Raw genomic sequence first — 57,671 nt, 5'->3', positions numbered from 1 at the left:
GGCCACCAGTTCTTTGCCTACAAGGGCGAACTGGACCTGGCCCACTACCAGAAGAACGACACCTGCCTGCGCCAGAAAGAGCTGTTCACCAACCTTGAGCGCCTCGGCATCAAGGCCTACGAGCTGAAGCCGGATGAACTGCGTCGTCTGCTGGTCGGCGGCCACACCTCGGTGCCGCTGGACCTGACCATGATCCCGCTGCGCTCGACCAGCGAGCAAAGCCTGAAAACCTTCCGCGCGCTGTTCATCAACCTGCTGCACATGCGCGAAATCACCGCCGCCAAGCTCAAGCAACTGTTCCTCGATGCCTTCGAGCACAGCCTGCGCTCCGGCAGCGTCGACTACATCGCCGCCTGCGAGGAAGCCTTCCGCGACGTGCGCCGCATGGAGCAGGACTACAACGCCCTGGTCGCCGCCGGCCCGCTGGTCGAGGCCCTGGCCGGTGGCGTGGCCCAGCGCGACATCCTGCGCGGCAAGCTGCACCGCATTTCGCCAGTGCTCGACACCCTGCTGGGCACCTGGCAGGAATACGCCATGGCGCGCAAGGAAGAGCTGGTGATCCAGGCCGAGCACTACCGTGGCGAGCAGGACCGCCTGCAGAACGACCAGCGCGGCGGCACCCAGGAGCTGATGCGCCTGGAGCGTGAAATCACCGGTATCCAGCGCTGGCTGGGCGAGCTGTCGGTGCTCAAGCACCGCTTTGCCCTGGTCGATGACGTCAAGGTGCTGGAGCAGCAACTGCTGGCGGCCAAGGACGCTCACGACGAACTGGCCGGTGCCCTGGCCCAGTCGCGGCAGTTCAGCGCCGAAGACCTGGACGAACGCGTGCGCGACCTGGAAAAGCGCCTGAAGCAGGTCAAGCAGCAGCTCGACCACGCCGACAACAACAGCTATGCCCGCCTGCGCGAAGAGTTCTCGCAGCAGGACGTCGACCGCCTGATGCGCCTGTTCAACGGCGCGCTGTTCAGCCTGCCGCTGGGTGACCGTGGCATCGAACTGGACGACAGCGACCTGTGGGTAAAATCGCTGGAAGCGGTGCTCGACGGCTTCAAGGGCGAACGTTTCGAAGCCCCAGGCCTGTCCATCGACCTGTCGCACATCGACCCACCGGCGCTGCAGGCCTTGGCCGACCGTGCCGCCCTGCGCGACCAGAAGGAGCGCCTGGAAAAAGAGCTGAAGCAGCTCAAGACCCAGCAAGCCGTGGCCGCCGACCGCTCCGCCTCCAAGGCGCAGACCGAAGCCCTGTACCAGGAAGTTCTGGACGCGCAGAAAGCGCTGGAAGACTTCCGCCGCAGCGAAACCCTGGCCGCCGAAGAGCCCGAGAAGCTGGAGCAGCTGTCGCAGCTGGAAGCCGCCCAGGACGAACTCAAGCGCTCCAGCGACGCCTTCACCGAACGTGTCCAGCAACTGTCGGCCAAGCTGCAGCTGGTCGGCCGGCAGATCGGCGACCTCGAGGCCAAGCAGCGCACCCTGGAAGACGCCCTGCGCCGTCGCCAGCTGCTGCCGGCCGACCTGCCCTACGGCACACCGTACATGGAAGCCATCGACGACTCGATGGACAACCTGCTGCCACTGCTCAACGACTACCAGGACAGCTGGCAGAGCCTGCAGCGGGTGGACAACCAGATCGAGGCGCTGTACGCCCAGGTGCGCCTGAAAGGCGTGGCCAAGTTCGACAGCGAAGACGACATGGAACGCCGCCTGCAGCTGCTGGTGAACGCCTATGCGCACCGCACCGACGAAGCCCTGACCTTGGCCAAGGCCCGCCGCGCCGCGGTCACCGACATCGCCCGGACCCTGCGCAACATCCGCAGCGACTATGACAGCCTCGAGCACCAGCTGGCCCTGTTCAACCGCGAGATCAACAGGCGCCAGGTATCCAACCTGGAGAGCTTCCGCGTGGTGCTGGCGCCGAACAAGGAAGCGCTCAAGCATATCGACCAGATCATCCACAGCGCCGGCCAGTACGAAGAAGGCGAAACCCTGTCGGTATTCGACCTGACCCAGAGCGCCGAGCAGGACAACAAGAACGAAGAGGCCAAGGAATACCTGGCACGGCTGGTGGCGGCCAACCACAACCAGCTGGGCCTGAAGGACCTGTTCGAGCTGGCGTTCGAGATCACCAAGGTCAACGGCCAGCCGGTGATCCATGCCGACATCGACGGCGCGGCATCCAACGGCACCACCATGACCATCAAGGCGCTGACCAACATGTACCTGTTGCTGCACCTGATGGACCGCGACCTGGCCGGGCGCATCCGCCTGCCGTACTACCTGGACGAAGCGGCGGACATCGACGAACGCAACCAGGCTGCGCTGCTGGAAACCAGCCTGCAGCTGGGCTTCGTGCCGATCCTGGCGAGCGTGAAGCCGCAGGTGTCGGCGCGGGTGGCGATCGACCTGGAAGGTGGTAGCGGGCCGAATGGCATCTACATCGACGAGGCGGACTGGAAGTTCATCAGCCGTCGGGATGAGGTGAAGGCGGTTGTGCGTGAGGATCATCAGGCCGAGGAATTGGCCTGAGGTAATTGGGGTCGCTCCCACAAAGGTCCGGTGTACGCCGATCAATGTGGGAGCGGCCTTGTGTCGCGATAGGAGGCCGAAGGCCTCCCAGGATCTGTCAGGCTATCAATGAGCCCAAGGCAGAATCGGAATCGCGGTCACCGCATTCTGCGGGCTGCCTTCGATCATGCGGTCGCTGTACACCAGGTACACCAGCGTATTGCGCTTCTTGTCCAGGAAGCGCACCACCTGCATGGTCTTGAACACCAGCGAGGTGCGTTCCTTGAACACTTCCTCGCCATCCTTCAGCTCACCCTTGAAGTTGATCGGCCCGACCTGACGACAGGCAATCGATGCCTCCGCCCGGTCCTCCGCCAGCCCCAACCCACCCTTCACGCCGCCGGTCTTGGCCCGCGACAGGTAGCAGGTCACGCCCTCGACCTTGGGGTCGTCGAACGCCTCGACCACAATACGGTCGTTCGGCCCGAGGAACTTGAACACGGTGGACACCTGGCCGATTTCCTCAGCCCCGGCCAGCATTGGCAGCACCAGCGCTGCCACGCCGATCACGCGCTTGAACAGGCTCATACCAACACCAGATTGTCGCGGTGCACCAGTTCCGGCTCGGCGATATAGCCCAGCACGCTTTCGATGACATCGGATGGTTGGCCGATGATCTTTTGCGCTTCCAGCGCGCTGTAGTTGGCCAGGCCGCGAGCCACCTCAACACCGTCCGGGCCGACGCACACCACCATCTCGCCACGACGGAAGCTACCCTGTACGGTCTTCACGCCAACCGGCAACAGGCTCTTGTTGGCCTGGCGCAGCGCCTGCACGGCACCGGCATCCAGCACCAGGGTGCCACGGGTCTGCAGGTGGCCAGCCAGCCACTGCTTGCGCGCGGCAAGCATGCCGCGCTCGGGCGACAACAAGGTCCCCAGGCGTTCGCCGGCCTTGAGGCGATCCAGCACGCGCTCGATGCGGCCACCGATGATGATGGTGTGGGCACCGGAACGGGCGGCCAGGCGCGCGGCGCGCAGCTTGGTCTGCATGCCGCCACGACCCAGGGCGCCACCGGTACCGCCGGCCACGGCGTCCAGTGCCGGGTCGTCGGCGCGGGCCTCGTAGATCAGCTGGGCGTCGGGGTTGTTGCGCGGGTCGGCATCGAACATGCCATCGCGGTCGGTGAGGATCACCAACAGGTCAGCCTCGACCAGGTTGGCCACCAGCGCCGCCAGGGTGTCGTTGTCGCCGAAGCGGATCTCGTCGGTGACCACGGTATCGTTCTCGTTGATTACCGGCACCACGCCCAGGTCGACCAGCGTGCGCAGGGTGCTGCGGGCGTTCAGGTAACGCTTGCGGTCGGACAGGTCGTCATGGGTCAGCAGGATCTGCGCGGTGTGCTTGCCGTGCTCGCCGAAGCTCGACTCCCAGGCCTGCACCAGGCGCATCTGGCCGATCGAGGCAGCGGCCTGCAGCTCGTTCATCGCACTCGGTCGCGAGGTCCAGCCAAGCTGGCTCATACCGGCAGCCACGGCCCCGGAGGAGACCAGTACCAACTCCACGCCTGCCTCACGCAGCGCGACCATCTGCTCGACCCAAACGGCCATGGCACCGCGGTCGAGGCCTTTGCCATCGGCGGTCAGCAGAGCACTGCCAATCTTCACGACCCAGCGCTTGGCGCCCGTCACCTTGCTTCGCATCTTCTTCCAACCTATGTCGAATCTGTAGATACCGTGGATACAAAAACGCCGCTCCAAGGAGCGGCGTTTAGTGTACTGCAACCGGTCAGTCGCGCACGTAAATGATTTCCGGGCCGTCTTCGTCGTCCTCGAAATCATCGTCCCAACCGTCATCATCGCCGATGTCGTGCACGCTCTTGACGCCGGTGCGACGCAGGGTACGGGCGTCGTCCAGGGCCTGCAGCTGGGCACGGGCTTCGTCTTCGATGCGCTGGTCGAGGTCAGCCAGCTCTTCGGCATAGGCCGGGTCGTTGGCCAGGCGGTCGGCGCGGTCTTCGAGGTAGCGCATCAGGTCGTGGCTGAGCTTTTCGGTACCCTGTTTGGAGATGGCCGAGATCACGTACACCGGGCCCTCCCACTGCAGGCGCTCGACCACTTCCTTGACCCGCTCGTCGCGCTCGTCTTCCATGACCATGTCGGCCTTGTTCAGCACCAGCCAGCGCTCACGCTCGGCCAGCGACGGGCTGAAGCGGGTCAGCTCATTGACGATGACTTCGGCGGCATCGGCCGGGCTGCTTTCGTCCAGCGGCGCCATGTCCACCAGATGCAGCAGCACACGGGTGCGCGCCAGGTGCTTGAGGAAGCGGATACCCAGGCCGGCACCTTCGGAAGCACCTTCGATCAGGCCAGGGATGTCGGCGATGACGAAGCTCTTCCAGCGGTCGACGCTGACCACGCCCAGGTTCGGCACCAGGGTGGTGAACGGGTAGTCGGCCACTTTCGGCTTGGCGGCCGAAACCGAGCGGATGAAGGTGCTCTTGCCGGCATTCGGCAGGCCCAGCAGGCCGACGTCGGCCAGCACTTTCATTTCCATCTTCAGGTCGCGCTGCTCACCCGGCTTGCCAGGGGTGGTCTGGCGCGGCGCACGGTTGGTGCTGGACTTGAAACGGGTGTTGCCCAGGCCGTGCCAGCCGCCCTGGGCGACCATCAGCTTCTGGCCAGGGGTGACCAGGTCACCGATCACTTCCTGGGTGGAAGCGTCGATCACGGTGGTGCCGACCGGCACGCGCAGGAACAGGTCGTCGCCTTTCTTGCCAGTGCAGTCGGTGCTGCCACCGTTGGCGCCACGCTGGGCCTCGTGGTGACGGGTGTAGCGATAGTCGACCAGGGTGTTGAGGTTTTCGTCGGCGACCATGTACACCGAGCCACCATCGCCACCGTCACCACCGTTAGGGCCACCGTTCTCGATGAACTTCTCGCGACGGAAGCTCATGCAACCGTTGCCACCATCACCGGCCTTGACCCGAATGGATACTTCGTCAACAAACTTCATTCAAAACCGCCTCTCGCCTGCTGGCGAGTTGAATACCTGAAAAACCTGAGGCTCTTGCAAAACTGAGCGCGGCGGCCCCGTACGACCGTAGAAACCCACGCCGGCAGCCCATACAAACAGCTTTGCAAGAGGCTCACCACAAACGAAAAAGCCCCGTCGCATGACGGGGCTTCTGGAGCGACGTCGCGATTAAGCGGCGACGATGCTCACGTAACGGCGCATGAACTCGCCTTTTTTCTCGAACTTGATCACGCCTTCGATCTTGGCGAACAAGGTGTGATCCTTGCCCATGCCAACACCGTAGCCAGCGTGGAATTCGGTGCCGCGCTGACGGACGATGATGTTGCCTGGCTTGATAGCCTGGCCGCCATACATCTTCACGCCAAGGCGTTTCGATTCTGAGTCGCGACCGTTACGAGTACTACCACCAGCCTTCTTGTGAGCCATGGTTCAATTCTCCAAATAAATTCAGGGGATCTAGGGGATTAAGCCTGGATACCGGTGATTTTGATCTCGGTGAACCACTGGCGGTGGCCCATACGCTTCATGTGGTGCTTACGACGACGGAACTTGATGATGCGAACCTTGTCGTGGCGGCCTTGCGAAACGACTTCGGCCACTACTTTAGCGCCAGCAACAACTGGAGCACCGATGGTGACTTCTTCACCGTTGGCGACCAGCAGGACGCGATCGAAGGTCACGGATTCGCCAGTGGCGACTTCCAGTTTTTCGATCTTGAGGAATTCACCTTCAGCGACTTTGTACTGCTTGCCGCCGGTAACGATTACTGCGTAAGACATGGTATTTCTCCGATAATCCTGCTCACCCAGCGCTTTATATGATGAGTATTGGCTGGCATGGCTGCACAGGGCTGGAACGGCCCGGCGCAATTGCGTAAGGCAGGTGCTGCCCAGGAAGTTAGGGTGCGCGATTGTACGCAACCGCGGTTTTGCTTGCAAGTACCGCCCCCGGCGCACGGGTACCGCGCCTTGACACACCGGGACCCGCGACCTAGCATGCCGCGCAACCTCACTGGAGCAGCCGATGCAACCCCAAACCTTCTACCGTGCGGTGGCTGATGATTTCAGCGCCGTCGACGAGATCATCAAGAAGCAGCTGACCTCGCGCGTGCCGCTGGTATCGAAGATCGGCGACTATATCACGTCCGCCGGTGGCAAACGCCTGCGCCCCCTGCTGGTGCTGCTGTGTGGCAAGGCCCTGGGCCGCGAGGGCGACGACCTGCGCCTGCTGGCTGCCACCATCGAATTCCTGCACACCGCCACCCTGCTGCACGACGACGTGGTCGACATGTCCGGCATGCGCCGCGGCCGCTCCACCGCCAATGCCCTGTGGGGCAACGCGCCGAGCGTGCTGGTGGGCGACTTCCTCTATTCGCGCTCGTTCGAGATGATGGTCGAACTGGGCTCGATGCCGGTCATGCAGATCCTGTCCAAGGCCACCCGCGTGATTGCCGAAGGTGAAGTGCTGCAGCTGTCGCGGGTACGCGACGCCAGCACCACCGAGGAAGTCTATATGGAGGTCATTCGCGGCAAGACCGCGATGCTGTTCGAAGCCTCGACCCACAGCGCCGCCGCGCTGGCCGAAGCCAGCGACGAACAGCGCGAGGCCCTGCGTACCTTCGGTGATCACCTGGGCGTGGCGTTCCAGCTGGTCGACGACCTGCTGGACTACAAGGGCGACTCGCAGACCCTGGGCAAGAACGTCGGTGACGACCTGGCCGAAGGCAAACCCACCCTGCCGCTGATCTACACCATGCGCGAAGGCACCGCCGAACAGGCTGCACTGGTACGCCAGGCGATCCAGAAGGGTGGCCTGGAGGACCTGGAGCAGATTCGCGTGGCGGTCGAAGAGTCGGGTGCGCTGAACTACACGGCGGAGCTGGCGCGTGACTATGTGAAGCGTGCCATCCAGTGCCTGGAAGTGCTGCCGGCCAGCGAATACCGTGATGCACTGGTCGAGCTGAGCGAGTTTGCTGTCGCGCGTACTCACTGACAGATCGAGTCGCCTTCATTCGCGGGTAAACCCGCTCCCACAGGGATATCACAGGCCTCCGGGCCTATGTTGTATCTGGGGGAGCGGGTTTACCCGCGAAGCATTTGTCCGGACATAATCACTTCATCAGAAATACCTCTTACAATGTGGGCTTTCAACCGTCTGTTTGTTTGAGGAACCGAAGTGAGCACTCTGCCACCCTGCCCAAAATGCAACTCCGAATACACCTATGAGGATGGCACTCAGCTGATCTGCCCTGAATGCGCCCACGAGTGGTCGGCCAGCGGCGACGCCGAAGCGGCCAGCGACGAGGTGGTGAAGAAGGACTCGGTCGGCAACATCCTGCAGGACGGCGACACCGTCACCGTGATCAAGGACCTCAAGGTCAAGGGCTCCTCCCTGGTGGTCAAGGTCGGCACCAAGGTCAAGAACATCCGCCTGTGCGATGGCGACCACGACATCGACTGCAAGATCGACGGCATCGGCGCCATGAAGCTGAAGTCCGAGTTCGTGCGTAAAGTCTGATAACGCGAATACCGCCAATTGGCGCTTGCTATTTAGATAATAAGAATTATTCTCATTGGAACCGCTATCCAAGGAGAATAGCCATGACTTATCTGATCGACGCCTGGCTGGACCGCCCCCACCCCTATCTGCGCATTCTTCATCGGGAAACCGGCGAAGTGTGCGCGGTGCTTGAAGAAGACGCGCTCGACGAGCTGCGTGACCAGGGCGACCTGGACATGAGCGGGCTGAATTCGAGTGAGCCGGGGGTGCTCAAGGAGCTGGTGCGCAATCTGTTTCTGTTCTGCTATGCGCGGGCCTTGCGCCCCGGGGGAACGGACTGGAACTGAGGCTGGCAGGGTCGGCCTCTGCGCGGGTGAACCCGCACCCACAGGGGCCCCACAGCTCTGAAGCATTGTGAGGTCCCTGTGGGAGCGGGTTCACCCGCGAATGAGCCGCAAAGCGGCCCCGAGGGTATTACAGAACGTCGAGCAGCTCGACGTCGAATACCAGCACGCTGTGCGGCGGGATGCTGCCAACGCCTTGGGCGCCGTAGGCCAGCTCGCTCGGCACGTACAGGCGCCACTTGCTGCCAGCGTTCATCAGCTGCAGGGCTTCGGTCCAGCCAGCGATCACACCACCCACCGGGAATTCAGCAGGCTGACCACGGTCGTAGGAGCTGTCGAACACCGTGCCATCGATCAGGGTGCCGTGGTAGTGCGTGCGCACGTTGTCTTCGCGGGTCGGCTTGGCGCCTTCGCCGGCGGTCAGCACTTCGAACTGCAGGCCCGAGGCCAGGGTGGTGATGCCGTCACGCTTGGCGTTCTCGATCAGGAATGCCTTGCCAGCAGCAGCTGCTGCTTCAGCCTTGGCAGCCGCTTCGGCTTGCATCACGTCGCGGATGACCTTGAAGCTGGCCGACAGGTCGGCTTCGCTGACGCGGCTGTCGGCGCCGTTGAAGGCGTCGGTCAGGCCGGCCAGGATGGCTTCCAGGCTGACGCCTGGTGGCGGGTTGTCGCGCAGCTGGCCGCCCAGCTGACGGCCGATGCCGTAGCTGACGCGAGTTTCGTCGGTGGACAGGTTGAGTTCGGACATTGTCGTGCTCCACTGCAGGGCGCAGTGAAGCCGCGCCCTTGATGAAAAGGGCGAGCAGCCTAGCACACTGGGGCGCTGCGAGCAGCTACCAGGCCGAGCGCTGGGAAATCGGCACCTTCAAGTCTTCTTCCGGGTGCGTGCCCATACCGCACATTTCGTCCTGCACCGACCAGTGCACCAGGTTCATCGAAACCATGGGGATGGTTTGCAGCAACTTGCGCGCATCCTCCACCGAATGCACGCGCAAGCGTTCACCACGGGTGTCTGACAGGGGATGGGGGTGGCCTTTGATCCGGGCCTCGAGCAGGTAGTCACCGCCTTCGATGGCGATCAGGTTCAGTTCGTCGACATGGCCAGCCCTGGCCTCGGTATTGAGCTGATGCAGGTTCATGAGAGCACCTCGCGATGGGAACCACGCATGAGAGCTCATTTTTTCTACAGAAAGGGAGAATGCACAAGGCATGACTGACGCCGCTCGTCAGTTGGAACGTGCTGGCCTCTTCGCGGGCTTGCCCGCTCCCACAGGGATTGCGAAGAGGCCAGTCAGGCTCAGTGCTTGGTCAGCTTGTCCAGGTAACCCATGCAGAATGCCGAGACCACGAAGGTCATGTGGATGATCACGTACCACATCAGGTAATCGGTGGAGATGTTCTGCGCGTCCATGAACACCCGCAGCAGGTGGATGGACGAAATGGCCACGATCGACGCGGCAACCTTCATCTTCAGCGACGAAGAATCCATCTTGCCCAGCCAGTTGAGCTTTTCCTTGCTTTCGTCGATGTCCAGTTGCGAGACGAAGTTCTCGTAGCCCGAGATCATCACCATCACCAGCAGGCCACCCACCAGCGACATGTCGATCAGCGACAGGATCACCAGGATCAGGTCGGCTTCGCTCAGGGCGAAGACGTTGGGCAGGACGTGGACCACTTCCTGGAAGAACTTGAGCGCCAGGGCCAGCAGGCCGAGGGACAGGCCGAAGTAGATGGGGGCGAGCAGCCAGCGAGAGGCATACATCGCGTTTTCGAGGATACGTTCCATGGAGGATTGGGACTCATCAGGTGACTAAAAAAGCGACGGCGAGTATAGCCAGCCACCTGTTACAGCAAAAGCCCGGGGGCTGCCATGCAGCCCATCGCGACACAAGGCCGCTCCCACCAGTACAGCGCAGTCCTCAAGGGCGATGCTGTGCCTGTGGGAGCGGCCTTGTGTCGCGATGGGCCGCAAAGCGGCCCCCGGCCTCAATCAAGTCTCAGGATGAAACTGGTAATCCCCCAGGTTCCGGCACCGCTCGCCATTGATCCGCCGCAACTGCGCCTGCAGATGCAAACACCAGATCTGCGGATCCTCGGCCACCTGATACCCATGCAAGGTCAGGCTGTCGACAATGGCATTGAGCACCGATTCGGCCACCAGCGGCCCATGGAACGGCCCTTGGGCCTTGATTGCGGAGGGTTGTTCACCGGCCATGCCGGCGGCGAACAGCAGCGTCCACATGCCGTTGTCCCCGGCCAGCGGACGGATGCTGCATTCGATGCGGGTCACCAGGCCCAGGCACTGGCGTGTGAGGCTGAGATTGCGCATGGCCGCGCCCCCTCCAATAAGCCTTGTTCAGCCTGGACCTCAGGCTGTTTCCATCCTGAACGCTAATACCGTCCTTAAGTTCCAGCATAGAAGAACAGTACCGAAAGATGGAAAACCGGCGCTGAACGGTAGCACATCGCCGCCAGCGCCGGTTTCTTGACTCAGGCCGGCTTGGCCTGGGCAATCACCTCTTCCAGGCGTTCCTTCTCCGCCTTCTCGACTTCTTCCTCACTGATCATCTCGGCGATCTCACGCAGGCGCTCCACCACCCTAGCGTTGACGCTGCCTTCAGTGAACTGGCCCTTGTCATCCAGCACCCCGGCCTCCTCGCCCACCAGCAGGCTCAACGCCTCGTCGGCCTGGCTGACCGCATACACGTGGAACATGCCGTTCTCCACCGCCTGCAGCACGCGCTCGTCGAGCATCAGCGTGGCAACGTTGGCACGCGGGATGATCACCCCCTGCTCACCGGTCAGGCCACGCGCCTCGCACAGACGGAAGAAGCCCTCGATCTTCTCGTTGACCCCGCCCACTGCCTGCACTTCACCAAACTGGTTGATCGAGCCGGTAATGGCGAAGCACTGCTTGAGCGGCGTGCGCGACAAGGCCGAGATCAGCGTGCAGGCCTCGCCCAGCGAGGCGCTGTCACCGTCCACATAGCCGTAGGATTGCTCCAGAGCGATGCTCGCCGAGATCGCCAGCGGGAACTCCTGGGCATAGCGGCTGCCCAGGTAACCGGTGAGGATCATCACGCCCTTGGAGTGGATCGGCTGGCCGAGGTTGACCTCACGCTCGATGTCGACGATACCGCTGCCGCCCGGGTACACGGTGGCGGAGATACGCGCCGGCATGCCGAACGCCGAATCCCCCACTTCCAGCACGGTCAGGCCGTTGCACTTGCCGATGGCCGCGCCTTCGGTGTCGATCAGGATGATGCCGGCGAGCATGTCGTCCAGCACCCGCTGCGAAACACGCCCGGTGCGGGTGGCCTTGGCCTTGAGCGCACGCTCGATGTGCCCGGCGTCGGTCATTTCGTCACTGGCCAGCTGGCGGATGAAATCGGCTTCGCTGACCAGTTGGAACAGGTCGCCGATACGGGCCGACAGACGCGACTGGTTTTCTGCCAGACGGGCGCTGTAGGTGGCCAGGCGCGCCACCGCGTCACTGGTCAGTGGCGCCATGCCCTCTTCGTTGGTACGGGTGCGCAACAGCTGGGCAAACTGCTCCAGGTTCTCGTCGACCATGGGCATGTCTTCGTCGAAGTCCACCAGTACCCGGAACATCTCCTGGAAGTCCGGGTCGTGGTCCTGCAGCGCGTAGTACAGCTGGCGCGAACCGATGATGACCAGCTTGATGTTCAGCGGGATCATCTGCGGCGTCAGGCTGACGGTGGCCACCCGGCCCAGCTCGCCCAGTGGCGATTCCATCTTCAACTTGCGCGACTGCAGCGCACGCTTGAGCGCGTCCCATACGAACGGTTCGCCCAGCATCTTCTCGGCTTCCAGAATCAGGAAGCCGCCGTTGGCCCGGTGCAGCGCACCCGGGCGCAGCTGGCGGTACGAGGTGTACAGCGCGCCCTGGTCGGTGCTGTATTCGATACGGCCAAACAGGTTGTCGTAGGTCGGGTGCGGCTCGAACACCACCGGCGCACCGCCGTCGGCGTGGTGGCCGACCACAAGGCTTGGGGCGTACTGCTCTTCCAGCAGCTTGCGCGCGGCGGCGTCGGTCTTGCTGTCGTCGACCAGTTGCTCGACCACGGTACGCAGCAGGTTCAGCTGCACCGACTGCAGGTAGGCACAGACCGCAGCGTTCTCGGCGTACTTTTCCGACAGTGGCGCCAGCAAAGGCTGCAGGGCCAGGGTGATGGTTTCTTCGTTGAGTTGGCGCAGCTGGTTGTTCGACTCGCGTTTCCATTGCGGCAGGCTGGCCAGCTCTTCGTTCAGGCGCTCCTCGAGCAGGGCGATATCCTCGTGGAACTGCTCGCGCACCTCTTCCGGCAACTGGGCGAACTCGGCTTCATCCAGCGCCTTGCCGTCGGCCATCGGGGTGAAGGCGACGTTGCTGGCGTCGCGGTACAGGGCCACGTCCTTTTCCAGCGAGGCGCGCTCGATCACATCCAGGGCGCGGTCGTAACGCTGGTTGAAGGCGCGGTCGATAGCGCCCTTTTTCTGCTGGTACGACGGGTGCTCGAACACCGCCGGGAAGGTCGACAACAGGTTGTCGATCAGCCCGTTCATGTCGGCGATGAACGCCCCGGCGCTGCCGGACGGCAATTCCAGCGCGCGCGGCTCGCGGGTGTCATCGAAGTGGTTGACGTAGAGCCAGTCGGCCGGGGTCTGCTGGCGCTTGCCCTCGGCCTTGAGGTAGCGCTTGACGAACGAGAAGCGGCCGGTGCCAGGCTCGCCCATCACGTACACGTTGTAACCGGGGCGCGGCATGGCCACGCCAAACTGCAGGGCCTCGACAGCACGCTCCTGGCCCAGGACTCCGCGAAACGGCTCCAGATCGTCGGTATGGGTAAAAGCAAACTGCTCGGGGGAGAAACGCCGGGTCAGGGCTTCAGGCGCGAGACGCAGGCGCGCAGCGACAGGATCGGGCATTGGGTTTCCTTACTTCGGCGGGGCAGATACGCAGCATTCTGGCGCTGCCCGCGCGCGCCTTGCAAGGCTCCACAAGACTTTATGTCGCAGCCTGAGCGGGACATGTAACAGCAAATTTTTCGCAATCAACAACGCAACTCTTAGATCGTGCCTAAACTCCAAGCTGCGCGGGTGGGTGAAACGCTTTCCCGACCTGGCAACCGAGTTGCCAGAAACCCTGACCCTTGGTTAAGTCAAATAGAGAACAAATGCTATGAAACGGATTCTTCTGGGTACTCTGTTCACCGTGGCCTCACTCAATGCAATGGCCGAAGCGCCAGGCGGCCCGAACTGCGGCTGGGGCAACATGCTGTTCGAAGGCCAGCGCGGCACGCCGGCACACTTCCTGGCTTCCACCACCAACGGCACCTCCGGTAACGCCACCTTCGGCATGACTTCGGGCACCAACGGCTGCTCGACCAAGGCGTCGCTGACCTATGGCGGCAAGTCCTGGTTCGCCATGAACGGCATGATGAATGAACTGTCCGAAGACATGGCCATGGGCCAGGGCGAAGCACTGACCACCTATGCCGTGGTTCTCGGCGTGGCCCCGGAAGACCGCGGCTACTTCGCATCGGTCACCCACCAGCACTTCAACCAGATCTTCAGCAGTGCCGACGTCACTGCCGAAACGGTCCACAGCAACACCCTGGCCGTTCTGAAGAACGACCCACGCCTGGCCAAATACGCTACCGAGGCCTAAGTGCGGTTGCTCCCGCCCCGGCTCCGGGGCGGGTTTCGCCTTTTTTTCGGCATCGTCAAGAAGTAGTTGCCCGATATGCTCAAACGCTTCATATCCCTGGCGCTTTGTGCCTGCGCCCCTGTTCATGCCGCGCCCGCGCTGGACCAAGGCCGTGTCCAGCAACTGGCCAACACCCCTTACTGGATTGCCCTGGGCCATTACGAAACCGCCAAGCTGGGCGGCTGGCGCAGCTATGTGGACGATGATGCGTTCTTCCTCGCCAAGGACGGCGCGCACCACCCCGACCAGGAGCTGCAAGCCACGGTCGAAGCGCTGTACGCCCCGGCCAACCTCGGCGACAAGCACGCCCAGTGCGTGTTCCCGGCGCGCACCCGCTGGCTGCGCGAACAGCTCGACCTGCGCGATTTGCCGCAACCGGACTGCCAGGAGTTCGCCACCTGGTACCAGTCGATCGACCCGCACAGTGCGGCGCTGATCTTCCCGGCGGCCTACCTGAACAGCCCGTCATCGATGTTCGGCCACACCCTGCTGCGCATCGACCAGTCCAATACCCGCAGCGACGACACCACGTTGCTGAGCTACGCGATCAACTTCGGCGCCTATATCGAAGGCAGCGACAACAGCATCCTGTACGCCTGGAAGGGCCTGATGGGTGGCTACCCGGGCCTGTTCGCGCTGATGCCCTACCAGGAAAAACTGTCCGAATACCGCAGCCTGGAAAACCGCGACCTGTGGGAGTACCAGCTGGACCTGACCCCGGAAGAAACCGGGCGCATGGTCGAGCATGTGTGGGAGTTGAAGCAGATCCAGTTCGACTACTTCTTCTTCGACGAAAACTGCTCGTATCGCCTGCTGGAGCTGCTGCAGGTGGCCCGGCCGAGCCTGGACCTGACCTCGCAGTTCCCGCTGACCGCCATCCCGACCGACACGGTGAAGGCCGTGAAACAGTCCGGCATGGTCGCCAGCGAGACGTACCGCCCCTCGCGCGAACGTGAACTGCTGGCCCGGGCAGAGCCACTCGATCACGGCGAAAAGCGCCAGGTGCTGGCGGTAAGCGCCGACACCGCACAACTGCAGAGCCCTGAATTCAAGGCCCTCCCCCGCGAGCGCCAGGCGCTGGTGCAGGATGCCGCGTACCGCCTGGAGCGTTACCGCGCCAATGGCCAGGCGCGCGACCCTGGGCAGGCCAAGCGCAGCTTCGAACTGCTGCGAGCGATCAACAGCAACCCACCGCCGCCCCTGCAGATCGAGCGCCCGGGCCTGCCCGAGGACGGCCACGACTCGCGCACCTGGCAGCTGGGCATGGGCACCCGCGAAGACCGCGCCTACGCCGAGTACGGCCTGCGCATGGCCTATCACGACCTGAATGACAACGCCTATGGCTTCCCGCTGGGGGCGCAGATCGAGATCCTGCAGCTGAAGCTGCGCCAGTACGAGGGTAACGACTGGCAGGTACAACGCCTGGACCTGGCCACCATCCGCTCGCTGACGCCGCGCAACGAACTGCTCAAACCCTGGTCGTGGCAGGTGGCCGGCGGGCTGGAGCGGGTGCCGGGCAAGCATGATGACGAGGTGCTGGTGAGCCATGTGAACGGCGGGGCCGGCGGCACCTGGCAACTGGCTGACGGGTTGCTGGGCTTTGCCCTGGGCACGGTGCGGGTCGAGCACCACAATGATTTTGCCCAGTTCATTGCCCCGGCGGCAGGCTTCAATGGCGGGCTGCTGTGGCGCAACGGGCTGGGCAACATGACACTGGAGGCCAAGGGCGATTATTTCACCAATGGCGAAGTGCGGCGCAGTGTGAGCTTGAACCAGCAGTGGGAGATCAGCCAGAACCTGGGGGTGCGGCTGAGTGCTTCGCGGGAGTTCAGCCAGCTGGCTACGGCGCAGAACGAGGTGATGCTTGAGTTGAAGTGGTACCACTACTGAGGCCGCTTTGCGGCCTTTCGCGGGCATGCCCGCTCCCACAGGTACTGCACAGGCCTCGAATCCTGTGGTGACCCTGTGGGAGCGGGCGCGCCCGCGAATGGGCCAGTGAGGTCAGCAGAGCAATGTGAACCAACCAACTCTTTGACACTGTTTTGACGGCTCCCCGACAAATCGCCACCTAGACTTTCCAGTATCAACCGGAGGGCTTTGTGGTTATGTCGCGGTACTGGTTCGGCGTGTGCATGGCGTTGTTGCTGTCGGGTTGCGAAACCACCCACGAGCAAATGGTCAACCAGGGTTATCCCCCTGCCTACGCCGATGGCTTCCAGGACGGCTGCAGCAGCGGCCGCCAGGCAGCCGGGCTGATGGTTGGCGGCTTTCGCAAGGACGTGCCGCGCTACCTGCACGAGCGTCAGTACGAAAGCGGCTGGGACGACGGCTTTCGCCAGTGCCACGCCATGCAGGACAGCGAAGAACAGCGCCAGTACCACGAGCGCTTCTGGGACCAGCGCGAGCGCGACTGGGAGCAGGAAAAGGACCGCGACGCCGCACGCGCCTATCGTCACAACTGAGTCGTAAACGGACATCTCTTGAAACTGGCGGCCTGCGATGATGGTCTCCTGCACAAGGAGGCCACGCATGAGCCGAGCATTCGTCAACGAAGACCAGGCCGCCGCCCAGGCTGACCAGCCGGTTGAGCGACGGGTCAGCGAACAACCCAACTACGTCACCGCCAGTGGCCTGCGCCAGCTGCAGGCACGCGTGGCCGAGCTGAATGCCCTGCGCGGCGAACTGCAGGCACAGGGCGAACGTGGCGACAAGCAACGGCTGGCAGATACCGAACGGGACCTGCGTTACTTCAGCGCGCGGGTGCAGAGCGCCCAGGTGGTGCCGGCAGCGACGTCGCGCAGCAAGGTGCAGATTGGTAGCCGGGTGCGGTTTGTCGATGCGCAGGACCAGGAACATGTGGTGCGGCTGGTGGGCGAGGATGAGGCAGATGCCGGGCGGGGGTTGATCAATTGGGGGTCGCCGCTGGGGCGGGCTTTGCTCGGGGCGGGGCCTGGGGATGAGGTGGTCTGGCGGCGGCCGGTGGGGGAGCAGGTAATCGAAGTGGTTGAGGTTTTTGGTGAAGATTGAGGGACCTGGGGGCTGCTTTGCAGCCCATCGCGACACAAGGCCGCTCCCACAGGAGTACGCAATTCCCTGTGGGAGCGGCCTTGTGTCGCGAAAGGGCCGCAAAGCGGCCCCAACGGCCTCAGATCAAACGACGCCTTGAGCCAGCATCGCATCAGCCACTTTCACGAAGCCCGCAATGTTCGCACCTTTGACGTAGTTGATGCTGCCATCCGCCTCTTCACCGTAATGCACGCAAGCATGGTGAATCGACTGCATGATGTGGTGCAGCTTGCTGTCCACCTCACCGGCAGTCCACAGCAGGCGCATGGCGTTCTGCGACATCTCCAGGCCCGACACGGCCACGCCGCCGGCGTTGGAGGCCTTGCCCGGGGCATACAGGATGCCGGCTTCCAGGAAGATGTCCACAGCCTCCAGGGTGGTCGGCATGTTGGCGCCTTCGGCCACGCAGATGCAGCCATTACGCAGCAAGGTGCGGGCGTCTTCGGCGCCTAGTTCGTTCTGCGTGGCACACGGCAGGGCGATGTCGCACGGCAGGCTCCACGGGGTCTGGCCCTTGCGGAACTCCAGGCCGAACTGCGCGGCCAGTTCGCTGATGCGGCCACGCTTGACGTTCTTCAGCGCCATCACCGCATCCCACTGGGCATCGGTCAGGCCGGCTTCGGCGTACAGGGTGCCTTCGGAGTCGGACAGCGAAATCACCTTGCCACCCAGGTCCATGACCTTGCGCGCGGCATACTGGGCCACGTTACCCGAGCCGGAAATCGCCACGCGGCAGCCATCGATACGCTTGTCCTGGCGCTTGAGCATTTCTTCGGCGAAGTACACGCAGCCGTAGCCGGTGGCCTCCGGGCGGATCAGGCTGCCGCCGTAGGTCATGCCCTTGCCGGTCAGCACCGAGGTGAACTGGTTGGCCAGGCGCTTGTACTGGCCAAACATGAAGCCGATTTCGCGGGCACCCACGCCGATGTCGCCGGCAGGGACGTCCAGGTCAGCGCCGATGTGGCGGTACAGCTCGCTCATGAACGCCTGGCAGAAGCGCATGACTTCGGCGTCGCTCTTGCCTTTGGGGTCGAAGTCCGAGCCGCCTTTGCCGCCGCCCATGGGCAGCGAGGTGAGGGAGTTCTTGAACACCTGCTCGAAGGCCAGGAACTTGAGCACGCCCAGGTTGACCGACGGGTGGAAGCGCAGGCCCCCCTTGTAAGGGCCGATGGCGCTGCTCATCTGGATGCGGTAGCCGCGGTTGACCTGCACCTTGCCCTGGTCATCGACCCAGGACACACGGAACAGTACGGCACGCTCGGGCTCGACCATGCGCTCCAGAATGCCGGCCTGCAGGTAATGCGGGTTGGCCTCGAGGAACGGCCACAGGCTGCGCAGCACTTCTTCCACCGCCTGGTGGAATTCAGGTTGGCCCGGGTCGCGTTGCTTCAGGCGCGCGAGGAAATTGTCGACAGATTCGATCATGGTAGACATCTCACCAAGAGGATTGGACTTATTGGTTTTTTTCAGGAATGTACCAAGAAGCAATCGCACTAGAACAGGGCGCGATGTCGTTTTTTTGAAATTATTTGGTGCGTTTTCTATAACTGTATACAAATTTGCAATCAGTGTTGGCTTCTTCGCGGGTAAACCCGCTCCCACAGAAGAGCTGCGCAAGCCCGAGAGCTATAGGTATCCCTGTGGGAGCGGGTTTACCCGCGAAGAAGCCAACGCCGCTTTCCAGCAGGCACAAAAATGGGGCCGCATAGGGCCCCATTCTTGTGCATCAGAACACCGGCTTACTGGGCCAGCTTCTTGTGCCGTACACGGTGCGGCTGGGCAGCAGCATCGCCCAGGCGCTTCTTGCGGTCGGCTTCGTACTCGGTGTAGTTACCCTCGAAGAACACCACGTTCGAGTCGTCTTCGTACGCCAGGATGTGGGTAGCCACACGGTCCAGGAACCAACGGTCGTGGGAGATCACGATTGCCGCGCCCGGGAAGTCCAGCAGGGCTTCTTCCAGCGAACGCAGGGTTTCGACGTCGAGGTCGTTGGACGGTTCGTCGAGCAGCAGGACGTTACCGCCCTCCTTCAGGGTCAGGGCCAGGTGCAGGCGGCCACGCTCACCACCGGACAGGTCCTTGACGAACTTCTGCTGGTCGCCACCCTTGAAGTTGAAGCGGCCCACGTAGGTACGCGACGGGATCTCGTAGTTGCCGATGCGGATCACGTCGGAACCGTCGGAAACCTGCTGGAACACGGTCTTGCCACCGTCCAGGTCCTCGCGGCTCTGGTCGACGCAGGCCAGCTGCACGGTTTCACCGATCTCGATGCTGCCCGAGTCCGGCTGCTCCTTGCCCATCAGCATGCGGAACAGGGTCGACTTACCGGCACCGTTACCACCGATCACACCGACGATGGCGCCTTTCGGCATGGAGAACGACAGGTTGTCGATCAGCACGCGGTCGCCGTAGCCCTTGGTGACGTTCTTGAACTCGATGACCTTGTCGCCCAGGCGCGGACCGGCCGGGATGTAGATCTCGTTGGTTTCGCTGCGCTTCTGGAATTCCTGCGACTGCATTTCTTCAAAGCGCTGCAGACGGGCCTTGGACTTGGACTGGCGGGCCTTGGCGCCTTTGCGCACCCACTCCAGTTCCTCTTTCATGGCCTTCTCGTGGGCGCTCTGCTGCTTGGATTCCTGCGCCAGGCGCTCGGACTTGGCTTCCAGCCAGCCCGAGTAGTTGCCTTCGTACGGGATGCCGGCGCCGCGGTCCAGTTCCAGGATCCAGCCGGCGACGTTGTCGAGGAAGTAACGGTCGTGGGTAATCGCTACCACGGTGCCCGGGAAGTCGTGCAGGAAGCGCTCCAGCCAGGCTACCGAGTCGGCATCCAGGTGGTTGGTCGGTTCGTCCAGCAGCAGCATGTCGGGGGCCGACAGCAGCAGGCGGCACAGGGCCACGCGGCGCTTCTCGCCACCGGACAGGTGCTCGATGCGCGCGTCCCAGGCCGGCAGGCGCAGGGCGTCGGCGGCCACGTCCAGCTGGCGCTCCAGGTTATGGCCGTCGGCGGCCTGCAGGATGGCTTCCAGCTTGGCCTGCTCGGCGGCCAGCTTGTCGAAGTCGGCATCCGGTTCGGCGTAGGCCGCGTAGACCTCGTCCAGGCGCGCCTGGGCGTCCTTGATCACGCTGACCGCTTCCTCGACCACTTCGCGCACCGACTTGTTCGGGTCCAGTTGCGGTTCCTGCGGCAGGTAGCCAACGTTGATGTCGGGCATCGGACGGGCTTCGCCGTCGAATTCCTTGTCGACGCCCGCCATGATCCGCAGCAGGGTCGATTTACCGGCGCCGTTCAGGCCGAGCACGCCGATCTTGGCGCCCGGGAAGAACGACAGGGAAATGTTCTTGAGAATTTCCCGCTTCGGCGGCACGACCTTGCTCAGCCGATGCATGGTGTAGACGTATTGAGCCAAAACCAAGCCCTCTAATCAGATAGGTAAAGACATCGACGATCGCCCCGGCGCGCTGGCCAGGGTGATGTATTTACGGGGTGTCATTGAACAAAGTCGACCATTCTACGCCAACGCGCGGCGTTGCATAGGAGGGGCGGATGGTGGGGATGGGATCGGGGGGAATCTATTGCCTGTACCGGCCTCTTCGCGGCTGAAGCCGCTCCCACAGGTACTGCACAGCGCTCGTAGGCAGTGATAATCCCTGTGGGAGCGGCTTCAGCCGCGAAAGGGCCGGCACAGCAGCCAAAGAGGGCTCAGACGTGACGCTGCTTGGCCGTACCCCGCGGCAAGCGGCAGCGGTCGCCCTGCTCGGCCAGGCGCGCGGCCCAGGCGGACTTCACGCTGAAGCCACCGCTACGAGCAGGCTGCTGCTCGACAGCTTTGGCCGGTTTGGCGGCCGCAGGCACACTGCTGACGACCTTGGCCGCCGGCTTGACCTCGGCCACGGCAACTGCCGGCTCTGCCGCCGCCTTGGCGGTCTTGCGCAGTTCAGCCAGCGATGGGCTCTTGCTCTTGGCGACAGCTGCCGCCTCGGGCTTGCTCAGCGAACGCTGGCAAGACTTGCAGGATACGTCCTCGGTCACGGCAGTGCTGACAAGGGTCTGACTGCTGCGCCCACAGGCGGAATCGAGGCCATTGGTGGAAAAGTGAGTAACCAAAACCGAACATCTCCGATGCGTTGTCATTTGAAGCAGGCGCTATTCTCGCACAGGTTGCAGGGGCTTGCCGAACCACCGGGCAGGCACCACCGGTCCAGCGGACTGGCACTTTGCCATAATCCTAGGCATGCTAGCCCGTTTCAGGTGTCCGGCCTTATAGTGCACCACCGCGGTCTGGCAACCAGACACCGGCGCATACCGTGCATGATCCATCCCTGCCATCGCCAGCCCAATCGCAGGATCAACGCTTGACCAATCTTACACATCCGTCGTCATTGCGTTCCGCGCCACAGGCGCCCGTCGCTTCGCTGCGCGGGTCGATCAAGGGTGCGCTGGCGCTGCTGGCCCTGATCCTGCTGGGCCTGCTGCTGTGGCAATTGTTCGCCCAGTTCAACCATACCCAGGCCGACCTGCGCAAACAGAGCCTGGACGCCGCCGCCGAACAGGCCGACCACCTGAGCCTGAACATGGCGTTCAAGGCCCAGCAGGCCATGAATGTGATGCAACCCTACCTCAAGGCACCGCCACCCAAGGCCCTGCCCAGCCTGCTGGGCACTCTGCGCAAGCGCCTGCCGGCCCTGCAGAGCATGGCCTGGCTGGACGCTGCCGGGCAGGTGCAGGCCGACAGCCTGGACGGCAGCCCCGACCGCCAGTTGCTTGACGAGCTATTCAGGTTGAACCAGGGTCGCCCGTACTTCTTCACCAATTCGGCCGACAACCGCACCCTCTACCTGTTGTTACGTCAGGCCACCGAAGAGGACCGCGGCTACTGGCTGCTACGCCTGTCGCCGGACTACTACCGCACCCTCACCCTTCACCTGAATGATGCCGGCCACCCGCTGTGGCTGCTGGAAAACAGCCGCAACGGCGAGGTACTGCAAAGCCATGCGCCGGCCGATACCAGCAACGAACCGCTGCAAAGCGTGATGCTGGCCTTCATCGACAACAGTACCTGGCAGCTGCGCGGCCTGTTCGACGCCAAGCGGGCCCAGCAGAAGCTGCTGCCGGCGCTGCTCGGCAAATGCCTGCTGGTGCTGTTCTGCGCCCTGCTGCCGGTGCTGGCCCTGATCAACATGCGCCGCCGCCAACGGGCGCTACAGGAAGACCGCCGGCGCTACCAGGAAATCTTCGAAGGCACCGGCGTGGCCTTGTGCGTGCTCGACCTGTCCAGCCTGCCCGGCAAACTCGACCGCTACCACCTGCGCAACCCTGCCGCGCTCAAGCACAGCCTGGCCCTGGACCCGACCCTGCGCCGCTCGCTGCTGCTGGAGCTGAAGATCACCGAGATCAACCAGGTGGCCCGCCAGTTGTTGAACATCGACTGCCACGAAGGTGCCTGGCAGCGCCTGATCGACGGCACTGGCGATGGCCGCGACAGCGTCGGCATGCAGTTGATCGACGCGCTGATCGAGCAACGCCCGCTGCTGGAACTGGAAGTGCGCCTGCCGGCGCCGCTGGGTGGCGAGCTGCACCTGTGGCTGATGGCCCGCCTGCCGCAGCAGCGCCGTGATTACCAGGCGGTCATCCTCAGCATCAGCGACATCACCAGCCGCAAGCAGGTGGAACTGTCGCTGCTGGAGCGCGAAAGCTTCTGGTCGGACGTGGTGCGCACCGTGCCCGACCAGCTGTACGTACAGGACGTGCTCAACCAGCGGATGATCTTCAGCAACCGCCACCTCGGCCAGACCCTGGGCTACGACCGTACCGAGCTGGCGCAGATGGGCGACCGCTTCTGGGAACTGCTGCTGCACCCCGAGGACGCGGCGCACTACCAGGCACTGCGCCAGCAACAGCGCGACAGCGGCCATGACCAACCGCTGCACTGCCAGCTGCGCTTCCGCCACCGTGATGGCGGCTGGCGCTGCTACGACATCCGCGAACAAGTGCTGACCCGTGACGCCGATGGCCTGGTGACGCGCATCATCGGCGTGGGCAAGGACGTGACGGTGCAGATCGAGGCCAGCCAGTCGCTGCGCGACAGCGAGCAGCGCTACCGCATGCTCGCCGAAAGCATCAGCGACGTGATCTTCTCCACCGACAGCCTGCTCAAGCTCAACTACGTCAGCCCCTCGGTGCAGGGCGTGCTGGGCTACCAGGCCGACTGGATCTTCGCCAACGGCTGGCAGTCGATCATCGCCAACCCGGCCCAGCTCACCGGCATCTACAGCCTGATGGAGCGCGTCAGCAAGGCCATGAGCGACCCGGCCCAACTGGCCCAGCTGCGCAGCCAGCTGCCGACCCAGTTGTTCCTGTTCGACTGCCTGCGCGCCGATGGCCGCAAGATCCCCATCGAACTGCGCCTGGTACTGGTGTGGGACGATGAGGAGCGCTTCGAAGGCGTGCTCGGGGTGGGCCGCGACATCAGCCAGCAACGGCGTGCCGAAAAAGACCTGCGCATGGCCGCGACGGTATTCGAGCACTCCACCTCGGCGATCCTCATCACCGACCCGGCCGGCTATATCGTCCAGGCCAACGAAGCGTTCAGCCGCGTCAGTGGTTACGCCGTCAGCGAGGTACTCGACCAGTTGCCGGGCCTGCTCACCGTCGACGAACAGCAGGAGGGCCACCTGCGCTATGTGGTCAAGCAGCTGCACCAGCGCGGCAGCTGGGAGGGCGAGGTGTGGCTCAAGCGCCGCGACGGCGACCACTACCCGGCCTGGGTCGGCATCACCGCGGTGCTGGACGACGAAGGCGACCTGGCCAGCTACGTGTGCTTCTTCACCGACATCAGCGAGCGCAAGGCCAGCGAACAGCGCATCCACCGCCTGGCCTACTACGACGCCCTCACCCACCTGCCCAACCGCACGTTGTTCCAGGACCGCCTGTACAACGCCTTGCAGCAGGCCGAGCGACAAAAGGCCTGGGTGGTGCTGATGTTCCTCGACCTGGACCGCTTCAAGCCGATCAACGACTCCCTCGGCCACGCCGCCGGCGACCGCATGCTCAAGGACATGGCCCAGCGCCTGCTGGCCTGTGTGGATAACGACGACACCGTGGCGCGCATGGGCGGCGACGAGTTCACCCTGCTGCTGCAACCGCGCGCCACTCGCGAGATGGCACTCAACCGCGCCATCCATGTGGCCGAGAACATTCTTGGCAGCCTGGTGCGGCCGTTCGTGCTGGAAAACCGCGAGTTCTTCGTCACCGCCAGTATCGGCATCGCCCTCAGCCCACAGGATGGCAGCGAGCTGAGCCAGCTGATGAAAAACGCCGACACCGCCATGTACCATGCCAAGGAACGCGGCAAGAACAACTTCCAGTTCTACCAGGCCGAGATGAACGCCAGTGCCCTGGAACGCCTGGAGCTGGAAAGCGACCTGCGCCATGCCATGGAGCAGAACGAGTTCATCCTCTACTACCAGCCGCAGTTCAGCGGCGACGGCAAGCGCCTGACCGGCGCCGAAGCCCTGCTGCGCTGGCGCCACCCGACCCGCGGCCTGGTGCCGCCGGGCGACTTCATCCCGGTGATCGAAGAGCTGGGCCTGGTGGTGGACGTGGGCGACTGGGTGCTGCGCGAGGCCAGCCGCCAGCTCAAGGCCTGGCACAAGGCCAAGGTGCGCGTGCCCAAGGTGTCGGTGAATATCTCGGCGCGGCAGTTCTCCGACGGCCAGCTGGGCACGCGTATCGCCACCATTCTGGAAGAAACCGGCCTGCCACCGGCGTGCCTGGAGCTGGAGTTGACCGAAAGTATCCTGATGCGCGAAGTGAACGAAGCGCTGCAGATTCTCGCCAGCCTGAAAAACCTCGGCCTGAGCATCGCGGTGGACGACTTCGGCACCGGCTACTCATCGCTGAACTACCTCAAGCAGTTCCCCATCGACGTGTTGAAGATCGACCGCACCTTCGTCGACGGCCTGCCTGAAGGCGAGCAGGATGCACAGATTGCCCGGGCGATCATCGCCATGGCCCACAGCCTCAACCTGGCGGTGATCGCCGAAGGCGTGGAGACCCACGAGCAGCTGGAGTTCCTGCGCGAACATGGTTGCGACGAAGTGCAGGGCTACCTGTTCGGGCGGCCGATGCCGGCGAATCAGTTCGAGGCGCAGTTCGCCAACGAGACCTTGTTCATGTTCCATTGACCGCTTGCCTGCGGTGCTCCCACAGGTAAGGTGTTATGGCTGAGCGCCGGATAGAAAAACGGACCTGCGAGTCAACTCCGATCCCCGCCCAGCCCAGACACGGCGCGGGATACAACATGAGGCCCATTGGTCCGCGACTTGATGCCACTTCATATGCCAGCCGCCAATCAATCGGTTAGAATGCCCCCCCAATTCACCCCGATCCTTGAGGACCGCCATGTTCAGCCGTGATTTGACCATTGCCAAGTACGACGCCGAGCTCTTCGAAGCCATGCAGCAAGAAGCTCTGCGCCAGGAAGAGCATATCGAGCTGATCGCTTCGGAAAACTACACCAGCCCGGCAGTCATGGAGGCCCAGGGCTCGGTCCTGACCAACAAGTACGCCGAAGGCTACCCGGGCAAGCGCTACTACGGTGGTTGCGAGTACGTCGACGTCGTCGAGCAACTGGCCATCGACCGTGCCAAGGAGCTGTTCGGCGCCGACTACGCCAACGTCCAGCCGCACGCCGGCTCCCAGGCCAACGCTGCCGTCTACCTGGCCCTGCTGTCGGCCGGTGACACCATCCTGGGCATGAGCCTGGCCCACGGTGGCCACCTGACCCACGGTGCTTCCGTCAGCTCTTCGGGCAAGCTGTACAACGCCATCCAGTACGGCATCGACAGCAACGGCCTGATCGACTACGACGAAGTCGAGCGCCTGGCTGTCGAGCACAAGCCGAAGATGATCGTTGCCGGTTTCTCGGCCTACTCGCAGGTGCTGGACTTCGCCCGCTTCCGTGCCATCGCCGACAAGGTCGGTGCCTACCTGTTCGTCGACATGGCCCACGTTGCCGGCCTGGTTGCCGCTGGCGTGTACCCGAACCCGGTTCCGTTCGCCGACGTGGTCACCACCACCACCCACAAGACCCTGCGCGGCCCGCGCGGTGGCCTGATCCTCGCTCGCAAGAACGAAGAGATCGAGAAGAAGCTGAACTCCGCCGTCTTCCCGGGCGCCCAGGGTGGCCCGCTGGAGCACGTCATCGCTGCCAAGGCCATCTGCTTCAAGGAAGCCCTGCAGCCTGAGTTCAAGGCTTACCAGCAGCAAGTGGTGAAGAACGCCCAGGCCATGGCCAGCGTGTTCATCGAGCGTGGTTTCGACGTGGTTTCCGGTGGCACCCAGAACCACCTGTTCCTGCTGTCGCTGATCAAGCAGGAAATCTCCGGTAAGGACGCTGACGCCGCCCTGGGCAAAGCCTTCATCACCGTCAACAAGAACTCGGTACCGAACGACCCACGTTCTCCGTTCGTCACCTCGGGCCTGCGTTTCGGCACCCCAGCCGTTACCACCCGTGGTTTCAAGGAAGCCGAGTGCCGCGAGCTGGCTGGCTGGATCTGCGACATCCTGGCTGACCTGAACAACGAAGCGGTGATCGACGCCGTACGTGAGAAGGTCAAGGCTATCTGCAAGAAGCTGCCGGTTTACGGCAACTGATTGGCAATTGCCTGACAGGAAAAAGCCCGGCCTCGTGCCGGGCTTTTTCGTTTTCAGGTGGCGAATCCTGTGGGAGCGGGCGTGCCCGCGAAGAAGACAACACGGTGGATGGCACCGGCTGCGCCGGTGTTCGCGGGCACGCCCGCTCCCACAGGTTATGATTGCGTTCCTCCCTTCAAGCACAGGCCGGACCTTGACCAGAGAGCAACTCGAAACCCAGCAGATCCCGATCTACTTCGCCGTCGTGCTCGCCGCCGTGGCCTTCGGCCTGCTGGCCAGCGACACTGCACGCCACCTGGAAGCCCTGGTCACCCCCGCCATCGCCGTGCTGATGTACGCGATGTTTCTGCAAATCCCCTTCCTCGACCTGCGCCAAGGCCTGGGCAACCGCCGCTTCATCGCCGCCCTGCTGCTGGCCAACTTCATCCTCGTACCACTGCTGGTCTGGGGCATCACCCGCGGGCTGCTCGAGCACCCGGCGATCCTCATCGGCGCGCTACTGGTGCTGCTGACGCCGTGCATAGACTATGTGGTGGTGTTCACCCACATCGGCAAAGGCGACGCCCGCCTGACCCTGGCCGCCACCCCCGTGCTGCTGTTGGTGCAACTGGCGCTGCTGCCGCTTTACCTGGCCCTGATGCTGGGTGACAGCAGCAACGTGGCCATCTCCGTCACCCCGTTCGTGGAAGCCTTCGTGCTGTTGATCGTGCTGCCGATGGTCCTCGCCGTGCTCACCAGCGCCGGCGCCCGTCGCTCGCGCACGGTCTCGGCCTGGAACGACGCCTGGGCGTGGATGCCGGTACCGGCCATGGCCTTGGTGCTGGTGGTAGTGATCGCCTCGCAGATTGCCGTGGTGCTGCGTGATTTCGACCGCTTGCTGCCGGTGATTCCGGTGTACATCGGCTTCATGCTGCTGGCGCCTGCGCTGGGCATATTATCGGCGAGGCTGCTGCGCTTGCCGGCCACCGAAGCACGCTCGGTAACCTTCAGCGCCGCCACGCGCAACTCACTGGTAGTGCTGCCGCTGGCGCTGGCGTTGCCGCAAGACATGCGCGGATTGGCGGCAGCAGCTGTGATTACACAGACATTGGTGGAGCTGGTAAGTGAACTGGTCTATATCAGGGCGGTACCCCGAGTCGTGCGCTGACCCGGGGCATCGGTCACTCACGGTCAGGAGCGCTCAGGGCACACGGCAAACACCTGTACCTCGACCAGGTAACCCTCTCCCAAGTCTGCGCCTACGCAAGCCCGTACTGGTTTCGGACAACCCTGCAACCAGGCGTCGTACACCTCATTGACCAGGTCGAAGTGGCTGTAGTCGGCAATCCATAACTGAACCCGGGTCAAATGTTCCTTGCCGACGTTAGCCTCAGCCATCAGCCCATCGATCGTACTCAACGCCTGGCGCAACTGCCCCTGCACATCCTGCCGCAGGTCGTCCGCGACCACGCCAGCCGTTTCGAACAGGCCCCTGTAGCTCACTGCCAGCGACATCCGTTCGCCTTGTCCATACCGTTCGATCATCAAGATTCCTCCTTTTAGCCCATCTGGTTGAGGCAGACGACTTTGGGCTGGGTCATGTCCTCGTAGGCGAACCGCACCCCCTCGCGCCCAAGGCTCCCATATTTGGAGCCACCGAATGGCATGGCATCGAAGCGGTAGTCGGAGGAGTCGTTGATCATCACGCCGCCCGCCTCGATACGCCGCGCCAGGCTCAACGCCAAGGACAGATCGCGGGTAAACACACCGGCGTGCAAGCTGTACTCCGGGGCGTTGGCCAATGCAATCGCCTGCTCGATATCCTCGAAAGGCGCCAGCATCACCACCGGTGCGAATACCTCTTCACGCCACAGCCGGCTGCCATGGTCAACGCCTTCCAGCACCGTCGGCACATAGGTAGCCCCTTGCCGCTTGTGGCCGCAGAGCAGGCGAGCGCCGCCCTGAAGGGCCTGGCTCACGCGCTCTTCAATCTGCCGTGCCGAGCCTTCGGTGATCATCGGCCCCATGTCGGTTTCGCGCAGGCCAGGATCACCCACCACCATCGCCTGGGTCAAGGCAACGAAGCGCTGGCGGAACGCCTCATAGATCGAAGCGTCCACCAGGATGCGCTGGGTGCCGATGCAGTTCTGCCCGGCCGCCCAGAATGCGCCTGACACACAAGACTCGACAGTGGCCTCGAGGTCGCAGTCCTTCAGTACCAGCACCGGGGCGTTACCGCCCAGGTCCATGGCAAGTTTTTTCAGGCCCGCGCCGCGGGCAATCTGTTCACCCGTGGCGAAGCCGCCCGTGAAGGAAATCATCCGCACTTCACGCACGGCCACCAGGGCCTTGCCCAGTTCGGCACCGCCAGTGGCCACGGTGACGACAGCCTCCGGCAGCCCTGCATCAACCAGGTACTGCACCAGCTTCAAGGCAGACAGCGGGGCCAGCTCCGAAGGCTTCAGAATGACCGCATTGCCTCCAGCAATCGCTGGCCCCAGCTTGTGCGCCACCAGGTTGAGCGGGTCGTTGTACGGGGTAATGGCCAGGATCAGCCCCAACGGCTCGCGGGTGAACCAGCCCTGGCGCGACTCGGAGCCTTCATAGGCATCGAAAGGCACCACCTCGCCGGCGTTGCGCCGCGCTTCCTCGGCAGACAGCTTGAGCGTGTTGATGCAGCGTTTCACCTCCTTCTCGGCCTGACGCAGGGTCTTGCCCGCTTCGTCGACAATCAGGCCGGCAAAATCCGCGGCGTCACGTTCGATCAGCCGGGCGGCCTGCTCCAGAATGCTGGCGCGACGGTGCCGGGGCAGCGCGGCACTTTCGCGCACGCCCTGGCGGGCACGGACGAGCAGACCAGGCACGGCATCGGCAGCAAGGTTGGCGACGCTACCGACCAGGCTACCGTCGAAGGGGCTGTACACATCGATCAAGGCGGGTTGCTGGGCGGCTACCCGGGACACGGAAGTCAGGCTCATGAAGGTTGCTCCTCAGGCCGAGCGGCCAGCGTTGTGGATGGCGACGATATCCGACAGCAGGGCGAATGCCGTTTCCACACGTCCCGCACCTGGGCCGGACACGGTCACAGCGCCCAGCAATTCGGTGTTGAACGCAACCGCATTGGTGGCACCGGAAATACCCGCCAGGGGGTGGTTGCCGGGCAGCAGGCGCGCTTCGACGCTGGCACGCACCGAGCCATCGGTTTCACGGCTGGCACTGCCGATCAGCTTCCAACGCTGGCCCGCCGCCTGCGCTTGCTGGATAGCCGCGCTGTCGAGGCTGCTGATGCCGCTGCAGGTGACATCGTTCACCTGCAAGCAAGCACCGAGCAGCTCGTTGGCGAGAATCACCACTTTCAGGCGCACGTCATGCCCCTCCACATCGGCGGTCGGGTCTGCCTCGGCGTAGCCAAGTGCTTGCGCCTGGGCCACCGCATCGGCAAAGCCAAGCCCCTCTTCCATACGCGTCAGCACATAGTTCGAAGTGCCGTTGAGGATGCCCTCGAACCCCACCAGGCCTGCGCCGGCCAATGTCTGGCGCGCCATGCGCAGCACCGGTGTACCGCTCATCACAGCGCCTTCGTATTCGAACGACACGCCATTGGCCTTGGCCAAGGCCTTCAGCGCCTGGGCATGCAAGGCGATCGGCCCCTTGTTGGTAGTGACCACATGCTTGCCCGCTTCCAGCGCCCAGCGGCAGAAGGTTGCCGCCGGTTCACCGTCCTTGGGGTTGGTGAAGGTGGCCTCGGCGATGATGTCGGCACCGGACTGCTTGATCACCGACTCGTTGAACGCCTCTGCCGAACCCTGGGGGATCTGCGCCAGCGCCCCCTTCTGAGCGGGCAGAGCAGCCAGCGTGGCCGCGTCCAGGCCGTTGCGGTCGATTGCCGACCCCAGGAACAGGTCGGTGACGCCAACGATCTTCAGGCCAAAGCCCAGCTCTTTCTGCCAGCGCGCATTGCGTTCGGCGATCAGTTGGGCCAGGGCACGGTTCACGCCGCCAAAGCCAACGAGTGCGATCTTGTATTCGGTCATGGTTTGCTGTCCTTTCCAGGCGATTGGTCGATGAGGACAAGCCTAAGAGCCGGGCAATGCCAGTTGAATATGGCAATCCGCTGTATTTACTGGCCAATCTGACCAGTGCCCGATGCACGCCCGCGCGCCGCCAGAATGCACAACGCCGCCAGGGCGCAAGCCCGGGCGGCGTTGTTGTTGCGAGGGTTACCAAACGCGAGTGCGCGGCTCAGATCACCGTGGCCAAAACGAACGATGTCACGGTGTTCTCGACCCCCGGCATGGCGGCAATCTCCTTCCATACATGGTGCACCCGTTCCGGGCTGGAAGCCTCGACGCGCAGCAGCAGGTCGAATTCGCCGCTGAGCACTTCACACTGGATAACCTCGGGGATCTGGCGCAACGCATCGAGCACAGCTTCTCCGCGCATGCGGTCATAGCGGTAGACGAAGATGACTGCGTTGATCAACGAGGTCGGTCGTCGTCCCTCACCGATGCGCAAGGTGTAGCCCTGGATCGCCCCGTCACGCTCCAGGCGCTCGATGCGCTGGCGTACCGCATTACGCGAAAGGTTCACCTTCAGCCCCAGCTCGGCATGGGCAATGCGTGCATTGGCGGTGAGCTCGGCGAGGATACGCTCGTCCAGGGGGTCGAGGATGCGCTTCATCGTCCTGCCTGCAACCGGGCCAGTAATTCATGAACCCCCGCCAGGTCGTCGGGTGCCAGCAGCGGCCCGCCGCCTGCAGCATCCACGACACTGGCCGGTACTTCGCCATGCCAGGCCCCCAGCTCCGCCAGCAACCCGGCGGACTTTTCCGGGGCAAACTGCCCCAGCGTGACGATGGGCGCGCCAATGTTGCGCCGGTGCAGGCGCCCGGCGAATGCCCCGGTGGCAGCGTGTGGGTCTACTGCGCTGCCGGTTTCGTGGAACAGCGTGACGATTTCTTCGCGGATCAGCGCGTCATCCACGGCATAGGAGTCGAACAGCATGCGCGCATGCAACCACTGGCGGTTGCCGATGCTCAACTCGCCACACTCCTCGAAGTGCTCCATCAGCGCCCGGGTCGCTTCGCCATCGCGGTCATACAGCTCCCAGACGAAGCGCTCCAGGTTGGAGAACAGCGAGAAGTCCATGACCGGCGACAAGGTCTGGCTGGTCGAGCCACGGCTGTAGCGATTGCAGTGGATGAACCGGTGCAAGGCATCGTTGCGGTTGGTGGAGACAATGATCTGGTTGATCGGCAGGCCCATTTTCTGGGCAATGAACCCTGCGTAGATCTCGGCAAAACTGGCCGTGGGGATGCTGAAACCCACCGGCCGATTGCCCCCACCCAGCTGAAGCGCCGCGTGGAAATAGAACACGATCTGCGCCAGCACGCCGACCCAGTTGGTCGAGTTGAAGCTCACGGGTATCAGCCCGGGGCATGGCCATGCACGCAGCAGCGCCGACACCAGCGACTGGCAGTCATCGAAGCTGCCATCCACGGCCACGCAGCTGACGCTGTCAGAAGCGGCACTGCGCATCACCGCCGCCCGGTCGGCCGGCGTCCCTGCACTGGGGTACAGCGCCAGCAAGCGTGCCGTAGGGCAATGCCGCAAGGCTTCGATAGCGGCCACCGCCGTATCGCCGTTGCTGGCACCGACCAGCATGACCCGTTCGCAATCGGCCCCCAGGAAATGGCGGATGAGCCGCGCCTGCAACTGCGCGGCGAAATCCTTGGAGGACCGGGTGGGCCCGTGAAACAGCTGCAGGATCCATTCGTTGTGGCCAATCTGCTGCAACGGCGCGATGCCACGGTGCTTGAACCCGCGATAGCTGTCGCTGACCAGCGCCCTCAGGGTCGGCTCGTCGAGCGTGTCACCGACAAACGGTGCCATCACCCGCCAGGCCAGTTCGTCGAACGGCAACCACGACCAACTGGCAATCTCTTGCTGGCTGAAGGTCGGCACCGCGGCAGGCACGTATAGCCCGCCATCGTCGGCCAGCCCGGAAAGCAGCGCCGTGCGAAAATCAACCCGTATCTCGTTGCCGCGCGTGGATGTGTACTGCATCGGTGCTCCAGGTAACTATTTGATTAACGGTGGGCCATCGCCACCAACCAGTGGCTGAAGGCCTGGGCATCCGTGGACAACGCCTCACCCAAGCCACGGACCAGGTAAAACGACTCGCTCGCCTCGATGCGCTGGGCAAAAGGCGCCACCAGCCGCCCCTCCTGCAGCAAGTCCTCGACCAGCGACGAGCGCGCCAGCGCCACCCCAAGCCCCAGTTCCGCCATGCGCAAGGTCGCCACCAGGGTGTCGAACTGCAGGCCGCTGGAGGAGTCGACCTGATCGGCGCCAACCCGCTCCAGCCAATAACCCCACCCCTCCTCGTAACCCAGCACATGCAGCAACGGGACGCGGGCCAGGTCGCGCGGCTCGCGTAGCGGGGAGCCGGCAATCAGCGCAGGCGAGCAGACCGGCACCAGCACGTCGCGGGTCAGGCGCTGCGCTTCCACTCCCGCCCACTGGCCGCTGCCCCAGCGGATTTCCAGGTCATCCTCGGCATCCAGTTCCTTGACCCACAGGTTGCTGATGTAGCGGATATCCACCTGCGGGTGCGAACGGCGAAAATCGGCCAGTCGGGGCGCCAGCCAGAAGTGCAGGAACGACAGGCTGCCGCGCACTTTCAGGGGCCGACGCTGGCGTTGCCCGAAAATTTCATTGGTGCCTACCGCCAGCCGGCTTATCGCATCCTGCACCACCGGCAGGTAGGACTGGCCCTCTTCAGTCAACCCCAGCCCCCGGGGCAGGCGCTTGAACAGCGCCACCCCCAACTGGCTCTCCAGGTGGCGGATCTGCTGGCTCACCGCCCCCTGGGTGAGGTGCAGTTCCTCGGCTGCATGGGTGAAGTTCAGGTAACGCGCCGACACTTCGAAGGCTCTGAGCCAGTTCAAGGGGGGCAGGGTTTTCTGGGTCATCGGCGGTTTCTCGTGGCAACGTTCCGGTGGCCTAGTATCACCCTGCTCTGGCGGCCTCGGAACCTGGCGCGACGACTTCCAGCGGGCCTGCTTGACGGCGGCGGAACTTGCACGTCAGCCAATAGGCCAGGTAGCACCAGGCAATGAAGGGCAAGCCGAAGTACAGGGCAACGCGCTGGGCCGGGTCGAAGGCAATGCCGACGCAGGCCAGTACGCAGCAGAAGATGGCGGCCAGCGGCACGAACGGGTAGCCGCGCACCCTGAACTTCAGGTCTTCGAGCTTGCCGCCATTGGCGATGTAATGGCGACGGAAAGCCATCTGGCTGGCCGCGATGCTGATCCACACCACCACCACCGCCAACCCGGAAATGGACACCAGCGCCAGGTAGATGGTGTCGGGGGCAAACACACTGCTGAGCAGCGAAGCCATGCCACCCGCCATGCTCAGGACGATGGCATTGAACGGCGTGCCACGACGCGACAGTGCCGCATACCGGCGGGGCATGTTGCCTTGGTCGCTGAGGGTCCACAGCATGCGCGCCGCAGCATAAAGCCCGGAGTTGGCCGCCGACAGCAGCGCAGTGATGATGACGAAGTTCATGATGTCCGCCGCATAGGGGATACCGATCATGGCAAAGACCATCACGAACGGGCTTTCAACCACACCGGCCTGTTCACGCGGCAACAAGGTAGCCAATACAAAGATGGTGCCGACGAAGAACAGCGCCAGGCGCAGGACCGTGGTGCGGATGGCCTTGGGTACGTTCTTTTCCGGGTCACGGGTTTCGCCAGCGGCGATGCCGATCAACTCGGTGCCCGAGAACGCGAAGGCCACCGCCAGCAGGGTCATGGCGATCGACCAGAAGCCCGTAGGGAACAGCCCTTCGCGGGTGAAGTTGCCCAGCCCGACACTGTGCGCCTGGGTAATTTCGAAAACGCCCAGGATCGCGCCGCCGCCCACCACCAGGAAGGCAATCACCGCCAGCACCTTGATCAGTGACAGCCAGAATTCGGTTTCGGCAAACGACCGCACCGAAATGATATTGCTGATGAACACCGCAAACCCGAACAGCGCACTCCATATCCACACCGGCGTATCGGGGAACCAGCGCACCATCAGGATACCGGCGGCGGTGAATTCCGAGCCGATGGCCACGGTCCAGGTCAGCCAGTACATCCAGGCCACCATGTAGCCTGTACCCGGCCCGAGGTAGCGCGTGGCGTAACTGCTGAACGAGCCGACTTCCGGCATGTGTACCGCCAGTTCGCCCAGGCACATCATCACCAGGTAGACCATGATCGCGCCGAGGATATAGGCGATGACCGCCCCCAGCGGGCCCGCCTGGTTGACGGTGTAGCCCGACGTCAGGAACAGGCCGGTACCGATGACACCGCCCAGCGCCAGCATGACGATATGGCGGGTTTGCATATCCTGCTTGAAGCTGTGCGCCGAAGCATTTCTCGTTGTCGTTGTCTGCAGGGACATTGTGGTTTACTCATGAAAGTTGGCGGGCAAGGACGTTGCAACGACCTCGTCTTGGCAGAGCGAAGCGAATTGCCTTGCATATTGTTTTTGTTCGACTTCATGAAGTGGCACCCACCGCAAGGAGCGGGTGCTACGCGCCTGCCTCAGGCCTGTGCTTCGGCCAGGCAGGCGTCTTCGTCACCGTGCAGTTCCTTTGCTGCGGCCAACTCCTGACGCACCGATGCACAGGCCTGTGCCAGGTCTGCCAGCAGGTCCTCGGTGTCCTCGATGCCCACCGAAATGCGCACCAGCCCTTCGGAAATGCCCAGGGCCAGCCGTTCTTCGAGGGTGTTTTCCACATGACTGGTGGTGCGCGCCGGGCCGTAGATGGTTTCTACCGCGCCCAGGTTGCCCGCCCGATGGGCGTACTTCAGGCGCGGCAGCAGCCGCGCTACGGTGGGCATGCCGCCCTTGAGCACGAAGCTGACGATGGCGCCGAAGCCACGCATCTGCGCCTTGGCGATCGCATGGCCCGCGTGCTGGGGCAACCCGGGGTAGTTGACCGCTTCAACCAGCGGCTCGGTGGTCAGGTAATGCGCCAGGGCCTGGGCACTGGCCTGCTGCTGACGCACGCGCAGGGCCAAGGTCTTGATACCACGGATGATCAGGTAGGCGGAAAACGGGTCCAGCGCCGCACCGTTGATCTCGCGGTAGTGGCGTACCTGCGCCATCAACGACTCGGCACCGCACACCACCCCGCCCAGCACGTCACCGTGCCCGGAGAGGAACTTGGTCGCGCTGTGCACTACCACGTCCACGCCCAGGGCCAGCGGGTTCTGGTTCAGCGGGGTAGCGAAGGTGTTGTCGGCCACTACCACGGCGCCGGCCTGCCGGGCGGCAGCGCTCAGCCGCTGGATGTCCAGTACCTTCAGGGTGGGGTTGGTTGGGGTTTCCAGATACAGCAGGTCGCAACCTGCGGCGATCTCGCGCTCCAGCGCCTCGGTGTCGAGGGTGTCACACAGGCAGACCTGCACGCCCATGCGCGGCAGGAACTCTTCGAAAATCTTGTTGGTGCCGCCGTAACTGTCGCGGGTCGATACCACTCGCTTGCCGCTTGAGAGGAACGTGTGCAGCACGGCACTGATGGCAGCCATGCCGCTGCTGAATGCCACCGCCGACTCGGACTGCTCCAGCTCGCACAGCTTCGCTTCCAGCGTGGCGACTGTCGGGTTGCTCATGCGGCTGTAGATGTAGCCCGGCAACTTGCCCTGCGCCACGTCGTACCAGGCATCGATGTCGTTGTAGCCGTAGGCGGCACTGACCACGATCGGGGTCTGGGTAGCGTTGTACGGGTGCTGGACCTGCTCCCCGCTCCACACCACTCGTGTACCGATACCGACCGCTGCATTGCCCACGCTTTTTTCGTTGTTGTTCATATCCGGTTCCCGCACCGCTGAGTTTTGTACACCGATTCAGCATCGGCTTTCAGCGGACTATAGGGGCATGGCGGGGGGACTGAAAAACGATGGAATCCGGGTCTGAGTAACGTTTTTTTTAATGGCTGGATGCCGAGCAGGCGCGGAAGCCGCCCGGCACCCTGCCGGCTTCACGCCAGGTTGCGTTTCAGCTCGGCAATATGCTCCGGGCCGATGCCACAGCAGCCGCCGATCATGCTGGCACCCCGCGCGCGCCAGTCGTTGGCCCATGCCAGGTAACCCGGCGGGTCCAGGTCTTCGCGCAGCTCATCCAGGCCGTCGTTGGCGGTGGCTTCCTTCGGTTGCGGCGGGAAGGCGTTGGCATAGGCGCCGATGGCGATGTCGGCGTTGTGTCGCTCGATGACCGAGCGCGCTACCTCCAGTGCAGCACCAATGACCTCGGGCTGGCTACAGTTGAACAGCACGGCCGCCACCCCCAGGCCGACCACGGCTTCGATGGCATCGGCCACCGGCTCGCCGGAACGCAGGCGGGGCACCTCGTCGACTTCTTCGTCCTGCAAGGTGAACGACACCCAGAACGGCCTGCCGTCTGCCGGCAAGTGGCCGTGAATGGCCCGCACCTCGGCAACCGAGCTCTGGGTTTCCGCCAGCCACAGGTCAACATGCGGGGCCAGGCCTTGCAGCAAGGGGGTCAGCACCTCCTCGACACGCTCGGGCTGGAACAGGTCCGGACGATACGAGCCGAACAGCGGCGGCAGCGAGCCTGCCACCCTGACCGGGTGCGCACCGGCATCGGCGGCATGTCGCGCCAGCTGGCCGGCGATATTGGCCAGTTGTCGCCCTTCCTTGGCAAAACGCTCTTCGCCGATGTGAAACGGCACCACCGCATAGCTGTTGCTGGTAATGACCTGGGCACCGGCAGCGATGAACGCTGCGTGCACGCCAACCACCGCTTCCGGCGCCTCGCTCAGCGCCAGCGCCGACCACTCGGGCTGACGGAACGGCGCCCCGCTGCGCTGCAGTTCACGGCCCATGCCACCGTCGAGAATTACCATTGCTCGCTGTTTCATATAACTACTCTAAAGGTACTTATGAATAAAATTCACTATGTGGGGGACACTTATAACTATTAAATACAGCCTCCTATAATTGGCCAACATTTCAGGTATGTCCATGCGATTTTCTACTGTGCTCGGTGCGGGCCTTGTGCTGCTCGCAACTGCTTCCCAGGCCTTTGCCGGTGCCACGCTGGAGCGGGTTGAATCGCGCAAGGAACTGGTCAACGTCCTGATGGAAAGCTACCCGCCGTTTTCCTTCCTCAATGACCAGAACCAGCTGGACGGTTTCGACGTGGATGTGGCCAAGGCCGTGGCGGACAAGCTGGGCGTCAAGCTGCGCCTGGAAACCCCTTCGTGGGACGTGATCGCCGCTGGCCGCTGGAGCGGCCGCTACGACATCTGCATCTGCTCGATGACCCCGAGCAAGGCCCGCGCCGAAGTGTTCGACTTCCCGGTGGAGTACTACGCATCGCCTGCGGTGATCGTGGTCAACGCCAAGGATGAGCGCATCCATGGCGCCAAGGACCTGGAAGGCCGCAAGGTGGGTTTGACCAGTGCATCGAGCTACGAGAGCTACCTGAACAAGAACCTGGTGATCGAAGGCAACGAAGACAAGAAGCTCGAATACCCCTTCGAGTTCGTGCAGATCGCGCCTTACGACACCGACAACGTTGCCTTCCAGGACCTGGGCCTGGGCGCCGGCGTACGCCTGGATGCCATCCTTACCAACCTGGTGACCGCACAGCCGCGCCTGGACCAGGACAAACGCTTCAAGCTGGCCGGCGCCCCGCTGTATGAAGAGCCGAACTCGGTAGCCATCGAGAAAGGCGACCCTGAGTGGGATGCCAAGGTGCGCCAGGTGTTTGCCGAGTTGAAGGCCGATGGCACCCTGGCCAAGCTGTCGCAGAAATGGATTGGCGCCGATATCAGCAAATGAGCACCTTTCCCCCATCCCCCAAGCCCGTGGTCAAGCCCACGGGCGCCGGCCTGTTCGGCTTTCGCACCCGGCTGCTGCTGACCTGGCTGGCGCTGTTCGGCCTGTTCGTCGCGTTTTTCCTCAGCTTCGACCTGAAGTTTTCGATCATCCTGGAGAAGTTTCCCAACCTCGCCGGTTTCAAGCTGGGGCCCAACGGCTTTCTGCAAGGCGCAGCGCTGACCCTGTTCCTGTGCCTGTGCTCGATGGTGGTATCGGTGCTGTTCGGCTTTGCCGCCGCGCTGGCGCGGTTGTCGAACAGCGCAGTGCTGGTGGGTGTCGCCAGCTTCTACACCTCGTTCTTCCGCGGCACACCGCTGCTGATCCAGATTCTGCTGATCTACCTGGGGCTACCGCAGCTGGGCGTGGTACCGGGCGCCATCAGCGCCGGCATCATCGCCCTGTCGCTGAACTACGGGGCCTACCTGAGCGAAATCTTCCGGGCCGGCATTCTTGGCGTCGCGCGCGGGCAACGTGAAGCAGCGCTGGCGCTGGGCATGCGCACGCCGCAGATTTTCTGGCATATCGTCCTGCCCCAGGCCATGCGGGTGATCATTCCGCCTACCGCCAACCAGTTCATCTCGATGCTGAAGGACTCATCGCTGATATCGGTGATGGGGGTGTGGGAGGTGATGTTCCTGGCGCAGTCGTACGGGCGGTCGAGCTATCGGTACCTGGAGATGCTGACCACGGCGGCAGTGATCTACTGGGTGCTGTCGATCTTGCTGGAGCTGGTGCAGGCGCGGCTGGAGCGGCATTTTGGCAAGGCTTATCAGCGCTAGGGGCCAGGCTGGGTTGGCAGGGACACTGTGGGAGCGGCTTTAGCCGCGAACACCGGCGCAGCCGGTGCCAGGCACCGCGCTGGATTCTTCGCGGCTAAAGCCGCTCCCACAGCGTTACAGCGCCTTCATTTCAGCAATATCCCGCGCCACCTGATCAGCCGATTGATCGAACATCGCCTGCTCCTGCGCATCCAGCGGCAACTCGATTACCCGCGCCAGCCCCTCTTCTGCCAGTAGGCAGGGCACCCCCATGGCGATATCCGTGCGCCCGTACTCGCCCTGCAGAATCGCCACCGCCGGCAAGATGCGGTTTCGCCCGTTGGCGATCGCATCGACCATCTGTGCAATCGCCACACCCGGCGCATCGCAGGCGCTGCCCAGCTTCTTCAACCCCAGAATCTCGCCACCGCCCTTGCGCGTGCGCTCCACGATCTGCTCGATCTGTTCACTGGACAGGAAGTGTGACAGCGGCACCGAACCGATCTGGCAGTAGCGCATCAGCGGCACCATGCTGTCGCCATGCCCGCCCAGTACCAGCGCCGTGATATCCCGGGCGGAAAACCCGGTCTGCTCGGCGATGAAGCACTTCATGCGTGCGGTATCCAGCACACCCGCCTGGCCGAACACCTTGTTGCGCCCCTGCCCGCTCAGGCTCCAGGCGCGATAGGTGAGCACATCGACCGGGTTGGACACCACCAGCACCGTCGCGGTTGGCGCATGGTGTTTGATGTCGGCCATGATGCCGTCGAGGATGGGCAGGTTGGTACTGAGTACATCCTGCCGCGACTGCCCAGGCTTGCGCGGCACCCCTGCGGTGATGACCACCAGCTCGGAGCCCTGCAGCATTTCAGCCTTGGCCCCGCCGTAAACCCGGGTATCGGACCCCGACTCGACTGCCGCCTGCCACACGTCCAGCGCCTTGCCTTGTGCCATCTCGCCCTGCACATCCATCAACACCAGCTCACGGCACAACTCTTCCCGAGCGATGATCTGCGCCGCCGCCTCGCCGACCATGCCGGCACCCACGATTGTCAGTTTGTTCACGTGACACCTCCCAGCGGCGCGCGCCACCAGGAACACGCCTGCAATACAGAGAAGTATTGCCTGCTGAGGCGAAAAGACCACACAAAGGCAAATGGAAGCGGTACGCGTACCCTGTGGGAGCGGCTTTAGCCGCGAAGAATCCAACGCGTTGCCTGGCACCGGCTGCGCCGGTGTTCGCGGCTAAAGCCGCTCCCACAGAGTCCCCGCTAATTCAACTGACCGTGTCCTTGCACGGCGATTTCCCATCTGGCAAGGTTGCCATCAGAACGCCCACCGATTGACCAGCGGTGCCTCACATCAAAGGAAACCTGACCTGTCGCTGCAACCCTCCGTTCGACGTGATCTGCTGATTCTGTGGCTTTCCATTGCCGCCGTTGCGCTGGTGCTGGGATGGCTGCTGCTGGTCATCAGCCGCCAAGGCGCCGGCCCGCAGATTGCGCAGGCACGCCAACTCACCTCGACCAGTTGCCAGGCGCTGCAGGCAGGTGCAGCACGCGTTCGCCAGCAACTTCCGTCTGCGCAAGATCAACCCTCTCTCATGACCCCAGCTGCAGCGCAGGCGGTGCTTGATTTGGCACTGCGCGATCAGCCGGGCATGGAGGGCGGCTTCTGGCGAGCGGATGCGGGCGTGGTGGCCTACGCGTTCCCAACCTACGACGGCACGGGAATCAAGCGCGATCCGCCGAGTGCCGAGTTGGAGCGCATTGCCTCCACGGCCCAACGCGCGCAGGATTCCGCAAGCCTCGTGGCAGACGTGCGACCGGGTTTACGCGAAGCCGTGGCTTTCGCCGCATGCCCTGTGGAAACCGCTGACCGGCAGCTGATCGCCTGGACCCTGATGCGCGTGCCGCTTTTGGCCACAGAAACAGTCAACACCTTGATCCTCGCGGTGAGCCTGCTGCTGGCGCTGGTCGTGGTCTCCGGCGCATGGCTGGGCTGGATGATTTCGCGTTGGCAGCGCCAGTCCGCCCATCTGCGCAAGCAACTGGCCCAGTCCGAACGCCTGGCCACGTTGGGGCGTGTTTCCGCCGGGCTCGCGCACGAAATCCGCAACCCTTTGGGCACGATGCGCATGAAGGTGGAAAACGCGATAGCTGCCCCGGCCGACCGGCGCGAAGCACGTGTGGCTGGCGCCCTGGAGGCGGTACTGTCGCAAACGGCACGCCTGGAGACGCTGGTGTCGAGCCTGTTGGCGTTGACCCAACCGTTCCACGCCGAGCGCCAGGCGGTTGACCTGCAGGCATGGCTGGAGGAGCGGCGCGATGCCCACGCCGAAGCGGCGCAAAAGAAAGGGGTACGAATCACACTGGCAGTTGAACCGGGGCTGACCGCCAGCGCGAAGGAGGTTGCGCTGTTCGACCCAGCACAAATGGCGCGGGTCTTTGACAACCTGTTGCTCAATGCGCTGGCGCACACGGAAGAACGCGGTGAAATCGAACTTGGTGCGCATCGCACACGCCGTGGCGCATTGCTGCTGTGGGTGGCGGACGATGGCTGCGGCATTCCGGCCGACTTGCGCGATACACTGTTCGAACCGTTCGCCACCAACCGCGCTGGAGGTACCGGCCTGGGACTGGCGCTGGTGCGCGAGATCGTGCAGGGGCACGTCGGGCGGGTCGGTCTCGCCAAGTCGACCAAGGGAACGCGTATAGAAATGGAGCTACCGTGGCCCGAATCCTGATCGTCGACGATGACGCCGCGTTCCGCGACAGCCTTGCAGAAATGCTGCAAGACCTGGGGCATGCGGTGCTGCAGGCTGAAACCACCGATGCAGGCCTGCACCGACTGCGCACCGAGGCCGTGGATGCGGCCATCGTCGATCTGCGCCTGCCGGGCGAGGATGGCCTGGTGTTCCTGCGCCGCGCGGCGCGCATCTCGCAGGTGCCCTGCATCATGCTCACCGCCTATGCGAGCGGCGGCAACACCATCGAGGCGATGAGCCTGGGCGCGTTCGACCACCTGACCAAGCCCGTGACCAGGGCCGCCCTGCTCGAAACGCTCGAACGGGCCCTGCGGCGAGCAGCCCACACCCCGGACAGGCCCCAGGCGGCCGGGGCATCACCTGCCGCAAGAGAGCCCGTGGATGGCACCGAACTGGTCAGCAGCAGCGAGGCCATGCGCCAGGTCTTCAAGCGCATCGGGCTGGCCGCGAACTCCGATGCCACCGCCTTGATCCTCGGCGAGACGGGCACCGGCAAGGAACTGGTGGCGCGGGCCCTGCATCGCAACAGCGGCAGAGCCAGCGGCCCCTTCGTTGCAGTGAACTGCGCCGCGATCCCGGCCGACCTGATGGAAAGCGAGCTGTTCGGGCATGTCAAAGGCGCGTTCACCGGTGCCGTCAATGACCGCACCGGGCGCTTTCGTGAGGCCGATGGCGGCACCCTGTTCCTCGACGAAATAGGCGATATGCCGCTGGCCACGCAGGCGAAGATCCTGCGGGTGCTGCAGGAACGCGAGATCACCCCCGTGGGCGCCAACCGCGTCCAGCCGGTGAACGTGCGCATCATCGTGGCCACCCACCGGGACCTGCCCAGCGCGGTCAAAGAGGGGCGCTTCCGCGAAGACCTGTGGTACCGCCTGCAGGTAGTGCCCCTGTGGCTGCCGCCGCTGCGTGAGCGCCTGGGCGACGTGCTGCTGCTGGCCGAACACTTTCTACGCCTGCTGGGCGGCGACTCGCCCAAGCGCTTGAGCGCGGCGGCAGCCCGCTTACTGCTGGCCCATCCCTGGCCTGGCAACGTGCGCGAACTGCGCAACGCCATGGAGCGCGCGGCCATCCTCAGCCACGGCCCGGTCATCGATGTCGAACACATCGGGTTGCAGCCAGCGGCTGCGCTCACCCCGGGCCTGGACATCGACTGGGAAGGCCCCATGGCACAGGCCGTTGCCCGCCTGGAGCGCGAAATGATCGTCCGCGCCCTGGCTGCGACGGCAGGCAACCGCGCAGAGGCGGCGCGGCGCCTCGGGCTGTCTCGCCAGCAGCTCTACCGCAAGCTGGCCGAGTTCAATCTGGACTAACCCCTTCGCACGCAAACCGGTGTCCGATCTCGTGACACCCTGGCGTCACGAGATCGGACGGCACATCGCCTGGAAAATTCATAACTATTTGATTTTATTGGAGATACTACTTGGCATGACGCTTGCGCTGCAGGTTGGGTGCTTTTCCCGACCCAAGGAGCTTCTCCAATGTCCAGGTTTTTCATCGCCACGTCTGTTGCGTTGGCATTCGGCCTGTGTAGCCTCAGCGCACAGGCCGCGCCCGCCGATCCGCCCTCCTCTCTGCCTGCAATACCACATCAAGGGGGCGACGCACCCGGCCTGACGGGCCAGTACACGGTGGAAGGCCAGGTTCAGCGGATGCTCATCAATCCCTACGGTGAGGTCGACGGCCTGCGCCTGAGCGACGGAACCATTGCCAGGTTTCCACCGCACATGGCCGATGCGCTCACGGCCACGGTCAAGGTGGGGGACGCCGTTCGCATCATCGGGCGGGCGGAGACACGAGGCACGGTCAAGGCCGACGCCATCATCCACGCCGACAGCGGGCGCACCGTGTACGACCAACCGCCGCCGGTTGGCCAAGGCCGAGTGCTGCCGCCACACCTGCGCGCCCAGCGTCTGCAGCCCCAACAGGTGGAAGGCCACGTGGACACCGTGCTCACTGGCCCCCGGGGCGAGGCCAACGGCGTCATCCTGAGCGATGGCAGCATCGTTCGTTTTCCGCCAGAGAGCCTGCGTCTTTCCGTGCAGGCGGGCGCACCGTTCGCGGCCTCCGGGCTGGGCACGCGCAATGCGTTTGGCACCGCTTTGGAAGCGGTCAGCATGGGCACCACGTTATCCACCCTGCAGCCGCTCTACGACCGCGCGCCATAAGGAAATGCCACTATGCACCCGGCAACACCTTCCATACCCCCGGCGCATGCCAGCTCACGACGCTGGCTGTCCGGCCTCAACTTCTTCCTGGCCGACGTCCGTGATGGCCTGGGCCCCTTCCTCGGCGTGTTTCTGGCCAGCCAGGGCTGGCGCGCCGATGACATCGGCTACGTGATGGCCGCCGGCGGCATCGCAGGCATGCTGGCGACCACGCCGATGGGCGCCTGGATCGACGCTTCGCGCCACAAGCGACTTGTTCTGGCAAGCGGCACCCTTGCACTCATGCTCGCCACGGCAGCGCTATGGACGGCGCCATCGTTCGGCGTCGTCGTCGCCTCACAGGTGGTGACAGGTGCTGTGGGCGCGTTGATGGGTGCCGGCATCATGGGCATCACCTTGGGCATCGTTGATCAGCGAGACTTGTCTCGGCAGCTCGGCATCAACGAGGCCTGGAACCATGCCGGCAACGTGGTCGCGGCTGCATTGGCCGGGCTGGCAGGCTACCGCTGGGGGCTGTCAGCCGTATTCGTGCTGATGGCCCTGATGGCATGCGCAGCCCTTGCATGCTTGCGCAAGATCAACCCACAGGACATCAACCATGAGCGGGCCCGCGGTGGTGACCTCACCGGCAACCTGCCTGCGCAAGGCACCAGCCCCTCGCCTTCCCTGGTGCGGGTTTTGACGGACTCGCGCGAGCTGTGCCTGCTCGCGGTCACCATGCTGCTGTTCCACCTGGGCAATGCCGCGATGCTGCCCTTGCTGGCGCAGTCGGTTGTCACGCGTGGGCTGGCCGACCCCAGCGTCTTCACGGCATCGACCGTCATCGTGGCGCAGCTGGTCATGATTCCTGTGGCACTTTGGGCCGGGAGGTATGCCTCTCGGCACGGCTATCGGGCACTGATCATTACCGCCCTGTTGGCCTTGCCCTTGCGAGGGCTGATCGCCGGTTTCTGGGAGTCGCCGTGGGCACTGATTCCGGTACAGGCCCTTGACGGCCTCGGGGCGGGTCTACTGGGGGTCGCCTTGCCTGGGCTTGTCGCTTGCATCCTGCGCGGCACCGGGCACGTCAATGCAGGGCTTGGTGCAGTGATGACGCTCCAGGGGATAGGCGCGGCCATGAGCCACGCACTCGCCGGTTGGATCGCGCAACATTTCGGCTATGGCGCAGCCTTCGTCGTTCTGGGTATCGTGGCTGCACTCGGACTACTCACCTATCAGACAGGCCTTCGCAAGGGACATCCAAGTCGGCAACAGTCAGCTCAGCCCAATCACTTTGACAAGATCTAGCGTGCTGCACGCCCCCCCCCAAAGGCCGGCACGGCCATGCCGCGCCAAGTCATTCATTCACCTGAGTAAACTGCATGCCCGTATTTGATCCATCCTCGCTCATCTGGACCGTCGCCGCCGTGGCGACCGGCGGGGTAATCCTGCGCCCCTGGCGGGTGCCGGAGTATATCTGGGCGGTTGGCGCCGCTTTGTTGCTGACCGTGTTTGGCCTGGTGCCACTGCACACAGCCCTCGCCGCTGTCGCCGAGGGTGGCGATGTGTACTTGTTTCTGATCGGTATGATGGTGCTGGCCGAACTGGCACGCCAGGAAGGGCTGTTCGACTGGCTGGCCATGTACGCGGTGCAGCATGCCCGGGGCTCCGGCCAGCGCCTGTTCGACCTGGTATTCCTGGTGGGGGTACTGGTAACGGTGTTCCTCTCCAACGATGCCACGGCTGTGGTGCTGACCCCAGCAGTGTACGCCGCCTGCAGGGCGGCCAAGGCCGAGCCGCTGCCCTATCTGTTCATCTGTGCCTTCATCGCCAATGCCGCCAGTTTTGTGCTGCCCATTTCCAACCCGGCCAACCTGGTAGTGTTCGGCAGCCAGATGCCGCCGTTGCTGGAGTGGCTGCGGCAATTCACCTTGCCATCGCTGGCCGCCATCGGCCTGACCTACCTGGTGCTGCGGCTGGCCCAGCGCAAGCAGATCCGCCAGCCCCTGGCGACGGCCATCGACGTGCAACCGCTGTCCAGCGGTGCACGTTTGTGCGCGCTGGGTATCGTGCTGACAGGTGTACTGTTGCTGCTGACCTCCGCCCTGGACCGGCAGCTCGGCTTACCCACCTTCTGCGCCGGCATCGCCACGGCCGGGCTGATTCACCTGCGCCAACGGCGCAACCCGATGCCGGTGCTCAAAGGCGTGGCATGGGGCGTACTGCCGTTGGTGGCGGGCCTGTTCGTGCTGGTGGAAGCGGTGGCACAGACGGGTGTGATCGAGCACCTGGCCCATGGCTTGGCCGCGCTGGCGCGCAGCTCCGAGCACCAGGCGAGCTGGGGCGCCGGCGTGGTCGCGGCTATCGCCGGCAACCTGATGAACAATCTGCCGACCGGCCTGATCGCAGGCTCCGTTGGCCATATTGTCGACTTACCCGCGAGAACCACTGCGGCGCTGCTGATCGGCGTCGACCTCGGGCCGAACCTGTCGATTACCGGCTCCCTGGCCACTTTGCTCTGGCTGGTTGCCGTTCGCCGTGAAGGCGAACACGTCGGTGCCTTGGACTTCCTGCGCCTGGGGGCGCTGGTAATGCCGCCTGCCTTGATCGGGGCGTTGGGGTTGCTTCATTTGTGAAGCGCTCGCAAGCGGTCCGCGTACCGTGTGGGAGCGGGCGTGCCCGCGAAGAATCCAACGCGGTGCCTGGCACCGGCTGCGCCGGTGTTCGCGGCGGTTCGACGCCTCGACACGCCCGCTCCCACTAGGTCACTGCCAACTCAATGGGTTATGTGTTGTGGAGGTCGTTGGAGGCGCCGGGCAATTTACGCCTTGAACAAACGCTCGGCGATGAAGTCGACGAACACACGGATCTTCGGCGACAGGTGGCGGCTCGATTGCCACAGCGCCCAGAACTGGCCCTGGTCGGAGGTATGCGCATCAAGCAGGCTTTCCAGGGCGCCAGTCCTGACCGATTCACGTACCAGAAAGTCCGGCATGTAGGCGATGCCATGGCCGTCCACCGCAGCCATGAGCATTGCCTCCATGTTGTTCAGCGTCAGCACCGTGGGTAAGCGCAACTGGGTAATCTCGGGATCGGCGCCGAGGCTCCAGTCCATGATCTTGCCGGTCGTGACGAAGCGATAGCGCAGGCAGTCGTGTCGCTCCAGGTCGGCTAGCGTCTGGGGCCGCCCCTTGCGTGCCAGGTAGGTAGGCGCTGCGCACAGGACAAAGCGGAACGGCCCGAGCTTGCGCGACATCAATTTTGAATCGGCTAGCCCACCACTGCGGATCACCACATCGAAGCCATCGTCGATCAGGTCGACCAGGTGGTCGTTGAAGTCCATTTCCAGTTCGATTTCAGGGTATGCCTTGCGAAAAGCCGGCATCAACGGCAGCAGAAAACGGTAGCCGATGGTCGGGAGGCTGACCCGCAAGCGACCACGCGGGGCCTGTATCGCATGGGACAGCATGGCCTCCGCATCCTGCAGGTCGTCGAGGATGCGCCGGCAGCGCTCATAGAACAGCTGGCCTTCCGCCGTCAGGCTGACCTTGCGCGTACTGCGCTGGAACAGCCGCACCTTCAACGAACTCTCCAGGCGGGCAACGTTCTTGCCGACCGCCGATGCGGAAATACCCATCGCCCGCGCCGCGCTGACGAAGCTCAACGACTCGGCGGTTTTCACGAAGGCGAGGATGCCGTTCAGGCTTTCCATGGCATTACTTCCCTTTTGTCCATTATGAGTGGAGTTCCAGCCTGTTTATCCAGCATTGCGGCCACTATAGATTTAACGCACACGGTGCTACAACAGGAGGGATAGCGCAATGGATCAGGCTACTGATCACACCCCGCACGCGGGCCGTTACTATGTTCTGGCAGCCATCTGCCTGGCCGCCCTGGTGCTGCCGCTGAGTTTCACCGGTGGCGCCGTGGCCACGCCGGCCATCGGCAAGGCCTTCGATGCCGAGCCGTCCTCGCTTACCTGGATCACCAATGCCTTCATGCTCAGTTTCGGCAGCCTGCTGATGGCAGCCGGAACCCTGTCGGACATTTACGGGCGAAAGCGCCTGTTCACGCTGGGCCTGGCCCTGTTCGTCATCGTCAGCATCCTGCTGGCGAGCGTCTACAGCATCGTCTGGCTTGATGCCCTGCGGGCGGTGCAAGGCGTTGCCGCCGCCGCTGCCCTGGCCAGCGGTTCCGCCGCCTTGGCCCAAGAGTTCGAGGACCAGGCCCGCACGCGCGCGTTCAGCCTGCTTGGCACCACGTTCGGGCTGGGCCTGGCGTTCGGGCCGATGGTCAGCGGCCTGCTGATCGAACAGTTCGGCTGGCGCTCGATCTTCGTCAGCACCGCGGTCCTTGCTGCGATCTCGCTGCTGGCGGCGTTGTCACGGATGCGCGAAAGTTTCAACCCCGAAGCGCCCAAGCTGGACCTGCCCGGTGTGCTTGCCTTCTCGAGCATGCTCGCACTGTTTACCACTGCGATCATCCTGGGGCCGCAGGCCGGCTGGCGCTCCCCGCTGATCCTGGGCCTGTTCGGCGGCGCGGCACTGAGCCTGCTGGCGTTCGTGACCATCGAGCTGCGCGCCAGGCAGCCGATGCTCGAGCTGAGCCTGCTGAAATACCCGCGCTTTGTCGGGGTGCAGATTCTGCCGATCGGCACCTGTTATTGCTACATCGTGCTGATCGTGCTGCTTCCGTTTCGCTTGATCGGCGTAGAAGGCATCGCCCCGATGCACAGCGGCCTGATCATGCTGGCACTGTCGGCGCCGATGCTGGTGGTCCCGCTGCTGGCCGCCTGGTTGACCCGCTGGGTAAGTGCTGGCGTGCTGTCGGCTGCAGGCTTCCTGGTGGCGGCCGCGGGGTTGTACCTGTTGGCCCATGCCGCTATTGGCGATTACCAGCAACTGGTGCTGGCAATGCTGGTGATTGGTATCGGCACCGGTTTCCCTTGGGGCCTGATGGACGGGCTGGCGGTTAGCGTGATTCCCAAAGAGCAAGCAGGCATGGCCGCCGGCATCTTCAACACCACCCGGGTAGCGGGCGAAGGTGTCGCCCTGGCGATCACCATCGCCCTGCTCACCGCGTTGGTAGGTAACAGTCTCGGGCGCGTACTGCCTGCCGGCGATTACAGCGAACTGGCGCAGCGCCTGGTGATGGGCGACCTGGGCCAGGTCCAGGGCGTTGACCCCATGCTGCTGCAGGCCGCGTATCTGGACGGCTTCGGCACCTTGGTGCTGGTGCTGATCGGCTTCACCGTGTTGTCGGCTGGTGCGGCGTTCTTCTTGCTTGGGCAAGACGAGCAGGCAAGGCATGCCAAAGCGCCTCACAGCAGCCTGCCAGCCTCCGATTCGGTGCGGGGCTGACGACGGCATGGCGATTACACGCAACAACGGGATCCCTGTGCTCGCCCTCGTCGGCCTGGCGGTGGTCTGTGGCCTGTCGGTGGCAAACGTGTACTTCAATCAGGCCCTTCTGCCGTTACTCGCCACAGCGTTGCAAGTGGGCACGGGTGAAGTCAGCTGGATAGCCACAGCTTCACAGCTTGGTTATGCGCTAGGAATGCTGCTGATTGTGCCCTTGGGTGATCGCCTCGATCCACGTCGACTGTGCCAAGCCCTGCTGGTCTGGACCGCAGTGATGCTCGGTCTGGCCAGCATTACCAGTAGCCTGGCAGGCCTGGCGACGCTGAGTGCGCTAGTGTGCATGGGCACCTGCATTCCACAGGTGATGTTGCCCTATGTCGCTGGGCTGTCCTGCGCCCAGCATCGTAGCCGCAACCTTGCCCTGCTGCAGACCGGCCTGGTGGCCGGGATCCTGCTGTCGCGCTCGTTGGCCGGGCTGCTTAGCGAGCTTGCCGGGTGGCAGGCGGTGTACCGCTGCGCCGCCCTCGGTATGCTGGCTTGCGCGCTAGCCCTGCCCGGGTTGATCGACGCCCGCCCGCGCACTACCGGTGCACCCGGCTATGCGCAACTCATGTACTCAATGGCCGGCCTGCTGCGCGTCGAGCCCCTGTTGCGTTTGTCGTGCGTGCTGGGCGCCAGCCTGTTCGCTGCGTTCAGTGCATTCTGGTCGGTGATCGCCTTCAAATTGCAGGCATCGCCTCTGGGCCTGAGCAACGCTGACATTGGCATCTTCAGCTTCTGGGGCGCGCTGGCTGGCCTGCTCACGCCCATGGCGGGCAAGCTGTGTGACCGCTACGGCACGGTAGCCATGAGCATCCTGTCGATTGTGCTGGCGTGCCTCGCCTTCACGCTGCTGATCAGCTGGCCGCAACTGGGCGTGCTGCTACTCGGCGCCAACTTGCTGTGCTTCGCGCTGCAGCTGGGGCAAGTGTGCAACCAGAGCAGGATCTTCAGCCTCAGTGCGGAGTACCGCAGTCGCCTGAACACTGTGTACATGGTGTGCAACTTCTGTGGCGGCGCCCTGGGCAGCGCCATGGGCGGCTGGCTCTGGCAGCACTGGCACTGGAAAGGCCCGCTACTATTCGGCCTGGCCTGCTCCCTCGGGGCCGGCGCTACATTGTTTACGATGTTACGGCCACACACCGGCACGTTACCCAGCCAGTGATTTCAAAAAAAACGCCACCTGCCCGGTGGCGTTTTTTTTTGCCCAGCCAGCACTGCCCCCTAATAAACCACAATCCACTGTTCTCCAATGGGTACTGCCGCGCCGGCATATTCAACTTATAGTCCGGAGTCTTCAGCCTAAAATGCTCAAATACCACGAAATATCCTGAAATATAATTTCGCACATTAAAGGCCCATCAGGGCAGCCACCGCCTTGCTTGGCATACCGCCCATAGAATGATTATCGACGGGTTTGAACATGCGTGCATGCAACACTCAAAAAAGTATTGTCTTCATTCCCTTTGCCGGGGGTAGCAGCCGTGCATTCAAAGCGCTTCAGAGCACTCTTTCGCCGGGCGTCGACTGTATCGACATTCATTATTCAGGCCGTTATCAAGGCGCACTCGCACCGTCACCCACTACTGTAGGACACATGGCCAATGAGGTGATCGAGCACCTTCACAAGTCACGCCCAGCCCAGGTCGTGCTGTTTGGCTACAGCCTTGGCGCATTGGTGGCATATGAAGTCGCACAGCGCCAAGCGGCCATGCCGTGGGCCATCACCGAACTGGTGGTAGCGGCCTGTCGCCCGCCGCATCTGTTCAGCTGCCATGGCGTCAGGGTACACGATGAAGATGACGATTTTCTCGACTCTATTGCCACGTTCGGCACCGTTCCCCCCTACTTGTATAGCAACCCGGCCGCACGTAAATACCTGCTGCCCAACCTCAGGAACGACTTCCGTGCAGCGAGCACCTACTGCCATCGGCCTCGCCCGCAGTTGAATACACCGCTGACAGCCATAGCCGGTGCCCAGGACAGTTTCGCTCCATTCGCAGAGGTCCGGGCGTGGCGCCAATATAGCAACGGGCGTTTTTCCGAACATTGCCTGCCTGGCCGTCACTTCTTCTACCAAACCCAAACAGACCGATTGTCAGAGATATTGCTGGACGCACTTGCTGCCTGAAACACCGCCATCATCATTTAACTAACTGCAGAGGTAAAACATGGAAGCGCTCGCTCAGGCTTTGCCCGCCTCACTGTGCCCGTTTGCCGCAGGCGCTGTTGAGACCGATAACAAAACCGCCAACAACAAACATTACATCGTGGTTGGCAACCGTATAAAAAATCACTGCAACAATGACCTGTTCATTTCCGCAGATGCCGCCCACGCCCTTGCAAGTTCCGGACAGGCCGCACTGACATTGCATATTGGCCAGGGCGTCAGCGATGATCAACTTTCAAACTTGTACGCACTAAATAAACCGCAAGTCAGCCTGGTACCGGAACAGCTGAGCGTTCGTGCCTGCAGAAGCACAACGCATAAACATGAACGGCACAATATTGCCATCTCGAAAGTGGTCGATAACGGCAATGGCACCTTCAGCGCAGCGCTGATGATCGATGAAGCCAACGCCGAGCTCAGCGACCATCTCACCGGCCAGCACATCTCCGGAATGATGATCGTGGAAGCCGCCCGACAGCTGTCGATCGCCACCGCCGAACAGTTCTACATCGCACCCGCGGCCCGGGGCAAAGCCAACTTCATCACCAACAGCATTCGGGTCGATTACAACGACTTCCTGTTGCCGGTACCGACAGAAATCCTGTGCATTCCGGTCACCCTCAAGCGCAGCGGGCCGATCAACTTCCGCTTCACCGTCGCCATGCAGTTCCGCCAGCAAGGACGGGCCCTCGCGACGGTCGAGTTCGATACCTCGGTGATCGACTCGCGCTACTTCTACCTGAAGGAAAACCAGCTGCTGCACCGTTACATCACGATGATGGACTGACACAAGGAGCGTCCCATGAAGTCCCGTATCCTGGAAATTATCTACACCGCCATCCGCCTGGAAAACCAGAGCCTGGCTCACCCCATCGACCTGGCCGCCGGCGAAAAAACCGCGCTGTACGGGCATGGCGGTGCGCTGGACTCAATGAGCCTGGTGTCCATCGTTGTCGAAGTCGAGGCACTGCTCGAACAGCAACTTGATGTGCGCCTGACCCTGGTCAACGACAGCGCCATGTCGGCGGTACGCAGCCCGTTCGCCACCGTCGGTTCGTTCGCCAACTACATCAGCAAGCGTTGCGCCGAGGTGGAACATGGCTGAGCCGATCACGCTCATCACCGGCACCCGTAAAGGTATCGGTCGGCACTTGGCCGAGCACTACCTGACGCGTGGTCATCGGGTCATTGGTTGCAGCCGCCAGGCTAGCGATCTTGACCATCCCGGGTACGAACACTTCGCCCTGGACGTGGCCGACGAGGCCGCTGTGCTAGCCATGGTCAGCGAGATCCGCCGCCGGCACCAACGCCTGGATCACCTGATCAACAACGCCGGCATCGCCAGTATGAACCACTCGCTGCTCACCCCCTACAGTACCGCTGAACAGATCGTGCGCACCAACCTGCTCGGTACCTTTCTACTTAGCCGCGAGGCGGCAAAGCTGATGAAGCGTGAGGGTGCCGGGCGCATCATCAACTTCTCCACGGTGGCCAGGCCACTCAAGCTCGAGGGTGAAGCGCTCTACGCGGCCTCCAAAGCCGCTGTTGAAACCCTCACCGCAGTGATGGCCAAGGAGCTGGCCAGCTACGGGATCACGGTCAATGCCCTTGGGCCGACACCGATCGACACCGACCTGACCCGCGCCATTCCTGCGTCGAAGATGAACGCATTGCTACAGCAACAGGCGATCAAGCGCTTGGGCAGCTTCGATGACGTCAGCCATGTCACCGACTTTTTCCTGTCGGCGCAGAGCGACTTCATCACCGGCCAGGTGATCTACCTCGGCGGGCTCTGACCGCATCTGCCCCCACCCTATCGGCTTTACCCAACTGGAGACATACAGCATGGACATACTCGCCCTGAAAAAAGAGCTGGCCGGGCTTCTGGAACTGCCCGAATCGAAACTTGCCGATGACCTCCTGCTTGAGCCTTTGGCCACTTGGGACTCGCTGACCAAGGTGACCTTGCTTGGCGTGCTCAATGACCAGTTCGGCCTTGCCCTGCACCCGGAGATCCTGGACGAACTGAACACCCTCGGTGAACTGTTCGAAGCGGTCGCCAACAGCCTCGCAGAACCTGCCTGAGGTACTCCGATGAACAGCACCCTTCATGGCCTTTCGATCCGCGCGGTTTCATCGGCGCTGCCGGATCGTCAACTCACCCTCGATGACTTCGCCGCGCTGTTCGGTGAGCGCGAAGCCACGCGGATTGCCAAAAGCACCGGCATCGGCAGTGTGCGAATCGCCGGTGAGCTGTCCACTACCGATCTCGCCTGTGGTGCGGCTCGCAGCCTGTTTGACACCGCCGATGTCGACCCGTACAGCATCGATGCGCTCGTGCTGGTGACCCAGACACCTGATGCACTGATGCCGGCGAGCAGCGCAATACTCGCAGCCCGACTCGGCCTGCGCCGGGACATCCCGGCGTTCGACCTCAATTTCGGTTGCTCTGGCTACGTGTATGGCCTGTTCCAGGCCTCGCTGCTGGTTGCCAGCGGTAGCTGCCGACGCGTGTTGCTGTGCACCAGCGACGTCATCAGCAAGCTGTTACAGCCACAGGACCATCATGTGCGCATGGTGTTCGGCGACGGTGCCAGCGCCACCCTGGTAGAGGCTGGCCCACACAGTTTCTCGTTCGCTTTTTCCACCGACGGCAACGGCGCCAGGCATCTGGGGACACCGTTACGGTATCAGGCCGCAGAGCGCGAGCCAGGCACCACCAGCGCAGCAATTGGCAGCCTGTTCATGGACGGTGCGCAGGTGATGAACTTCGCCTTGGAGCAGGTTCCGGCCGCACTGCATGCCTTCTTGCATGAGCTGCAGCTACCGGCTGACAGCATCCCGTACTTCCTGCTGCACCAAGCCAACGCCTTCATGCTGCATTACCTCGGCCGAAAGCTTGGCATCGACGCGGCTCGCATCCCGGTGCATGTGGACGGTATCGGCAACACCGGGCCGTCATCGATCCCTGTACTACTGTCGGCCAGCCCGGATGCCGAACGCCTGCGCCAGGACAACCTGGTGGCTTGTGGCTTTGGCGTCGGCCTTTCGGTTGGCCTGGCGCATTTGTCGCTGCGCGACACCCTGCTGATTCCCCCCGTCACCCTGACGACTTCACTCTGACAAGGACAACACCCATGACTACTCAGGCAATCTGGTTCGACTTCGGCGGCGTACTCTCCCCCTCTATCGCTGAGTTGTACCGAGTCTATGAAGGCAAGACCGGCATCAACCGCCAGCAGATGGAAGCGGCCATGCACGAAGTCGCACGTCCACTGGGCGTGCAGTTCCAGGCCCCCATTGAGCTTGCCCTGATGACCCAGGTGGAATGGGGGCAGGCAATGAGCGCCGCGCTGCGCAAGTTGTATCCCGGCATCGACCTCAGCCGCTGCGATTTCGACAACCACGGCGAGCAGTGGTTTGCCGACCATGAGGTCAACCCGCACATGTTCGAACTGTTCCACGAGGTCAAGGCGGCCGGGGTAAAGGCGGCCATCCTCACCAACAATACCGTTGAGTGGGAAACGTCGTGGCGGCGCATGGTCGGCCTGGACGACGTCACGGACGGCATCATCGATTCGTGCAAGGTCGGCCTGCGCAAGCCCGACCCACGCATCTTCGCGCTGGCTGCCCGCGAGCTGGGTGTAGACGACCACGGCTGTGTACTGATCGACGACGTCGAGGAGAACTGTGAGGCGGCCCGCGCCGCCGGCTGGCAGGCGATTCACTTCCAGGACAGCCTCGAAGTGTGCGACGCCGTGCGCGCGCTGCTTTATCCATCCCGTTGACACGTGGCAGGCCCGACATGACGACCCACAGCTTCCCCTTTGTGATGGACATCCCCAACCTGGATGCCGCGCCTTATTACCACGTGCTCGACAGCGACCAGCCACTGCAGCAGATCCGCTTGCCAAGCGGCCACGTCGCCACACACCTGACCCGCTACGACGATTGCCGTAGCTTCCTGGCCGACCCGAGTATCAGCCGCACCCTGTGCAACGTCGAAGGTGGCCCGACCTTCCTTCCAGGCCCGACCCAGCCGGAGCTGCTGCTGAACCTCGACAACCCGGCACACATGCGCTCGCGTGCCACTGTGGCCCGAGCCTTCAGCAAGCGCGGGGTGGAAAGCCTGCGCGAGCATGTACGAACCACCACCCGGCGCAACGTCCAGCGCATGCGTGACGGCGAGCTGGCACCGGACTTGTTCGCCTCGGTGTTACAGGACCTGACCTCCTCCACCGTGTGCCACATCCTCGGGATCCCGCTGCAGGACCGCGAACTGTTCCGCCCCTGGAGCCAGATCATCCAGTCGGCGCCGCCGGACGATATCCCGGGTATCGAAGTAGCGGTCAAGGCTAGCTTCGATTACCTGATGGACTTCGTGCGTGGCACCCGCCACGCCGAACCGGACGGGTTCATCCGGCAGTACGTCGACCAGCGTGCGAGCATGGACGACCCACTCACCGACGAGGAATTCGTCGGCGTGCTGCTGGGCATTCTGCTAGGTGGCGATCACAACGCCCTGAGCGTGATGACCAAATCGGTCTACACGCTTCTGTGCGCCCCCGCGCTGTGGACGCACGCCCAGCGTAACCGGGAGCAGTTGCCGGCACTGATCGAGGAGCTGATCCGGGTTATCCCGATCGGCAAGCTGTCGGCTTTCCCGCGCATCACCACTCAGGCAGTGAGTACCAGCCGTGGTGAGATTCCGGAAGGCACCTGCGTGTATGCCAATGTGTTCCTGGCCAACCGCGACCCGGCCGTGTTCAGCGAGCCGCTGCGGATCAACCCACTGCGTGAGGACAAGGCCGCACACATCCAGTTCGGCCATGGCATCCACAGTTGCATGGGCCCGGCCCTGGCCCGGCTGGAAATCGGCATCGTACTCGAGACGCTGATCGAACAGTTGCCCGACATGCAGCTGGACCGCGCGCCGAAATCGCTGGCCTGGATCAACGGCACCGTGCTGCGCCGTCCCAACGAACTTCCGGTGCGTTTCTGAGCGAAGCCTTACAAAAGGGAATTTCTGATGACTCTCAAGCCTCTGATCGACCAGCTCGACGGCTTTGCCGATACACCATTTCTCAACACCGAGCAGCAAAGCCATAGCTATGCCGAACTCAAGGCCGAGGTACTGCGCCAGCTCGAACACCTGCGGGCCCAAGGTGTCGCGGCGCAGACCACGGTATTCGTCCAGGGCGATTTTTCGTTCCGTGGCATCGCGCTGTTCCTGGCGCTGTACCAGAACGGCAACGTAATCGCGCTGAACACCGCCAGCAACGAGCAGGAAGTGCAGAACAAGCTTGCCGCCGCTCAAGCCGAGTACCAGATCGATGCCGACAGCGGCGAGGTCACCCGGCACACTCCGCAGGGCGAGGACAATGCTCTGGTGGCCAAGCTCAAGGGGCTCGGGCATGCGGGCCTGATCCTGTTCAGCAGCGGTACTACAGGGCAGCCCAAGGCCATGTTGCACGACCTCGATCGGCTGGTGGCCAGCTACCAGAACAAGCGCTCTCGGCGCCTGAGCATTTTCCTGTTCCTGCTGTTCGACCATATTGGCGGCATCAACACCTTGCTCAACATCCTGACCATCGGCGGCACGGCAACCATTGCCGCCACCAAGAGCCCGGACATCGTCGCCCGGTTGATCGCCGATCACCGGATCACGGTGCTGCCGACCTCGCCGACCTTCCTCAATCTGATGCTCATCAACAATGTCTTCGGGCGCTAC

The 57,671-nt window shown here is 63.4% G+C and carries 53 protein-coding genes (2 of these 53 running past the window's edge); 29 read left to right on the top strand and 24 right to left on the bottom strand.

From position 1 onward, the window contains the following. Positions 1-2,523: the 3' portion of an Mks condensin complex protein MksF gene (gene mksF / locus MKK04_RS03525; RefSeq protein WP_063911190.1), read on the top strand. 312 nt of this gene lie to the left of the window's left edge; 2,523 of the gene's 2,835 nt are visible here — the last part of the coding sequence; its start codon lies off the left edge, out of view; it ends in the stop codon at positions 2,521-2,523. Positions 2,524-2,628: 105 nt separating this feature from the next. On the opposite strand, the gene MKK04_RS03520 is transcribed toward mksF, so the two are convergent. The 5 genes from MKK04_RS03520 to rplU all read right to left on the bottom strand — a co-directional run bounded on the left by MKK04_RS03520 (position 2,629) and on the right by rplU (position 6,317). Next, positions 2,629-3,090, bottom strand: a complete 462-nt coding sequence (locus MKK04_RS03520) for a CreA family protein (protein WP_019096697.1) — start codon at positions 3,088-3,090, stop codon at positions 2,629-2,631. Further along, positions 3,087-4,205, bottom strand: a complete 1,119-nt coding sequence (gene proB / locus MKK04_RS03515) for a glutamate 5-kinase (RefSeq protein WP_063911189.1) — start codon at positions 4,203-4,205, stop codon at positions 3,087-3,089. Before proB ends, MKK04_RS03520 begins: the two co-directional genes overlap by 4 nt. An 85-nt stretch (positions 4,206-4,290) precedes the next feature. Next, positions 4,291-5,517 (bottom strand): Obg family GTPase CgtA, encoded by a 1,227-nt coding sequence (cgtA, locus tag MKK04_RS03510; RefSeq protein ID WP_063911188.1) that lies wholly within the window; start codon positions 5,515-5,517, stop codon positions 4,291-4,293. Positions 5,518-5,706: 189 nt separating this feature from the next. After that, positions 5,707-5,964 (bottom strand): 50S ribosomal protein L27, encoded by a 258-nt coding sequence (rpmA, locus tag MKK04_RS03505; RefSeq protein ID WP_046616804.1) that lies wholly within the window; start codon positions 5,962-5,964, stop codon positions 5,707-5,709. Between the two features lie 38 nt (positions 5,965-6,002). Beyond that, a complete protein-coding gene (gene rplU, locus MKK04_RS03500) occupies positions 6,003-6,317 on the bottom strand; it encodes a 50S ribosomal protein L21 (protein WP_003247466.1) in 315 nt (104 codons plus the stop codon). Positions 6,318-6,561: 244 nt separating this feature from the next. Here rplU and MKK04_RS03495 point away from each other — a divergent pair, with 244 nt between their 5' ends. The 3 genes from MKK04_RS03495 to MKK04_RS03485 all read left to right on the top strand — a co-directional run bounded on the left by MKK04_RS03495 (position 6,562) and on the right by MKK04_RS03485 (position 8,384). Continuing rightward, entirely contained in the window at positions 6,562-7,530 is a 969-nt protein-coding gene (locus MKK04_RS03495; protein ID WP_207832344.1) for a polyprenyl synthetase family protein, read from the top strand. Between the two features lie 183 nt (positions 7,531-7,713). Continuing rightward, complete coding sequence (locus MKK04_RS03490; RefSeq protein ID WP_009686103.1) at positions 7,714-8,055, top strand: zinc ribbon domain-containing protein YjdM; 342 nt, start codon at positions 7,714-7,716, stop codon at positions 8,053-8,055. An 83-nt stretch (positions 8,056-8,138) separates the two neighbouring features. Continuing rightward, positions 8,139-8,384 (top strand): PA4570 family protein, encoded by a 246-nt coding sequence (locus tag MKK04_RS03485; RefSeq protein WP_207832342.1) that lies wholly within the window; start codon positions 8,139-8,141, stop codon positions 8,382-8,384. 127 nt (positions 8,385-8,511) lie between these two features. On the opposite strand, the gene MKK04_RS03480 is transcribed toward MKK04_RS03485, so the two are convergent. From MKK04_RS03480 to MKK04_RS03460, 5 genes are all read right to left on the bottom strand, one after another. Beyond that, on the bottom strand, positions 8,512-9,129 hold the full coding sequence (locus MKK04_RS03480) for an FKBP-type peptidyl-prolyl cis-trans isomerase (protein WP_241106246.1): 618 nt from the start codon (positions 9,127-9,129) through the stop codon (positions 8,512-8,514). An 85-nt stretch (positions 9,130-9,214) separates the two neighbouring features. Then, complete coding sequence (locus MKK04_RS03475; protein ID WP_013970818.1) at positions 9,215-9,520, bottom strand: DUF6482 family protein; 306 nt, start codon at positions 9,518-9,520, stop codon at positions 9,215-9,217. 158 nt (positions 9,521-9,678) lie between these two features. Continuing rightward, positions 9,679-10,167 (bottom strand): TIGR00645 family protein, encoded by a 489-nt coding sequence (locus tag MKK04_RS03470; RefSeq protein ID WP_003247486.1) that lies wholly within the window; start codon positions 10,165-10,167, stop codon positions 9,679-9,681. Between the two features lie 204 nt (positions 10,168-10,371). Then, a complete protein-coding gene (locus tag MKK04_RS03465; protein ID WP_003247487.1) occupies positions 10,372-10,710 on the bottom strand; it encodes a PA4575 family protein in 339 nt (112 codons plus the stop codon). Positions 10,711-10,871: 161 nt separating this feature from the next. Beyond that, positions 10,872-13,310, bottom strand: a complete 2,439-nt coding sequence (locus MKK04_RS03460) for a Lon protease family protein (protein ID WP_063911185.1) — start codon at positions 13,308-13,310, stop codon at positions 10,872-10,874. Positions 13,311-13,563: 253 nt separating this feature from the next. Between MKK04_RS03460 and MKK04_RS03455 the strand changes: the two genes are divergently transcribed. From MKK04_RS03455 to MKK04_RS03440, 4 genes are all read left to right on the top strand, one after another. Next, entirely contained in the window at positions 13,564-14,052 is a 489-nt protein-coding gene (locus tag MKK04_RS03455; RefSeq protein WP_063911184.1) for a DUF3015 domain-containing protein, read from the top strand. A 75-nt stretch (positions 14,053-14,127) separates the two neighbouring features. After that, the gene (locus MKK04_RS03450; RefSeq protein WP_241106245.1) at positions 14,128-15,981 is read left to right on the top strand and encodes an Lnb N-terminal periplasmic domain-containing protein; all 1,854 of its coding nucleotides are present in this window, start codon (positions 14,128-14,130) and stop codon (positions 15,979-15,981) included. Between the two features lie 215 nt (positions 15,982-16,196). Continuing rightward, positions 16,197-16,553 carry a hypothetical protein gene (locus tag MKK04_RS03445; protein ID WP_207832339.1) on the top strand — a complete coding sequence of 119 codons (357 nt, stop codon included), beginning with the start codon at positions 16,197-16,199 and terminating at the stop codon, positions 16,551-16,553. 67 nt (positions 16,554-16,620) lie between these two features. Further along, positions 16,621-17,118: a GreA/GreB family elongation factor gene (locus MKK04_RS03440; protein ID WP_241106244.1), complete on the top strand. Its 498-nt coding sequence runs from the start codon at positions 16,621-16,623 to the stop codon at positions 17,116-17,118. A 123-nt stretch (positions 17,119-17,241) separates the two neighbouring features. On the opposite strand, the gene gdhA is transcribed toward MKK04_RS03440, so the two are convergent. The 3 genes from gdhA to MKK04_RS03425 all read right to left on the bottom strand — a co-directional run bounded on the left by gdhA (position 17,242) and on the right by MKK04_RS03425 (position 21,262). Further along, on the bottom strand, positions 17,242-18,582 hold the full coding sequence (gdhA, locus tag MKK04_RS03435; protein ID WP_207835667.1) for an NADP-specific glutamate dehydrogenase: 1,341 nt from the start codon (positions 18,580-18,582) through the stop codon (positions 17,242-17,244). Between the two features lie 314 nt (positions 18,583-18,896). Then, positions 18,897-20,564 carry an energy-dependent translational throttle protein EttA gene (gene ettA, locus MKK04_RS03430; RefSeq protein WP_087502930.1) on the bottom strand — a complete coding sequence of 556 codons (1,668 nt, stop codon included), beginning with the start codon at positions 20,562-20,564 and terminating at the stop codon, positions 18,897-18,899. 293 nt (positions 20,565-20,857) lie between these two features. Then, entirely contained in the window at positions 20,858-21,262 is a 405-nt protein-coding gene (locus MKK04_RS03425) for a hypothetical protein (protein ID WP_207835664.1), read from the bottom strand. Between the two features lie 248 nt (positions 21,263-21,510). Here MKK04_RS03425 and MKK04_RS03420 point away from each other — a divergent pair, with 248 nt between their 5' ends. From MKK04_RS03420 to MKK04_RS03410, 3 genes are all read left to right on the top strand, one after another. Beyond that, positions 21,511-25,341, top strand: coding sequence for a sensor domain-containing protein (locus MKK04_RS03420; protein ID WP_207835661.1), 3,831 nt, complete (start codon positions 21,511-21,513; stop codon positions 25,339-25,341). A gap of 217 nt (positions 25,342-25,558) precedes the next feature. Beyond that, positions 25,559-26,812 (top strand): serine hydroxymethyltransferase, encoded by a 1,254-nt coding sequence (gene glyA, locus MKK04_RS03415; RefSeq protein WP_003256308.1) that lies wholly within the window; start codon positions 25,559-25,561, stop codon positions 26,810-26,812. A 193-nt stretch (positions 26,813-27,005) separates the two neighbouring features. After that, positions 27,006-27,959 carry an arsenic resistance protein gene (locus MKK04_RS03410; RefSeq protein ID WP_233688092.1) on the top strand — a complete coding sequence of 318 codons (954 nt, stop codon included), beginning with the start codon at positions 27,006-27,008 and terminating at the stop codon, positions 27,957-27,959. Positions 27,960-27,982: 23 nt separating this feature from the next. Here the strand turns inward: MKK04_RS03410 and MKK04_RS03405 are convergent, their stop codons facing one another. The 9 genes from MKK04_RS03405 to MKK04_RS03365 all read right to left on the bottom strand — a co-directional run bounded on the left by MKK04_RS03405 (position 27,983) and on the right by MKK04_RS03365 (position 37,720). Further along, positions 27,983-28,306: a RidA family protein gene (locus MKK04_RS03405; protein WP_052970534.1), complete on the bottom strand. Its 324-nt coding sequence runs from the start codon at positions 28,304-28,306 to the stop codon at positions 27,983-27,985. 44 nt (positions 28,307-28,350) lie between these two features. Then, positions 28,351-29,769: an aldehyde dehydrogenase family protein gene (locus tag MKK04_RS03400; RefSeq protein ID WP_233688093.1), complete on the bottom strand. Its 1,419-nt coding sequence runs from the start codon at positions 29,767-29,769 to the stop codon at positions 28,351-28,353. 12 nt (positions 29,770-29,781) lie between these two features. After that, entirely contained in the window at positions 29,782-30,825 is a 1,044-nt protein-coding gene (locus MKK04_RS03395) for a homoserine dehydrogenase (RefSeq protein WP_233693823.1), read from the bottom strand. Positions 30,826-31,033: 208 nt separating this feature from the next. Continuing rightward, entirely contained in the window at positions 31,034-31,471 is a 438-nt protein-coding gene (locus tag MKK04_RS03390; RefSeq protein WP_015268886.1) for an Lrp/AsnC family transcriptional regulator, read from the bottom strand. Beyond that, positions 31,468-32,856: a threonine synthase gene (locus tag MKK04_RS03385; RefSeq protein ID WP_046616172.1), complete on the bottom strand. Its 1,389-nt coding sequence runs from the start codon at positions 32,854-32,856 to the stop codon at positions 31,468-31,470. The genes MKK04_RS03390 and MKK04_RS03385 overlap by 4 nt, the downstream gene beginning before the upstream one ends. Before the next feature lie 23 nt (positions 32,857-32,879). Continuing rightward, positions 32,880-33,764: a LysR substrate-binding domain-containing protein gene (locus tag MKK04_RS03380; RefSeq protein ID WP_063911173.1), complete on the bottom strand. Its 885-nt coding sequence runs from the start codon at positions 33,762-33,764 to the stop codon at positions 32,880-32,882. A 37-nt stretch (positions 33,765-33,801) separates the two neighbouring features. After that, on the bottom strand, positions 33,802-35,250 hold the full coding sequence (locus MKK04_RS03375) for an amino acid permease (protein WP_063911172.1): 1,449 nt from the start codon (positions 35,248-35,250) through the stop codon (positions 33,802-33,804). Positions 35,251-35,393: 143 nt separating this feature from the next. Then, a complete protein-coding gene (locus MKK04_RS03370; protein ID WP_207835650.1) occupies positions 35,394-36,665 on the bottom strand; it encodes a cystathionine gamma-synthase family protein in 1,272 nt (423 codons plus the stop codon). Positions 36,666-36,835: 170 nt separating this feature from the next. Then, positions 36,836-37,720 carry a homocysteine S-methyltransferase family protein gene (locus MKK04_RS03365; protein ID WP_172827477.1) on the bottom strand — a complete coding sequence of 295 codons (885 nt, stop codon included), beginning with the start codon at positions 37,718-37,720 and terminating at the stop codon, positions 36,836-36,838. A 118-nt stretch (positions 37,721-37,838) separates the two neighbouring features. Between MKK04_RS03365 and MKK04_RS03360 the strand changes: the two genes are divergently transcribed. Both MKK04_RS03360 and MKK04_RS03355 read left to right on the top strand, forming a co-directional pair. After that, complete coding sequence (locus MKK04_RS03360) at positions 37,839-38,660, top strand: ABC transporter substrate-binding protein (protein ID WP_207835648.1); 822 nt, start codon at positions 37,839-37,841, stop codon at positions 38,658-38,660. Beyond that, the gene (locus MKK04_RS03355) at positions 38,657-39,478 is read left to right on the top strand and encodes an amino acid ABC transporter permease (RefSeq protein ID WP_207835635.1); all 822 of its coding nucleotides are present in this window, start codon (positions 38,657-38,659) and stop codon (positions 39,476-39,478) included. The genes MKK04_RS03360 and MKK04_RS03355 overlap by 4 nt, the downstream gene beginning before the upstream one ends. A 114-nt stretch (positions 39,479-39,592) precedes the next feature. Here MKK04_RS03355 and MKK04_RS03350 read toward each other — a convergent pair whose 3' ends face one another. Further along, positions 39,593-40,522: a malate dehydrogenase gene (locus MKK04_RS03350; protein ID WP_241106243.1), complete on the bottom strand. Its 930-nt coding sequence runs from the start codon at positions 40,520-40,522 to the stop codon at positions 39,593-39,595. A 277-nt stretch (positions 40,523-40,799) separates the two neighbouring features. Here MKK04_RS03350 and MKK04_RS03345 point away from each other — a divergent pair, with 277 nt between their 5' ends. The 5 genes from MKK04_RS03345 to MKK04_RS03325 all read left to right on the top strand — a co-directional run bounded on the left by MKK04_RS03345 (position 40,800) and on the right by MKK04_RS03325 (position 47,007). After that, entirely contained in the window at positions 40,800-42,203 is a 1,404-nt protein-coding gene (locus tag MKK04_RS03345; RefSeq protein WP_241106242.1) for a sensor histidine kinase, read from the top strand. Then, complete coding sequence (locus MKK04_RS03340) at positions 42,188-43,537, top strand: sigma-54-dependent transcriptional regulator (protein ID WP_241106241.1); 1,350 nt, start codon at positions 42,188-42,190, stop codon at positions 43,535-43,537. The genes MKK04_RS03345 and MKK04_RS03340 overlap by 16 nt, the downstream gene beginning before the upstream one ends. Before the next feature lie 168 nt (positions 43,538-43,705). Beyond that, positions 43,706-44,392 (top strand): hypothetical protein, encoded by a 687-nt coding sequence (locus tag MKK04_RS03335; RefSeq protein ID WP_241106240.1) that lies wholly within the window; start codon positions 43,706-43,708, stop codon positions 44,390-44,392. Positions 44,393-44,404: 12 nt separating this feature from the next. Next, positions 44,405-45,679, top strand: a complete 1,275-nt coding sequence (locus MKK04_RS03330) for an MFS transporter (protein ID WP_241106239.1) — start codon at positions 44,405-44,407, stop codon at positions 45,677-45,679. A 74-nt stretch (positions 45,680-45,753) separates the two neighbouring features. Then, on the top strand, positions 45,754-47,007 hold the full coding sequence (locus MKK04_RS03325; protein WP_233688100.1) for an arsenic transporter: 1,254 nt from the start codon (positions 45,754-45,756) through the stop codon (positions 47,005-47,007). Between the two features lie 185 nt (positions 47,008-47,192). Here the strand turns inward: MKK04_RS03325 and MKK04_RS03320 are convergent, their stop codons facing one another. Beyond that, positions 47,193-48,083 (bottom strand): LysR substrate-binding domain-containing protein, encoded by an 891-nt coding sequence (locus tag MKK04_RS03320; protein WP_015268872.1) that lies wholly within the window; start codon positions 48,081-48,083, stop codon positions 47,193-47,195. A gap of 109 nt (positions 48,084-48,192) precedes the next feature. Here MKK04_RS03320 and MKK04_RS03315 point away from each other — a divergent pair, with 109 nt between their 5' ends. From MKK04_RS03315 to MKK04_RS03265, 11 genes are all read left to right on the top strand, one after another. Then, entirely contained in the window at positions 48,193-49,731 is a 1,539-nt protein-coding gene (locus MKK04_RS03315; protein ID WP_241106238.1) for an MFS transporter, read from the top strand. A 7-nt stretch (positions 49,732-49,738) separates the two neighbouring features. Next, entirely contained in the window at positions 49,739-50,935 is a 1,197-nt protein-coding gene (locus MKK04_RS03310; RefSeq protein ID WP_233693817.1) for an MFS transporter, read from the top strand. Between the two features lie 258 nt (positions 50,936-51,193). Continuing rightward, positions 51,194-51,901, top strand: a complete 708-nt coding sequence (locus MKK04_RS03305) for a thioesterase II family protein (RefSeq protein ID WP_207835617.1) — start codon at positions 51,194-51,196, stop codon at positions 51,899-51,901. A gap of 40 nt (positions 51,902-51,941) precedes the next feature. Then, the gene (locus MKK04_RS03300) at positions 51,942-52,727 is read left to right on the top strand and encodes an AfsA-related hotdog domain-containing protein (protein WP_207835615.1); all 786 of its coding nucleotides are present in this window, start codon (positions 51,942-51,944) and stop codon (positions 52,725-52,727) included. Between the two features lie 15 nt (positions 52,728-52,742). Further along, positions 52,743-53,045: a hypothetical protein gene (locus MKK04_RS03295; protein ID WP_085626691.1), complete on the top strand. Its 303-nt coding sequence runs from the start codon at positions 52,743-52,745 to the stop codon at positions 53,043-53,045. After that, positions 53,038-53,736: an SDR family NAD(P)-dependent oxidoreductase gene (locus MKK04_RS03290; protein WP_085626692.1), complete on the top strand. Its 699-nt coding sequence runs from the start codon at positions 53,038-53,040 to the stop codon at positions 53,734-53,736. Before MKK04_RS03295 ends, MKK04_RS03290 begins: the two co-directional genes overlap by 8 nt. Positions 53,737-53,785: 49 nt before the next feature. Then, on the top strand, positions 53,786-54,025 hold the full coding sequence (locus MKK04_RS03285; RefSeq protein WP_241106237.1) for an acyl carrier protein: 240 nt from the start codon (positions 53,786-53,788) through the stop codon (positions 54,023-54,025). A 9-nt stretch (positions 54,026-54,034) separates the two neighbouring features. Next, the gene (locus tag MKK04_RS03280) at positions 54,035-55,063 is read left to right on the top strand and encodes a ketoacyl-ACP synthase III (RefSeq protein ID WP_241106236.1); all 1,029 of its coding nucleotides are present in this window, start codon (positions 54,035-54,037) and stop codon (positions 55,061-55,063) included. Positions 55,064-55,077: 14 nt separating this feature from the next. Continuing rightward, positions 55,078-55,728 (top strand): HAD family hydrolase, encoded by a 651-nt coding sequence (locus MKK04_RS03275; protein ID WP_207835612.1) that lies wholly within the window; start codon positions 55,078-55,080, stop codon positions 55,726-55,728. Positions 55,729-55,745: 17 nt separating this feature from the next. Further along, positions 55,746-56,942: a cytochrome P450 gene (locus MKK04_RS03270; protein WP_241106235.1), complete on the top strand. Its 1,197-nt coding sequence runs from the start codon at positions 55,746-55,748 to the stop codon at positions 56,940-56,942. A gap of 27 nt (positions 56,943-56,969) precedes the next feature. Further along, positions 56,970-57,671, top strand: the 5' portion of a protein-coding gene (locus MKK04_RS03265; RefSeq protein WP_207835607.1) for an ANL family adenylate-forming protein. It continues 651 nt past the right edge of the window; the window shows 702 of its 1,353 coding nt (coding positions 1-702); its start codon is at positions 56,970-56,972; the stop codon falls past the right edge of the window.

Origin of the sequence: Pseudomonas sp. LS.1a, from assembly GCF_022533585.1 — a bacterium.
In the GTDB taxonomy this organism is placed as follows: domain Bacteria; phylum Pseudomonadota; class Gammaproteobacteria; order Pseudomonadales; family Pseudomonadaceae; genus Aquipseudomonas.
This window is presented reverse-complemented; position numbering and strand designations above follow the sequence as displayed.

Bases quoted from the DNA above. Each gene is read 5' to 3' on its own strand.
- MKK04_RS03520 (WP_019096697.1), bottom strand. From the start codon at position 3,090: ATGAGCCTGTTCAAGCGCGTGATCGGCGTGGCAGCGCTGGTGCTGCCA.
- proB (WP_063911189.1), bottom strand. From the start codon at position 4,205: ATGCGAAGCAAGGTGACGGGCGCCAAGCGCTGGGTCGTGAAGATTGGC.
- cgtA (WP_063911188.1), bottom strand. From the start codon at position 5,517: ATGAAGTTTGTTGACGAAGTATCCATTCGGGTCAAGGCCGGTGATGGT.
- rpmA (WP_046616804.1), bottom strand. From the start codon at position 5,964: ATGGCTCACAAGAAGGCTGGTGGTAGTACTCGTAACGGTCGCGACTCA.
- rplU (WP_003247466.1), bottom strand. From the start codon at position 6,317: ATGTCTTACGCAGTAATCGTTACCGGCGGCAAGCAGTACAAAGTCGCT.
- MKK04_RS03495 (WP_207832344.1), top strand. From the start codon at position 6,562: ATGCAACCCCAAACCTTCTACCGTGCGGTGGCTGATGATTTCAGCGCC.
- MKK04_RS03485 (WP_207832342.1), top strand. From the start codon at position 8,139: ATGACTTATCTGATCGACGCCTGGCTGGACCGCCCCCACCCCTATCTG.
- MKK04_RS03480 (WP_241106246.1), bottom strand. From the start codon at position 9,129: ATGTCCGAACTCAACCTGTCCACCGACGAAACTCGCGTCAGCTACGGC.
- MKK04_RS03475 (WP_013970818.1), bottom strand. From the start codon at position 9,520: ATGAACCTGCATCAGCTCAATACCGAGGCCAGGGCTGGCCATGTCGAC.
- MKK04_RS03470 (WP_003247486.1), bottom strand. From the start codon at position 10,167: ATGGAACGTATCCTCGAAAACGCGATGTATGCCTCTCGCTGGCTGCTC.
- MKK04_RS03465 (WP_003247487.1), bottom strand. From the start codon at position 10,710: ATGCGCAATCTCAGCCTCACACGCCAGTGCCTGGGCCTGGTGACCCGC.
- MKK04_RS03460 (WP_063911185.1), bottom strand. From the start codon at position 13,310: ATGCCCGATCCTGTCGCTGCGCGCCTGCGTCTCGCGCCTGAAGCCCTG.
- MKK04_RS03455 (WP_063911184.1), top strand. From the start codon at position 13,564: ATGAAACGGATTCTTCTGGGTACTCTGTTCACCGTGGCCTCACTCAAT.
- MKK04_RS03450 (WP_241106245.1), top strand. From the start codon at position 14,128: ATGCTCAAACGCTTCATATCCCTGGCGCTTTGTGCCTGCGCCCCTGTT.
- MKK04_RS03445 (WP_207832339.1), top strand. From the start codon at position 16,197: ATGTCGCGGTACTGGTTCGGCGTGTGCATGGCGTTGTTGCTGTCGGGT.
- MKK04_RS03440 (WP_241106244.1), top strand. From the start codon at position 16,621: ATGAGCCGAGCATTCGTCAACGAAGACCAGGCCGCCGCCCAGGCTGAC.
- gdhA (WP_207835667.1), bottom strand. From the start codon at position 18,582: ATGATCGAATCTGTCGACAATTTCCTCGCGCGCCTGAAGCAACGCGAC.
- glyA (WP_003256308.1), top strand. From the start codon at position 25,559: ATGTTCAGCCGTGATTTGACCATTGCCAAGTACGACGCCGAGCTCTTC.
- MKK04_RS03405 (WP_052970534.1), bottom strand. From the start codon at position 28,306: ATGTCGCTGGCAGTGAGCTACAGGGGCCTGTTCGAAACGGCTGGCGTG.
- MKK04_RS03400 (WP_233688093.1), bottom strand. From the start codon at position 29,769: ATGAGCCTGACTTCCGTGTCCCGGGTAGCCGCCCAGCAACCCGCCTTG.
- MKK04_RS03395 (WP_233693823.1), bottom strand. From the start codon at position 30,825: ATGACCGAATACAAGATCGCACTCGTTGGCTTTGGCGGCGTGAACCGT.
- MKK04_RS03390 (WP_015268886.1), bottom strand. From the start codon at position 31,471: ATGAAGCGCATCCTCGACCCCCTGGACGAGCGTATCCTCGCCGAGCTC.
- MKK04_RS03385 (WP_046616172.1), bottom strand. From the start codon at position 32,856: ATGCAGTACACATCCACGCGCGGCAACGAGATACGGGTTGATTTTCGC.
- MKK04_RS03380 (WP_063911173.1), bottom strand. From the start codon at position 33,764: ATGACCCAGAAAACCCTGCCCCCCTTGAACTGGCTCAGAGCCTTCGAA.
- MKK04_RS03375 (WP_063911172.1), bottom strand. From the start codon at position 35,250: ATGTCCCTGCAGACAACGACAACGAGAAATGCTTCGGCGCACAGCTTC.
- MKK04_RS03370 (WP_207835650.1), bottom strand. From the start codon at position 36,665: ATGAACAACAACGAAAAAAGCGTGGGCAATGCAGCGGTCGGTATCGGT.
- MKK04_RS03365 (WP_172827477.1), bottom strand. From the start codon at position 37,720: ATGGTAATTCTCGACGGTGGCATGGGCCGTGAACTGCAGCGCAGCGGG.
- MKK04_RS03360 (WP_207835648.1), top strand. From the start codon at position 37,839: ATGCGATTTTCTACTGTGCTCGGTGCGGGCCTTGTGCTGCTCGCAACT.
- MKK04_RS03355 (WP_207835635.1), top strand. From the start codon at position 38,657: ATGAGCACCTTTCCCCCATCCCCCAAGCCCGTGGTCAAGCCCACGGGC.
- MKK04_RS03335 (WP_241106240.1), top strand. From the start codon at position 43,706: ATGTCCAGGTTTTTCATCGCCACGTCTGTTGCGTTGGCATTCGGCCTG.
- MKK04_RS03330 (WP_241106239.1), top strand. From the start codon at position 44,405: ATGCACCCGGCAACACCTTCCATACCCCCGGCGCATGCCAGCTCACGA.
- MKK04_RS03325 (WP_233688100.1), top strand. From the start codon at position 45,754: ATGCCCGTATTTGATCCATCCTCGCTCATCTGGACCGTCGCCGCCGTG.
- MKK04_RS03320 (WP_015268872.1), bottom strand. From the start codon at position 48,083: ATGGAAAGCCTGAACGGCATCCTCGCCTTCGTGAAAACCGCCGAGTCG.
- MKK04_RS03315 (WP_241106238.1), top strand. From the start codon at position 48,193: ATGGATCAGGCTACTGATCACACCCCGCACGCGGGCCGTTACTATGTT.
- MKK04_RS03310 (WP_233693817.1), top strand. From the start codon at position 49,739: ATGGCGATTACACGCAACAACGGGATCCCTGTGCTCGCCCTCGTCGGC.
- MKK04_RS03305 (WP_207835617.1), top strand. From the start codon at position 51,194: ATGCGTGCATGCAACACTCAAAAAAGTATTGTCTTCATTCCCTTTGCC.
- MKK04_RS03300 (WP_207835615.1), top strand. From the start codon at position 51,942: ATGGAAGCGCTCGCTCAGGCTTTGCCCGCCTCACTGTGCCCGTTTGCC.
- MKK04_RS03295 (WP_085626691.1), top strand. From the start codon at position 52,743: ATGAAGTCCCGTATCCTGGAAATTATCTACACCGCCATCCGCCTGGAA.
- MKK04_RS03290 (WP_085626692.1), top strand. From the start codon at position 53,038: ATGGCTGAGCCGATCACGCTCATCACCGGCACCCGTAAAGGTATCGGT.
- MKK04_RS03285 (WP_241106237.1), top strand. From the start codon at position 53,786: ATGGACATACTCGCCCTGAAAAAAGAGCTGGCCGGGCTTCTGGAACTG.
- MKK04_RS03280 (WP_241106236.1), top strand. From the start codon at position 54,035: ATGAACAGCACCCTTCATGGCCTTTCGATCCGCGCGGTTTCATCGGCG.
- MKK04_RS03275 (WP_207835612.1), top strand. From the start codon at position 55,078: ATGACTACTCAGGCAATCTGGTTCGACTTCGGCGGCGTACTCTCCCCC.
- MKK04_RS03270 (WP_241106235.1), top strand. From the start codon at position 55,746: ATGACGACCCACAGCTTCCCCTTTGTGATGGACATCCCCAACCTGGAT.